The following is a 57,671-nucleotide window of genomic DNA, read 5'->3' on the forward strand; positions in this document are numbered from 1 at the left end:
TTAAAAGCTTTTATTATTGGATTATTTCAATGTATAGCTTTGATACCAGGAGTATCTAGAAGTGCAACTACCATTATTTCTTGTATGTTACAAAATGTTAATAGAATAAAAGCTATTGAATTCTCCTTTTTTTTGTCTGTTCCTGTTATTGCAATTGCTACATGTAAAAAATTATTTGACTATTACTTCCAATTAAATTTTTTTACATTTAAAGAGATAGAATTATTATTGTTAGGGAATATAGCATCTTTTATAACTGGAATTATATCTGTTAAATGTTTCATGAAATACTTAAAAAAAAATAATTTCAAATTATTCGGATACTATAGAATCATAGTAGGTTTTTTTTCATTGTTATACAATACATTATTTTTATGAAACTAATTGGAATATTTTGATCAATAATTTATTAGAATTCCAAAATGGAAAAATATTACTAATAGATAAACCGTGGGGATGTACTTCCTTTGAAGTTGTGAAAAAAATTAGAAGTTCTATTCTAACGACTACTAATACAAAAAAAGAAAATTTAAAAATAGGACATTCAGGAACTTTAGATCCTCTTGCTACAGGTTTATTAATTGTGCTCACAGGTAAATATACTAAAAAAGTAAATGATATTCAAAATTATAAAAAAACCTATACAGGTATCATAAAATTAGGTTGTGAAACATTGTCTTATGATTCAGAAACAGAAGAATATAATTTTTCTTCAACTTTGCACATTACTCCTAAACTTATTAGAAGTACATCTCAAAAATTTATGGGGGATATAGATCAATACCCCCCTTTCTTTTCTGCCTTAAAAACAAAAGGGAAAAGATACTATGAGTATGCTAGAAAAGGAAAAAAAATAAACTCTATGAAATCACGACGTGTCAAAATTTATCAATTTCATATTCTAAAAATAGTTATTCCATACATCAAATTTCTCATAGTATGTGGAAAAGGAACTTATATTAGATCGGTAGCTAAAGATTTTGGAAAAGAACTAAGAAGCGGAGCTTATCTTCTTTCTTTAAGAAGAGAACGTATTGGTAATTTTTCTCTAAAAAGTTCTGATTATATAGAACTAAATTTTTCAAAAAAATTAAAATTTCCATGTTACTTTACAAAGTAAATCTTAAATTTTATATTTTTTGTACCATACATGAAATTTTTTATTACATTCTTCATCAGTTAAAACTCCTTTTCTCACTCCTTCCAATAAATGTTTTTTTAGTAATACACCATTTTTAGAAAAAATGGATCTTACCGTGTTCGTAGGTTGAGCTCCTTTCATTAGCCATGAAACAGCATTTTCCATTTTTAATACAGTGGAAGGAGGATCCATATGAGGATTATAAGTTCCTAATTTTTCAATAAATTTTCCATCTCTTGGAGAACGAGAGTCAGCCACAACTATATGATAAATAGGTTTATGTTTTTTTCCTATTCTTTTTAAACGAATTTTCACAGACATAATTTATGAATTTACAAAAAACCTTAATTTAGGCATAATTATAATGTTTTTGAAAAAAAAATGGTATATATTTACAATAGTGATAGTGATTAGTAGATAGACCCGTTGTGTAACGGTAGCACAGCAGATTTTGGTTCTGTTAGTTGGGGTTCGAGTCCCTACGGGTCTGTTCCCGACCATATAGTTTCGTGATAGATATGTTGAATTTTACAAAATGAGTATGAAAGTAAAAAAAGAAAAAGTTTTGTTAATAGCTTTTTTAAGTGTTTTAGCATATATATTGATTCATTTATCCAAATCTTTTTTAGGATTGGATAAATCTACTCTTTGCATGTTAAGATGCTTTGTCATATCTCTTTTCATATTGTATGCTTCAATGAAAAAAGATTTAACTACTTGGATTTTATTATCCATAATCATAGGAATAGAAATTGGATTAGATTTACCAAAGATTGCTGTAGAACTAAGATTTTTATCTCAAATATTTTTGAGATTGATAAAAACTATTATTGCTCCAATATTATTTTCCACTTTAGTAGTCGGAATAGCAAGTCATTCTAATATTAAACAATTAGGTAGTATGGGATGGAAATCCTTGCTATATTTTGAAGTTGTTACAACTTTAGCTTTGTTTGTTGGTCTTATTGCTATTAATGTATCTCAAGCTGGAGTAGGTATTGTGATTCCATCTGGAATCACAGAACAACAATTACCAAAAGTAGAAAGTAGAACGTTGCAAGAGACTATTCTTCATGTGTTCCCAGAAAATTTTATAAAATCCGTATATCATGGAGATGTGTTATCTATAGTAGTGTTTTCTGTTATTTTCGGTATATCAATGGTCTTTCTAGAAGAGAAAAAACGAGGACCTCTATTATTATTTGCAGAGAGTCTTTCAGAAGTCATGTTTAAATTTACTAGAATTATCATGTATTTTGCTCCTATAGGAGTAGGATCTGCTATAGCCTATACAGTAGGACATATGGGTTTGGATATTTTATATAATTTATTTCAATTATTGTTGACTCTTTACATTGCTTTACTTATTTTTTTGATAGTTGTTTTATTTCCTATTCTTTTATGGATTAAAGTTCCTTTAAAAGGTTTTATAAAAGCATTAACTGAACCTGTATCATTGGCATTTGCAACCACAAGTTCAGAATCTGCCTTGCCTCTTCTTATGGAAAATTTAGAAAAATTAGGGGTTCCTAGAAAAATTGTTGCTTTCGTGATTCCTACAGGTTATAGTTTCAATTTAGATGGTACTACTCTATATTTATCTTTAGCTACTATTTTTGTAGCACAAGCATCTGGTATTCCTTTGAGTTTTAGTCAACAAATATTCATAGGAATGACTTTAATTTTAACTAGCAAAGGAGTAGCAGGAGTTCCTAGAGCTTCTTTAGTGATTCTTTTAGCTACAGTAACTTCTTTTGGATTACCCACTTGGCCTATATTAGCTATTATAGGAATAGATGAATTAATGGATATGGCTCGCACAACAGTGAATGTAATAGGAAATGGATTAGCTAGTTGTGTTTTAGCTCGTTCTGAAGGGGAGTTCGACGACAAAAAAATGTTAGATTATATTAAAAATAAAAATGAAAATGGTTTGTGAGAACCAATTGTTTTTTTTATAGAAAAAAAAAATATTCTATAGATCCAAATGGAGTAATCACAAGGAAAAGTCCCTCCAATATTGCTTTAATTAAATATTGGGGGAAACATAATAAAAAGATTCAAATTCCGTTGAATTCTTCTATTAGTTATTCCCTGGAAGGGGTATACACGGTAACACGATTAATTTATCATTTGAAAGAAAGAAAAAAAAGAAATCCATCCATAAAAATTTTTTTTTCAGGAAAAGAAAAAACTAGCTTTCTTCCAAAGATTTTTGAATTTTTTCATAGAATTTCATTCTATTGTTCTTATTTACTGGATTTTAATTTTATAATAGAAACCTATAACACTTTTCCACATAGTAGTGGAATAGCTTCTTCTGCTTCTTCTATGAGTGCTTTAGCATTATGTATTATGGAAATAGAAAAAAAATTAGTCTCTTCTTTAAAAGAAGATTTTTTTTTGAAAAAAGCTTCTTTTTTAGCCAGATTAGGTTCTGGAAGTGCTTGCAGATCTATTTATCCTGGACTTGTTGTATGGGGACATCACAAATCCATAAAAGGAAGTAATAATTTTTATGCTATTCCATATCCATATAAAGTACACCCCATTTTTACAAAAATGGTAGATACTATTTTAATTATAGATGAAAAACCTAAAAAAATATTAAGTTCAAAAGGGCATCAGTTAATGAATATCCACCCTTACGCTAAAGAAAGATTTAAATGTGCTAACAAAAATATGAATCATCTTATATCCATATTAAAAGTGGGAGACTTACAAGAATTTGGAGAATTGATAGAACATGAAGCTTTGACTCTTCATGCCATGATAATGACATCTCGTCCTTATTTTTTATGGATGAAACCCAATACTCTGAACGTTCTTTACTCTGTATGGAATTTTAGAATACAAAGCAAAAAAAATATCTATTTTACACTAGATGCAGGTGCAAATGTTCATCTATTATATCCTATTGAAGAAAAAAAATCCATCCTAAAATGGATATATAGTGATCTTATTTCTTTTTGTACAAAAATTATAGAAAGTTTTTGTTATTAATTTAATTATATTTGTGTCATATTATCATTTCTATAAAATAATATGGTGGACGTAGCTCAGTTGGTTTAGAGCATCAGATTGTGGTTCTGAGGGGCGCCGGTTCGAATCCGGTCGTCCACCCAATAAAACCATTATTCATTAATGAAATGCCTTTTTGATTCTTGTAAATGCTTCTACGATTTTATCTTCTGAGGAAGCGTAAGAAATGCGCAAACATTCATGATTCCCGAAAGCACTTCCACTTACAGTAGCTACTTGAACATTATCAAGTAATAATTCAGAAAAATCATCTGCATTTTTAATAGTTTTTCCATATAATTTTTTCCCAAAAAAATATGAAATTTTTGGAAAAATATAAAAAGCTCCATTTGGTTGATTAAATTGAAACCCATCAATTTCTTTGATCATATCCATAACTAAATTTCTTCTTTTTTTAAACTCTTTTATCATATATCCTATTTCACTTGGATCATTTTTTAATGCAGAAATAGCTGCTCTTTGTGCAATAGAATTTGCACAAGAAGTAATTTGTCCCTGTATCTTATCACAAGATTTAGAAATCCATTCTGGAGCTCCAATATATCCAATTCTCCATCCAGTCATTGAAAAAGCCTTAGATAATCCATTTAGTGTTATTACTTGATTATGAATATCAGGAAATATAGCAATACTAGTAGGATGTTTTTCAGAGTAACAAATGTGTTCATAAATCTCATCAGAAAGAATCATGACTTCTGGATATTTTTTAAAAATTTCCGATAAATTTCTTAATTCTTGATAAGAATAAACACTTCCTGTAGGATTACAAGGAGTACTGAAAATAAATAATTTAGTTTTAGAAGTTATTGCTCTTTCTAATTGCTCTGGATTAATTTTAAAATCGTTTTCCATGGTTGTTGGTACTACAACAGGATAAGATTCACATAATTTTACCATTTGTAAATAACTTACCCAATAAGGAGCTGGAATAATGACTTCATCATTTGGATTAAGCAAAGATAAAAGTACATTCATTATAGCTTGTTTTGCTCCAGTAGAAACTACAATTTGAGAAGGTGTATATTTTAAATGATTATCACGGTAGAACTTTTCGCATATTACTTTTCTAAGTTCTAAATATCCGGATACAGGAGTATAATAATGATATCCTTCATCTATCGCTTTTTTAGCGGCATCTAAAACAAAATTAGGAGGTAAAAAGTCTGGTTCTCCCAAACTTAAATTTATAATGTCATATCCTTTGTTTTTTAATTTTCTAGCTTTAGCTGACATAGCTATGGTTTGCGAATAAGATATATTATTCAAACGATGGGACAATCTATTTTTCATAGATATTAGAATTTGAAATGATTACAAATCTAAATAAATTTGGTTATAAATTTGTTGATCCATTCATTTAAAATTAATATGATTAACAACATGGAATTAATTAAAAAATATTTTCCAGACTTATTGAATCAACAAATCTATAAGTTGTCTTCTTTAAAAAATTTATACGGATATTGGAATACACATGTTAATCTTCTTTCTAGAAAGACATTTTACGATTTTTATCAACAGCATGTTCTTTTTTGTTTAGGAATAGCTAAAGTATTTTCTTTTTTTCCTGGATCATGCGTTATGGATTTAGGAACAGGAGGAGGATTCCCAGGTATTCCTTTATCCATAATTTTTCCTCATACAGAGTTTATATTAGTAGATTCTATTAGAAAAAAAATTAAAATTATAGAAAAAATTATACATAATCTTCATTTAAAAAATGTATATCCTATTTGGATACGTGCAGAAAAATTAGAAAAAAAATTTGATTTTGTGGTTACTAGGGCTGTCACTAAAATAGATATTATCCATAATTGGATAAAAAATAAATTTAAATGTCAATCTAATTCAAAAATTGTAAATGGATCTTTATATCTAAAAGGAGGAAATATTTCTGAGGAAATAAAAAAATTTCCTCATGCAATAGAATATCCTTTAAATCATTATTTTGAGGAACCGTTTTTTATAAATAAAAAAGTGATTTGGATTTCCAATATTTAAAATATATTAAAAAAAAGATAGAATTAAAAATGAATCCTAAGAAAATTTTTATAGAAAAAGTAAAAGAAAAAGGTGGATGGGTAAATGCTCATTCTCACTTAGACAGAGCTTATACTCTAACAAAAAAAAATTTCAAATATTCTTATTTTCCTCTAAAAAAAAAATGGTATCTGGTGGATGAAATGAAACGTTTAGCTACAGAAGAAGATATTTATATCCGTATGGAAAAAGCTTTAGAATATTTTTTAATGCAAGGAACACAAGCTTTATGCTCTTTTATAGATGTAGATGAAATTATTGAAGATCGTGCTTTGAAAGCAGCTCAAAAATTGAAGAATAATTATGGAAATTACATTTATATTCGTTTTGCTAATCAAGTACTGAAAGGAGTGTTAGATAACAAGTCCAGATATTGGTTCGATAAATCAGTAGATTTTGTGGATATTATTGGAGGATTACCCGCCAAAGATTATGGAAGAGAAGATGAACATCTAGATGTTTTATTAAAAACAGCTAAAAAAAAGGAAAAAATAGTGCATGTACATGTTGATCAATTTAATACTAGCGAAGAAAAAGAAACCGAAAAATTAGCAAAAAAGACGATTGAATATGGAATGCAAGGAAAAGTAGTAGCCATTCATAGCATTTCTTTGGCTGCACATTTTAGAGATTATCGTTATGAAACATATCAATTGATGAAAAAAGCAAATTTAATGGTAATTTCTTGTCCAATTGCTTGGATTGATCACAACAGAAGTGAACGTTTGACTCCTAGCCATAATTCTATTACTCCAGTGGATGAAATGCTCCCTGAAGGAATAATAGTAGCATTTGGAACAGATAATATTTGTGATATATACAAACCTTTTTCTGATGGAAATCTATGGATAGAATTACGTGTAATGTTAGAAGCTTGTCATTATTATAATATAGATCATTTGGTAGAAATTGCTACAATAAATGGATTAAAAGTATTAGGATTAGTCTAATAAATAATTTATTTTTTTCTCCATTTTTCTGGTCGCATTTGTGGAAAAAATAAAACTTCTTGAATAGAATATTTTTTAGTTAGTAACATCACTAAACGATCTATTCCAATTCCAATTCCTGCAGTAGGAGGCATTCCAAATTCTAAAGCACGTATAAAATCTTGATCAATTGACATAAATTCATCTTTTTTATTTTTTTTGGATAACTTCATTTGTTTCCGTAAACGATCAAGCTGATCTATAGGATCATTAAGTTCTGAATATGCATTAGCAATTTCTTGTCCATTGATAAGAAGTTCAAAACGTTCTGATAAATTTTCTTTATGACGATGTCTTTTGGTTAAAGGACTCATTTCTATTGGATAATCAATAATAAAAGTAGGATTAATGTAATTTTTTTCGCATTTTTCTTCGAAAATGTTCTCAATAAGTTTAGCTTTGCTCATTTTTACATTTTCTTCTATATGCAATTTATGACATACTGTTCTTAACTCCTCTTCTTCCATTTTTTCTAAATCAAATCCTGTATATTTTTTAATAGAATCCAATATAGGAATACGGGGAAAAGGAGTATTAAAATTAATATGATTATTTTCTTTTTCTTGAAATTTATTCCATATATACTTCATCAGTTCTTCTGTAAAATTCATCATCCAATAATAGTCTTTATAAGCTATATAAAGCTCTAATACAGTAAATTCTGGATTATGAATCCGATCCATCCCCTCATTTCTGAAGTTCCTGGAAAATTCATAAACCCCGTGGAATCCCCCAATTATAAGTCTTTTCAAATAAAGTTCATTAGCTATACGTAAATATAATGGAATTCCTAACGTATTGTGATAAGTTTCAAAAGGGCGAGCTACTGCTCCTCCAGGAATAGATTGTAAAATAGGTGTATCTACCTCTAAATAACCTTTGTTATCCAGATAATTTCTTATTTTCTGTATGATACTAGTTCTTTTCAAAAAAATTTCTTTGACATGATCATTTACTATAAGATCTACATAACGCATGCGATAACGTTGTTCCATATTGGAAAAGGCATCGTATATTTTTTTATTTTTTTTATCCACTTTTACTTGTGGTAATGGTCGTATCGATTTGGATAACAAGGTTAATTTATGAACACGTATAGTGATCTCATTCATTTTTGTTTTAAATAAAAAACCTGTTACTCCAATAATATCCCCTATATCTATAAGTTTTTTTAAAAAAATGTTGTAAGTATCCTCTTTTCCCATTTTATCTGAGTATAAATAGTTTTGAGAAAAGTATACTTGTATATAACCCGTATGATCTTTAATTTCTCCAAAAGAAGCTTTTCCTAAAAATCGAAAACGCATTAAACGTCCGGAAATACTAATGTTTTTTTTTTCGATAAAATTTTTTTTTATATCCAAAATAGAACTAGTTACACTGTATTCCTCTGATGGATAAGGATTTATTCCTAATGACTTAAGTTTATCTAGTTTTTTTCTACGTATGATTTGTTGTTCTGATAAATAGGGCATAGATTGTATTTATGAATGTATCAAAAATACCCAAAATGGACAAAACGAAGGTATATTTGTTTTTTTACATTGCGTTATTATTTCTATTAAAATAAAGAAACTAAAGAAATTTATGAAAAAAAAAATACTTTTTTTCGAAGATTTAGGAAAAAAAGAATACGAAAAAACTTGGAAATATCAGAAAAGATTATTTGATGATATTATTCAAAAAAAAGTAAATAAAATTTTTTCTAAAAAAGCCGGATATTTTCTATTTGTAGAACACCCTCATGTATATACTATAGGAAAAAATGGAAAAAAAGATAAACATTTGTTGGTAACATCAGATTTTTTAAAAAAAATAAATGCAACCTATTATCAAACAGACAGAGGGGGTGATATAACTTATCATGGACCTGGACAATTGATAGGATATCCCATTTTAAATATGGATTATTTCTTTACGGATATTCATAAATACCTTCGTCTTTTAGAAGAAGTAATTATCCATTTTTTATGGAAAAATTATGAAATTAAAGGAGAACGAAAAAAAGGGCAAACAGGAGTATGGTTTCATAATAAAAATGGAAAATCAAGAAAAATATGTGCAATAGGAATTAGAATGAGTCGTTGGGTTACCATGCACGGATTTGCTTTAAATGTAAATACAGATTTACGGTATTTTGATCATATTATTCCTTGTGGAATTCATAATCAAGAAGTAACTTCTTTAAAAAAAGAATTAAAAAAAAATGATATCTCTTTTCAAGATGTGAAACGTATGGTAAAAAAATCTTTTCAAGAAATTTTCGATGTAAAATTCATACCTATTCAAAAAAAATTAGATGAATAATTTCATAATTTATTTATGGGTTTGGCTATCATAATTCCATCTTTATCTCTTTTTGTGAGAAAAACATCTTGCAATGTGTTTATATATAATAAATTATATGAATTTAATGGGATCTTCACTCTAAGATAATTTTCTGTATATCCATATAAATATTCTTGATTTTTAGAATTTTTTTCAAACAAAACAGTTTTCTTCGTGTGAATTTGACTTTCGCAAAAAAAACGATATTTTTTGTTTGATAGATTTCTCAAAATTTGATTTCGTTTCCATTGTATTTTTTTAGATACATGTCCCTGTATCATAATAGACTTTGTATTTGGTCTTGGAGAATAAGTAAATACGTGTAAAGATGAAATTTCTAATTTTTTCAAAAAATTGTAAGTTTCCAAAAAATGTTTATGTGTTTCTCCAGGAAACCCGACAATAATATCTGAACCTATATAAGCATCTGGGATGAATCTTCGTATTTTTTTGATCTTTTCTTGATAAAGTTCGCGTTTATAACGTCTATGCATTTTTCCCAATATATCGTTACTTCCAGACTGTAAAGGAATATGAAAATGAGGGACAAAATGTTTGCTTTGAGAAAAAAATTCAATATATTCATTTTTTAATAAATTAGGTTCTATAGATGATAAACGTATTCTTCCTTTCTCTTTGATTTGATCTATAGCTTTGATTAAATCAAAAAATGTATACAAACGACTACTTTTCCCATACATTTTTCCATAATCTCCAATATTAATACCTGTTAAAACGATTTCTTTTACCCCTTTACTAAAAATAAATCTAATATTTTTTAATATATTTTCTATGCTCTCAGAACGAGATGCTCCCCTTAACATGGGAATAATGCAATAGCTGCACTTATAATCACAACCATCCTGTATTTTTAAAAAAGAACGAGTTCTTTCTCCAACAGAAAACGATGGAAAATAAGCATTTTTTGTCTCTGTATTTGAAATAATTGTTGGATAAGATTTTTTCAATAATTTTCCATCAATATAATCTATGATTTTAAATTTTTCGTTAGAACCTAAAACTAGATCTACTCCAATGAAAGACGAAATTTTTTTATAATTTAATTGAGCATAGCATCCTACTGCTATAATAAAAGCCTGTGAATTTTTATTTCTAGCTGAACGTACAATATATTTAAATTCAAGTTCTGCATTTCTTGTAACAGAACAGCTATTAATTACATAAATATCTGCATAACTTTTAAAAGGAACATGTTGATAATATAAATTAGAAAATTTACTTGCTATAGTAGAGGTCTCTGCGTAATTTAGTTTACACCCCATTGTATAAAATGCTACTTTTTTTTTGACCATTTATACCGATTATTTAGGAAAAATAAGGATCAGATTATTTTCAATCCGATCCACTTTTTTTTCTAACTTCTAAACTTCTAAGATGAAAAATAATCTATAATTCCACTATGACTAGCTTTCATAGCTTTTTTTCCTTTTGTCCAATTTGCTGGACATACTTCTCCACTTTTTTCATAATATTGAATAGAATCTACCATACGAATAGCCTCATGTACATTTCTACCTAAAGGAAAATCATTAACCAAAAAATGTCGTATAATACCTTTCTTATCTATTAAAAATAAACCTCTGTAAGCAATAAGTTCTCCATTTGCTTTCAATCCTTCATTTTGATTGCAAACCCAATCTCCAGATAAAACTCCATAGTTATAAGATATGGTTTTATTAATATCAGAAACAAGAGGGTAGGTAACTCCATATATTCCACCTTTTTCTTTTGGCATCTGTAACCAAGACCAATGAGATTGCTCTGTGTCTGTAGATACAGCAATAATTTGTACATTTCTATTCTCAAAATCCTTTATTTTTTCTTGAAATGCATAAATTTCTGTAGGACATACAAAAGTAAAATCTTTGGGATAGAAAAAAAGCAAAATATACTTTTTACCAAAAAATTGTTCTAAAGTAAAATTTTGTACAATATCTTTTCCATTTAATACCGCACTAGCCCTAAAATTAGGCGCTTTTTTTGAAATTAATGTCTTCATTTTTCGAAAATTTATAAGCACGAATTTACCAAAAATTATTATTATTATGGAATTATGGTAAAAAGAAAAAAATTACACATATCTATGTAACTTTTTATGAAGTTCATTTTTTATATTTGTTAAATCTATGATTTTTTTGAGAAAGTATTTTCTATCATCGTTTTTTGTTATATTATGATGAATTATTTCTTTTTTAATCAATTTTGAAATACATAAAGATTTATATTTCAATATAATATCAATTATATATTGATAAATATGATCTTCTTGAGAAGGAACTTTTATTCCTTTTTTATCCCATTTAGATAATGGATAAAAATTTTTTTCTCCTTTATCATCAGTATCACTCTTCAAGTTTGAAGAACCTGTTCCCCCCTTTTGTAAACAAATTTTATCAAAAATTACTTTATTTTTTTTCGAAGAAAAACGTAAATTCCAATATTTGAAGGCATGCAATATTTCTTCCAAAACTGTTGTATTGCATTTTTCTTTTTCTATTATTTTATCTCCATAATTTAAAATCAATTGAATTAATTTCTCTTCAAGAATAAGAATAAGAGGGGTTTGATTGTTTTTTTTATCCTTAATTACTTGAATTTTATGAATTTTTTGTTCATTTTTTTTGTTGATTTTTTCCAATTCATGAATTAAAATTTCTTGACGAATTCTAAGGATTTTGGAAGCTTCTTGTAAGTATAATTCTTTTTGAAGAAGATTGGATATTTTTGAAATACTATTTAAAATGTTTAAAACAAAAAATGATTTTTTAATGGGATCATCTTTATGGAATTTTCCATATATTTTTTGTTTAAAAGAAACGAAATTATAACTACTTTTCACCAAAAAATATCTTAGTCTAGAACGAGAATACTTTTTAGATATAGAATCTGGATCTTCTCCGTTAGAAATAAATAATATACGTAAATTCATCCCTTGTTCCAATATCATATTAATTCCTCTTAAAGAGGCTTTAATTCCAGAACTATCCCCATCATAAAAAAGAACTATATTTTTCGTAAATTTTTTTATCAATAGTATTTGATCAACAGTCAGTGAAATTCCAGAAGAAGATACTACATTTTTTATTCCAGACTGATGTAAAGAAAGAACATCTGTATATCCTTCTACTAAATAACAAAGGTCCTCTTTGAGGATATTTCTTTTAGCTTGGAATAATCCATATAATATTTTACCTTTTTGAAAAATATCACTTTCTGATGAATTGATATATTTTGTTGTAGAACATGAATAGCTAGAATCAATACTTCTTCCCCCAAAACCTATCACTTTTCCTGATAAATTATGTATTGGAAACATCACACGTTGACGAAAACAATCATTATTATAATATTTCCTAGATACAGTAAAACCAGATTTTTTTAGATACCGTATTTTAAATCCTTTTTCTAAGGCTTTGTTAGTGAAAAAACTCCAAGAAAGAGGAGCATATCCTAGTTCAAATTTATGAATTATTTTCATATTAAAACCTCTTTTTTGAGTCAGATAATTGAATCCATTTTTTTGTCCCTCTTTAGTAAAAAATAATTGATTTATGAAAAAACGTTTTGCATAATCCTGTATCAAGTATAATTTTTCATTTTCTTCATGATCTATATCTATTTTACTTTTGCTAAATTTTTCTATATATTCAATTTGAATATTATATTTTTTAGCAAGATAATGTAATGATTCAACATAAGTAAAATGTTCATGCTCCATAAGAAAAGTAATAATATTGCCACCTTTTCCAGAACTAAAATCCTTCCATATTTTTTTTATAGGAGAAACTATAAAAGAAGGTGTTTTTTCATTAGAAAAAGGACTAAGTCCCCTATAATTTAAACCACTTTTTTTTAACTCTACAAAATCTCCAATAATGTCTTCTATACAAGAAACAGAAAGTATTTTTTTTATAGTTTTTTTAGAAATCATTATTACAAAATTTCATTTTATGAATAATTTTTTTTGGATTAGAATTAGAAAAAATAGTAGTTCCTGCTACTAATATATCTGCTCCATTTCTGAATAAATAAGAAGCATTTTCTAAATTAATTCCTCCATCTACTTCTATAAGAGCAGAAGAATTCTTCTTTAAGATCAAATCTTTAGTATCTTCTAACTTTTGATATGTTTGTTTAATAAACTTTTGCCCGCTAGAACCAGGATTTACACTCATCAATAAAACAAAATCTAGATCTTTAATAATATCTTGCAAAAGAAAAATTGGAGTATGTGGATTTACAGCTACACCTACTTTCATTCCATATTCTTTAATAGAAGAAATAGTTTTATTTAAGTGTATAGAGGCTTCGTAATGAATGTGTAAATGATCTGCTCCAGAATCTTTCAATTGTTCAATGTATGATTCTGGTTGTAATATCATTAAATGAACATCGATAGGTTTATTCGCATACTTTTTGACATGTTTGGTAAATAATGATCCAAAAGAAATATTAGATACGAAAGAGGAATCCATAATGTCAATATGAAACCAATCTGCTTCACTTTCATTCAGCATTTCTATTTCACGATGCAAAAACGCTAAATTTGCTGAGAGCAAGGATGGAGCTATAATTTTTTTCATTTTTTTACATAAAATCATAAACTAATAGTTTTAGGAATTTTCTTATGAAATTATATATTCACTAATTCCAGTATTAGAAAACCCTCCATCATGATACAAGTTTTGCATCGTTACTTTTCTTGTTAAATCTGAAAAAAGTGTAATTATATAGTTTGCACAATCTTGTGCAGAAGCGTTTCCTAATGGAGACATTTTTCCTGAAAAAATAAAAAATTTATGAAAATCTTCTATAGCTTTTGCTGCTCTAGTTAGACTAGGAGACTGTGATACAGTATTAACCCTAACTTTTTCTTTTACTCCCCAATAATAACCAAAATTACGTGTGATACTTTCTAAGTAAGATTTATAGTCAGACATATCTCCATAAAATGGAAAACTTCGTTGAGAAGCAATATATGTTAGAGCAACAATAGACCCCCACTTATTCATCGCTTTTTTATTCCAAGCAGTTTGCATTATCTTATGATAAGAAACGGCAGATATTTCCCATCCTTTTCTTAAAAATTCATAATTTAGAGAGGTATAATTCAATCCTTTTCGGATATTCATAGACATAGCTATAGAATGCAACAAAAAATCTATTTTTCCTCCAAAATGATCTAATGTTTTTTCAAACAAAATATTAAGATCTGATATAGAAGTGGCATCTGCCGGTATTACAATAGATTTTGTTTTGTTAGATAACTCATGAATTTTTCCAATTCTTAAAGAAGCTGGTGTATTAGTTAATACAAAAGAGGCTTTTTCTTCATAAGCACGTTCTGCAACCTTCCAAGCAATAGAATTTTCATCCAATGCTCCAAATATAATTCCTTTTTTTCCTTTCAATAAATTGTAATACATAGATTAAAATATTAAACTAAAAATATCTAATTTTTTGAATGATTAAAAATTTCCTTAATGACAGGCAAATAATCCAACTTTTCCCATGTAAAAAGTTCCACTTCTTGTTTTTTTTTATTTCCTTCTATATCCAAAAAATATTTATACACTTTGCTTGGAGTTTTTCCCATATGTCCATAGACAGATGTTTCTTCATATATTGGATTACGCAATTTCAATCTCTTTTCTATAGCATAAGGACATAAATCAAAAATTTTATTTATATTCAAAGCAATTTCTTCATTATCGATCTTTGATTTACCATAGTTATTGACAAAAATACCAATCGGTTTTGAAATTCCTGCTGCATAGGATATTTGTATTAGTAATTCATCTGAAATTCCTGCAGCAACAATATTTTTAGCTATATGTCTAGCTGCATAGGCTCCAGACCTGTCCATCTTAGATGGATCCTTTCCAGAAAAAGCTCCTCCTCCATGAGATCCTCTTCCACCATAAGTATCTACTATAATCTTTCTCCCTGTTAGTCCAGTATCACCATGAGGTCCTCCAGTAACAAACTTTCCTGTAGGATTTATGTAATATTTTGTTCTATCCGTAAATAATTTTTTTCCATTTTTTAATGGAATATTTTCTATTACCCTTGGAATAAGTATGTTGATTACATCATAAATGATACGTTTTTGCATTCTTTCTTTTGTATCGAATTCATCATGCTGAGTGGAAATCACTATAGCGTGAACATGCACAGGTACATTTTTTTCCGAATATTCCAAAGTAACTTGTGATTTTGCATCTGGACGTAAGTAAGTCATTTTTTCTCCTTCACTTCTAATTAAGGATAGTTCCTTTAATATATGATGGGAGATCTCTAATGTAAGAGGCATATAATTTTCCGTTTCTTTCACAGCATAACCAAACACTATTCCTTGATCTCCAGATCCTTGATCTTCTTTTTTTGATCGAATAATCCCTTCCAATAGATCCGAAGACTGCTCTTGAATAGCAGAAATAATTCCACAAGAATCTGCATTAAATCTATATTCATTTTTAGTATATCCTATTTTCCTTAGGATATTACGAGCTACTTTTTGAACATTTACCCAAATTTTAGAATTTACTTCTCCAGCTAATATGATTTGTCCAGTGGTCACTAAAGTTTCTATAGCTACCTTTGCATTGGAATCATACGCTAAAAAGTGATCTAATATAGAGTCCGATATTTGGTCTGAAATTTTATCAGGATGACCTTCTGAGACAGATTCGCTGGTAAACAAATAAGCCATTTTAGTAATTAGTGACTGATATATTTAAGTTTTTTTAAGTTACCTTATTTGATTTTGAATTTTGATAGATTCTTGATGCAAGAGTTTAAAAATCCCTTCAAGTAATTCCTCAGAAATTCCTAAACTTTTTCCTAATACAATAGATTTTTCCATGATATTTTCCCATCTGTTTGGTTGAAAAACAGCTACATCTGTAGATTTTTTCCAAGATCCTAATTCTTTTGAAATATTCATTCTTTCTGCTAGAAGCGCGATAATATTTTCATCTATTTCATCAATAATAATTCTAAAAGAGTCTAAATCTTTTTGATTTTTTTGATCACATTTTCTGACATATGTTAATTCTTTTAACATTTTTACAAGATTTTCAGGAGTGATTTGTTGCTTAGAATCACTCCAAGCATGATCAGGATCACAATGACTTTCTATCATTAATCCTTCATATTGAAAATGATATGCTTTTTTTGCTATATCGAAAATTCCCTTTTTATTTCCACAAATGTGTGAAGGATCACATATTATTGGTATTCTAGGAAGAATATCCCTAAAATTGAACAAAAGATTCCAATTAGGTTGATTACGATATTTAGAGTTTTTGTAGGTATAAAAACCACGATGGATAACGCCCAATTTTCTAATACCTTTATTTACAAAACGTTCTAACGCTCCTATCCATAATTCTATATCAGGATGAATTGGGTTTTTTACCAAAATAATTTTATTATTTTCTCCTTCTAAAGCATCCGCTATTTTTTGAATAGTGAAAGGACTAGCTGTACTTCTGGCTCCTATCCAAAGAACGTCTACTTCAAAAGAAATAGCTAGTTTAACGTGCTCTTCATTAGCTACTTCTGTGGCTGTCAGAAAATTCATATTTTTTTTAACCTTACGAAGCCATTCAAGTCCTTTTTTCCCAATCCCTTCAAAATTATTTGGTTTTGTTCTAGGTTTCCATATTCCTGCTCGAAATATTTTAACATAGGAAGGATTCAACCTGTTTGCTGTTTCTAATATTTGTTGTTCACTTTCTGCACTACAAGGACCAGATATAATTAAAGGTTTATCTAATTCATCAATCCAGGATCTATCTATACTATTATTCAGTTTTTCCATCACAATACATTTAATTTACACATATTTTTTATCTTTTATATCGTTCGCTTTTTTCATATATTGATTTATTTTGTTAAACTCATTATTTATTAAATGATTACGAAATATTTTTAAATGATCAATATAAAAATTTATAGCTTGAATCATATTATCCCTATTAGAAATAAAAATAGGTAACCACGTTTCAGGATTACTTTTTGCTAAACGTGTAGTTGAATCTAATCCACTTCCCATCATGTTATTAAAAATTTTTTCTTCATTTTTAAATTTTTTTAAAACTGTTCTAGCTAAAGAAAAGGAAACTACATGAGGTAAATGAGATATATAAGCAATATATAAATCATGAACTTTAGAGTTCATATAAATCATTCGCATTTCCATAATCGAATAAATCTTTTTCGCAATAAAAATTGCCTCTGGATCACTCATCTCATAATCACATATAATACAATTTTTTTGATAAAAAAGATCCGAATGGGCGGAAATAGGGCCAGAATTTTCAACTCCTGCAATAGGATGTGTAGCTACAAAACGACTTCTTTTTGGATGAGAGGAAACCCTATTACAAATATCATATTTAGTAGATCCAGTATCTAAAATTACTGTATCCGAATGTATTCTATTAAGGATAATTGGAAGTATTTTTTTTATTCCATCTACGGGGATAGATAAAACAATTACTGAAGATTGCATAATAAGATCCTGTAAAGGAATTATTTCGTCTATAATTCCAAGTTTCACAGCATATGAAGCATTTTCCTGATTCAAATCTGTTCCTATAAATTTGTCTCCAAAATTGGATTTTCGCAATCTTAAACCAATGGATCCGCCAATTAACCCTAATCCTATAATTCCAATATTCATGAAAAAATTCTATTTTTTGCTTGTTCCAAAATTTTTACCGGACAACACATAGAAAACCTTACATATCCTTTTCCATTATTCCCAAAAACTCTTCCAGGTGTAATAAATATGTGATGGTTTTTGAGAAATTCATTCGACCATATATAATCATTTTTTTCAGAACCGGTTATTCTTGCCCAAACAAAGATTCCGGAACTTTTTTTCATATATTTTAAGTTTAGATAATCACATATTTCCCATATGATTTTTCTTCGTTGAAGATATTCTCTATTAAGTTTATTAAACCACTTTAAATCGTTATTCATAGCTTCTATAGAAGCAATTTGTAAGGGATAGTACATACCAGAATCCATTTGACTTTTCACTTTTAGTATATTCCGAATAAATTCTTTTTTTCCTATTATCATTCCAACACGCCATCCTGGCATATTGTAACTTTTGCTTAACGAATTCAATTCTAAAGCTATATTTTTAGCTCCTTTTACATTAAAAATGCTTAAAGGAGGTTCATTATTCAATATGAAACTATAAGGATTATCGTGAACAAGTAAAATACGATTTTTTTTCGAAAACAAAACAAGTTCTTCTAACTTATCCAAAGTGATTGTTGCACCCGTAGGCATGTGAGGGTAATTAACCCACATAATCTTTACCTTCTTAAGGTCGTTCATTTTTTCTAACAAATGAATATTAGGATACCAATTTTCATCTTCATAAAGATTATAATAAATAATTTCTGCTTCTAGAAGTTTTGATACAGAAGAATAAGTAGGATATCCAGGGTTTGGAACTAATACCTTGTCGCCTTTATCTAAATAAGACATACTTATATGCATAATTCCTTCCTTAGAACCCATTAATGGAAGAATCTCACTTCTAGGATCTACATTCACTTTATATTTCTTTCCATACCAATTAGAAATAGCATTACGGAATTCTTCTATTCCAATATAACTCTGATAAGTATTTGCAGTTTTAAGAACTGATGCTTTTTTCATTTCATTTATCACTCCTTTTGGAGGAAGTAAATCTGGATTTCCAATCCCCAAATTAATGACTTTTGCACCTTTTTTTTCAAGATCATTAATTTCCTTCATTTTTTCGGAAAAAAAGTATTCCGATATTTGATTCATTTTTTTTGCTGCTACAATCATTAGGCATTAAGATCTAATTATACCATTTTTATATTCTCCCATAATAGATAATTTATGAAGACAGGGTATTTCTTGAATACGTTTTTTCATTTTTTCATAAGAATTCATATTATTGAATATAATATCTACATAAAACGAATACTCCCAAGGTCTTTGTATTATAGGGATGGATTGTATTTTAGTCATATTTATTCCAAGACTAGATATAAGACTCAAAATCTGAGATAAACTTCCAGTAGTATGAAATATTTTGAATCTTAATGAAGCTTTATTAAAAAAATTATTTTCTTTCTTGTAACAATTTTTAATGATAAAAAATCTAGTAAAATTACTTGTAATAGTCTGTATATTCTTAGATATTATTTCTAATCCATATTCTTTAGCTGCTTTTTCAGATGCTATGGCCGCTATTCCTTCCTTTTTACATATGGATATATATTTAGCTGCAGCAGCTGTATCTGAATATTCGGATATTTTTATATAAGGATGCGCATCTATGAATAATTCACATTGTAAAATAGCCATAGGATGAGAATAAATTTCTTTAATATTTTCTATATTTTGTCCTGGATAAGCCATGAGATGATGTTGTATGGGCATATAAATTTCCCCTACTATTTTCAAATTATATTTAGACAAAAGACTGTAATTAGTCAATATTGTACCCGCTATGGTATTTTCTATAGCCATAACCCCAATATCTACATTGGATCTTGCAACGGAAACAGCTAGTTCCCTGAAAGAAGAACACTCCATTAAATTATAATTACATCCCTCAAAATATCTGGAAACGGCTGCATGATGAAAACATCCTTTCACGCCTTGTATAGCTATTTTTTTCATGAAACTAAAGAAAAATTGAACCACTTGGAAGACCAAAAAAGTTTCATTATAAATGAAGCGGAATTTGACACAAATATAAAAAATTATTCTATTTAATGCAATTTATTCTTTTATTTTGATTTCTTTTTAAGATTGATTAAATCAGAATTGCCATGTAACTTTATATTTTCATATTCTACTATTTTTATTCTATTTTTATTCTATTATTCTGCTTATGCAAAAAAAAAAATCATATCCATATCCAGAATGGAGAGGATGGAGAAAAGAGAACAAAACCCCTTCCCTTTCGGAAGTTTTTTCTTCCGTTTCTGTTCCTCAAAAAAAAGGAATATGGAAAAAACTTTTTGCTTTTACTGGTCCAGGATTATTAATTGCTGTAGGGTATATGGATCCAGGAAATTGGGCTACAGATATCGCTGGAGGGGCAAAGTTTGGTTATATGCTTTTATCCGTTATTTTTATATCCAATTTTTTCGCTATTATATTACAACATTTAGCTTTAAAATTAGGAATTGTTTGTGAGAGAGATTTAGCACAAGCTTGTAGAGACCATTATCCACCCTTTATTAGTTTTATATTATGGATTCTGTGCGAAATATCTATTGCAGCTTGTGACTTGGCTGAAATTATTGGTTCTGTATTAGCCTTAAAACTACTTTTTGGAATTCCCATTACATGGGGTGTTCTAATTACAGTTGTTGATGTTTTAATTATTTTATTTTTTCAATATAAAGGATTTAGATATATTGAAAGTGTGGTTGCTGCTTTAATATTTACAATTTTAGTTTGTTTTAGTTTTGAAATTATTAGTTCAAAACCGGAAATATTTCCCATATTACAAGGCATTATTCCTAATATAGAAATAATTAAAAATTCACATTCTTTTTATATATCCATTGGTATATTAGGTGCCACAGTAATGCCTCACAATCTTTACCTTCATTCCAGCATTATACAAACTAGAGATTATCCACGTACTACTATAGGTAAAAAAATGGCTATAAAATATGCAACAATAGATAGTACATTATCTTTATCCTTAGCATTTTTTATTAATGCTGCTATACTAATCATATCTGCTGCCACTTTTCACAGATCTGGATATACAGAAGTAGCAGATATTATGCATGCACACAAACTTTTAACTCCTATACTTGGCTCTAGCCTTGCTGGAGTTTTTTTTGCATTAGCTTTGCTAGCATCAGGACAAAATTCCACATTAACTGGAACTTTAGCTGGACAAATAGTTATGGAAGGATTTCTAAATATCCAATTAAAACCTTGGATAAGAAGATTAATAACAAGACTTATAGCTATTGTTCCAGCTATGATCGTTTCTATTTTTTATGGAGAAAAAGGAACAGCCGAATTATTAATAATAAGTCAAATAATTTTATCAATACAATTAAGTTTTGCTATTATTCCATTAGTGTATTTTACAGGAGATTATGAAAAAATGGGACCATTTGCAAATGGTCCCATTCTCAAATTATCATCGTGGTTAATCACGATGATAATTATATTATTAAATATATTTTTATTGTATGATATTTTACATTAAACTTAAGAGGAAGCTAATACTTCAAAATTTAACGTAAAATCATGTTTGTGATGTAATCGGATACTTACTTGATGTTTTCCTATTGTTTTAATGACTTTATTCCCGGGAATTCTAATAAATTTTTTATCTATAGGAATTCCTTTATCCTTCAAAATTTTCATAATCTTTTGATTATTAATAGAACCAAAAAATTTTCCTCCTTTTCCCACTTTAACTGGTATTTTAATAGTTAATTTTCTTAACTCATCTTCTATTTTTTTTGACTTTTCAACTAGAAAATTTTCTTTTTTAGAACGTTGATTCAAAATTTCACGAGTATCTTTTATAATTCCAGGTAACGCTAAAACAGCATATCCCTTAGGAATTAAATAATTTCTAGCATAACCAGGTTTAACATCTAATTCATCATATTGAAACCCTAAGTTTTCTACGTCTTTTTTTAAAAGAATTTTCATTTTTATTTTTATCTTATCTCAAATCATCTGTAACAAAAGGTAACAATCCAATTTGCCTACATCTCTTTATAGCAGAATTTAATTTGTTTTGATTTTTTTGCAAAGTTCCTGTTATACGACGTGGCAAAATTTTACCTTGTGCATTCAGAAATTTAATTAAAAATGTAGGATCTTTATAATCTATGTATTTAATATTTCTTTTCTGAAAAAAACAATATTTTTTTTCTACTTTTGTTTCTATTTTAATAGGAGATAAATATCTTAAATCACTATCTCCTATTTTTTGTTGTTTTGTATTTTTATGCTCTTCCTCTAATATCATAATTATTCATCTTTTTTTAAAAATTTTTTTCTCCTTATTTCTGCATACTCTATTCCATATTTGTTTAATCTTACAGTTAAAAAACGTAAAATACGTTCATCTTGTCTTAATTTCAATTCTAAATCAGATACTAAATTAGATTTCAACAAAAATTCCAATAAATGATAACAACCACTTTGTTTCTTGTGAATAGGATAAGCTAGTTTTTTCAATCCCCAATGTTCCTGATAAACAATTTTCCCTTCTTTTTGAATAAGATAATTTTCATATTCTTTTGCAGTATCTTTTGCCTTATCATCAGATAATATGGGAGTGATTATCATGATATTCTCATAATGTTTAAGCATTAAATTTTTATTTCTAAAATATTGTAAATCTATATTTTTATGTTCTTTTTTCAAAAAAACATTCTAAATTTTTTCTTTAATTTTGTTTATTAGTTTCTCTATTCGTCTTATACTTTCTTCTTTTCCTAATATTTCAAAAATCATGAAAAGATCAATTCCTTTTAAAAATCCAACTAAAGATAAACGTAATAATTGCATAATTTCACGTTTATTCTGATTATTCTTAAATAAGGATTTTAAATTTTCATACGTAAATTGACTTGTATTAGATAACAATATTTTTTCATTCTCTAAATGAGAGATAGATTTTTTATGACATATTTTATTGAAAAAACTAGATTCATAAGAACTGGGTGAAATAAAAAAATAAAAAGAATGTTCCCATATTTCATGAATAAAATGTATCCTATCAATGGTTTGATAAATAATTTTCCATAAAAAATCTTTTTTATATTGAATGGAACGTTTTTTAAGTTCTTTGCAAAGGAAGAAAAGTATTTCTTCTTTTTTTTTATTCAAATATTTTTTATTAAACCAATTAACTTTTTTTATATCAAAAAAAACACCTGACTTACTTATTTTTTCCAAAGAAAAAAAATTTTCTAATTCTCGCAAAGAAAAAATTTCCCTTTTTATTCCAGGATTCCATCCTAATAAAGCCAACATATTAACAAATGCCTCTGGAAAATAACCTAATTCTCTATATCCTGGAATGACAATTTGAGTATCTGGAGCCTTCCATTGAATAGGAAATATAGGATAATCTGATCTGTCTGCATTTCTTTTGCTTATTTTTCCTTTTCCATCCTTTCTTAGAATTAAAGGTAAATGTGCAAAATAAGGTGGGATCCAACCAAAAGCTCTATATAATAACATATGAAAAGACATAGATGGAAGCCATTCTTCTCCTCTTAAAACATGGGTTATTTTCATTATATGATCGTCTATAGTATTAGCTAAATGGTAAGTAGCTCCTCCATCTGATTTTAACAAAATCTTATCATCTAAGTGATCTGTATTTGCTATGATATTCCCACGTATAATATCATACATATTAAATTTTTCTCCAGGTTTTATTTTAAACCGAATAACATAGGAAGAACAGGATTGTAATCGCCTATTTAATTGTTCTTTCGTCATAGTTAAAGAATTGTTCAAGTACATTCTATTTTTAGAATTGTAAGAAAAAGTTAATCCACAATCGTTGTATTCCTTTCTCTTTCTCTCAATATCTATATCTGTATCGAAAGCATAATAGGCATATCCTTTTTCTAACAATTGATTTATATAAAAACGATAAATATTAATTCTTTTGGATTGATAATAAGGGGAATAAGGGCCTCCATATCCTACTCCTTCATCAGGTTCTATATGACACCATTTCAATGTTTCAAGAATATATGATTCAGAATTAGAGACAAATCTCTTTTTATCAGTATCTTCTATTCTAAGAATAAATTTACCACCATATCTTTTAGCAAAAAGGTAATTATACAATGCCGTCCTGAGTCCACCTAAATGAAGTGGACCTGTAGGACTAGGTGCAAAACGAACTCTTACAAAATTTTGTGAATCATAATTCATGAACATGTATGAATGTTATTTTCCAATGCAAAATTTAGAGAAAATGTTTTTTAAGATATCTTCACTGGTTACTTCTCCTGTTATCTCACCTAAATAACGTAATGCTTCTTTAATATAAATAGAAACTAAATCTTCAGAAGATCCTCTTTTTAAAGCTTCATAGGCCAATAAAATCTCTCTTAATGAAAGTTTCAAAGCTTCATAGTGTCTGCTTTGCGTAACAACTATTTTTCTTTCTTTTAATCTTTCAATAAATAAATGACTTAAAGAATCTAGTACTTTTTTTACTTTTTGACGATTTATTGAAGAAATTTCAAAAAAATAAGAAAATTTTGATCTAATATCATAAAAATCACAAAAATGAGATAAATCTGACTTATTTGCTATTGCAAATATATCTTTTAATGGATATTTTTTTTGAATATCTTGAATTTCACTAATAATTTTTTCCTGTTTCCTCCTTTCTGAGGAATCAAAAATATATAATATCACTTGAGCCTCTTCTATTTTTTTCATTGTTTTCTCAACTCCCATTATCTCTATAGGATCTATAGTATTCCTAATTCCTGCTGTATCAAAAAAATGAAAAATAATTCCATTTAAAATGATCTCTCCTTCTATACAATCTCTAGTTGTTCCTTCCACATGGGATGTAATAGAACGGTCTTCTTGAATTACTTGATTAAAGAAAGTAGATTTTCCAACATTAGGTTCTCCAATAATGACCACATCAATTCCTTTTTTGATAGCATTTCCTAACGAAAAGGATTCAATTAAATCTTTTAATATCTCTTCTAATTTTTGTAAAAATAAAAAAAGTTCTGATCGACTAACAAATATCACATTTTCTTCCGAAAAATCTAATTCAAGTTCTAGTAATGATGCAAAATTTAACAATTTTTTTCTTAAATCCTTAATAAGATTAGAGAATTTTCCTTTTATATCTTGTAAAGATAGATCGTGATAAGCTTTATTTTCAGATAAAATAAGATCAGATATAGCTTCAGCTTGCGATAAATTCATTTTCTTATTTAAAAAAGCGCGAAATGTAAATTCTCCCGGCCTGGCTAAACGTATTCCTTTTCTAATTAACAATTGTAAAATTCTTTGTTGAATATAGTAAGATCCATGACAAGAAATCTCTATCATATTTTCTCCTGTATAAGAAAAAGGAGATCTAAAAATAGAAATCAATACTTGATCCAATAAATTCTTATCTTCTTCTATAAGATATCCTAAATGAATAGTATGTGTAGATTGATTTTTAAGTTTTTTTCCAGGTTTAATAGAAAGAAAAATATTTTCAACAGTGGAAATGGAATTACTTCCAGAAAGACGAATAACAGATATTGCACTGGAACCAATGGGAGTTGCTAAAGCAACAATAGTATCATCATCTAACATAATACATAACTAAAAACATAAAAATAAGTATTTTTTTTAATTTCTATAATTTCAATGTTATGAGATATTTTGACAAATTTTATCGTTTATTTCAAAAAACTCTTCAAAATTTATATACAGACCCCAAAGAAGTAGAAAATATCTTTTTTTTACTTATGACTCATGTTTTTAAATGTGATAAAACAACTATATTATTAAAATTGAGTAGAAAAGTAAAAATACATTTTTTGATTTATGATAAATTAATCAGAAAATTGTGGGAATTAAAAAAAAATAGACCTATCCAATATGTAATTGGAAAGACATATTTTTTGGATATGGAATTCATAGTTAATGAAAAAGTCTTCATTCCAAGACCAGAAACGGAAGAGCTCGTATCCTGGATACTACAGGATAGTAATAATACGAGGAGCATTCAAATATTTGATATTGGAACAGGAAGTGGATGTATTAGTATTACTCTAAAAAAGAAAAAACCTGAAATTGAACGCATTTATGCAATAGATTTCTCTCAAAAAGCACTTGAAATAGCCCATAAAAACGCAGAATTACATAATGTAAAAATTTCGTTTAAAATGGTGGATTTTTTGAAAGATTCTATTTTTATACCAGAAATGAATGAAATTGCTGTTAGCATAATTGTAAGTAATCCTCCTTATGTTAGGCTCTCTGAAAAAAAATTATTACATCCAAATATTGTTCAATACGAACCTTATCAAGCTTTATTTGTTCCTGACGAAGATCCTTTGATTTTTTATAAAAAAATTTCTTTTTGGATCAAAAAAAAATTTACTGGAGTTGTTTATGTTTATTTTGAAATAAACCAATTTATTTATTTAGATATTATGGATTTTATGAAAAAGATCGGATTTTTAAATATAGAAATAAGAAAAGATTTTCAAGGTTTTTTCAGGATGATTCGTGCCGTATATTACGGATAAAGTAAAATAAATAAACTATAACCATGGATAAAAAAATAGAAAAAGAAATATACAGACTACGAAAAGAGTTATCAGACTATAACTGTAAATATTACAATTTTGATACTTCAGATGTATCCGATTTTCATTTTGACAAAAAATTAGAAAAATTATCTCTTTTAGAGAAAAAACATCCTGAATTCTATGATCCAGCTTCGCCAACAATGAAAATTGGAGAAAAAATTCAGGAACACTCTTCTTTTTATCATAAATACAAAATGTACTCTCTTCAAAATACTTATTCTCAAAAAGAATTAATAATTTGGGGGAAAAAAATAAATAAATCAATTCGTTCTTTGTCCTTTGTGTGTGAGCCAAAATATGATGGAGTCTCTATTAATTTAATTTACCAAAACGGTTATTTAACAAATGCAGCAACTCGTGGTGATGGAGAAAAAGGAGAAAATGTTACAGAAAATATAAAAACTATAAAATACGTTCCTTTAAAATTAAAAGGTAATAATTATCCATCATATCTTGAAATACGTGGAGAAGTTTTTATTTCTAAAAAAAATTTTATAGAAATAAATAAAAAACGTATAAAAAATGGACAACAACCTTATGCAAATCCAAGAAATACGGCTAGTGGAACACTAAAAATTCATGATCATAAAAAAGTAAGTAAAAGGAATTTGTTTTGTATTGCGTTTCATGTTATAGGAAAAAATTTGCCTTTTGAGACACAATATGAATCTCTTAAATACATAAAAAATTGGGGGTTTCAAGTTCCAGAAACAGCACACTTTTGTAAAAACATAGAAGATGTACTTCATGTCATAGATATTTTTAGTCTTTGTAAAAATAGACTTCCCTACCAAACAGATGGTATAGTTATTAAAGTAAATGAACATGAAAAACAATCACTTTTAGGATACACTAATAAATATCCCAGATGGGCCATAGCTTATAAATTTAGACAAACATTATCTGAAACAAAATTATTAAGTATTACATTTCAAGTAGGACGAACTGGAGTCATTACTCCTGTAGCTAATGTAGTTCCTATCTATATATCTGGAACAACTGTTAAAAGAGTAGTTCTTTACAATAAAAGTTTCATACAAAAAATGGGAATTCATCATGGAGATTCCCTTTTGTTAGAAAAAGGTGGTAATATTATTCCAAAAGTAACAGAAATCAATATACAAGAAAGATCGAATAAAGCGTTACCTGTATTTTTTTTGAAAAAATGCCCATCATGTAATCAAACTTTAACGAAAAAAAAAGAATTATTGTACTGTACAAATAAAAATTGTTCTTCTCAAAGAATAGAAAGAATAAGACATTTTGTGAGCAAAAAAGCTATGAATATTAAAAAAATTGGAATAGAAATGATAAAAAAACTATACAAAAAAGGTTTTTTGTATAGTTTTTTTAATTTATATGAATTGAAAAGAGAAGATCTTGTTCAAATAGATGGAGTAAAAGAAAAATTGGCCTATAGCATTATAAAAAACATCAAAAAATCTAAAGAAAATTCCTTTTACAGGGTGTTATATGCCTTAGGAATTCCTCATGTAGGAGAATATGTTTCCAAAAAATTAACAGAATACTTTTGGGATATAAATTCTTTAATGAATGCTAATTATGATCATTTAATTTCTATTTCAGGTATAGGAAAAAAAATTACGGAAAGTGTAATTAATTATTTTTCAATTAATGAAAATAAACATGCAATTAAAATGATGATTAAATATGGATTAAATTTTTCCAAACATTCTATAAGTAAAAAATTTTCTTTTTTGAAAGGAAAATCTTTTGTCTTTACAGGAAAACTATCTTGCATGACTCGTCATGACGCAAAAAATATAATAGAAGATTTAGGAGGAAAAGTCTATAATACTGTCAATAATAAAATGAATTTTATAGTAGTTGGAAAGAATTTTGGTTCCAAACTCAAAAAAAGTATTAGTAAAAATCATGTACAAATTTTAACAGAAAATCTTTTTCTAGATATGCTGAAAGAAGCAAAAAAAAGAGAAAAGAATCAAATTCTATAAAAGAAAAATGGTGAGTGAAGACTGGTTTTTTTTTTCATATATAAAACAGTATATTTAATTCTTAACTTCTTAAGTGATGATGATTCTTATTATGAATTCATGCATCACAGAATTAATACATCATTTAAGTAAGAAATCTATTTTTTTATGTTACTAAAAAATATATTTACAGAATCTGGATTCGAGTCTGAAGCTGAGTTTATACCCTTAATGAGTCAAGATGAAGAGGATCAGTTACTGAAAGACGATATTCCTGAACAATTATGTATATTAACAGTCAGAAATATGGTTTTGTATTCAGGAATTGTTTTTCCAATCATAGCAGGGAAAAGTGGATCCATTCAATTGTTACAAGATGCTTATGGATTTGATAAAACAGTTGGAGTATTAACACAAAAAAATTCTGGAATAGAAAATCTCAGTGAAAAAGATTTGTATTCTATTGGAACGGTTGCTAAAATCTTGAAATTATTAAAAATGCCTGATGGAAATACAACTGTTATTTTACAGGGGAAAAGAAGATTTAAAGTTAATCGTTTTATTCAAAATGATCCCTATTTTAAAGCAGAAATTATCGCATTAGAAGAAAACAAACCTTCCTGCAAGGATAAAGAATACCTTGCTTTAGTTGAATCTATAAAGGAAATCGCTATAAAAATAATTCAAGATAATCCCAATATTCCATCAGAAGCAAGTATTGCTATTAGGAATATAGAAAGTCCTTCTTTTTTAATAAACTTCGTAGCAGCTAATATGAACTTAGCTACTAGAGATAAACAAAAATTGTTGGAATATGATGATTTAAAAAAAAGAGCAATGGAAACATTGCGTTTTCTCAATGTGGAACATCAACAAATTAAATTAAAAAATGATATTCAATCTCGTGTTCGTAGTGATATGGATCAGCAACAGAGAGAATATTTTTTGCATCAGCAAATTAAAGCTATACAAGAAGAATTAGGAGATATTTCATATGAAAAAGAAATTGATGAAATGCGTTCTAAAGCATCTAGAAAAAAATGGCCAAAAGAAGCAAAAAAACAGTTTGAAAGAGAACTAATAAAAATGCAAAGAATTAATCCTCAAATGCCTGAATATACAGTCCAGAGAAATTATCTAGAATTGATGATTGACCTACCTTGGGGTAGATATTCAAAAGATAGTTTTGATTTAGAATATGCACAAAAAATATTGGATAGAGATCACTATGGTCTAGAAAAAGTAAAAGAACGTATTATAGAATATTTAGCAGTCTTAAAATTAAGAGGTGACATGCGTTCTCCTATTCTATGTTTTTACGGTCCTCCTGGAGTAGGAAAAACTTCCTTAGGAAGATCTATAGCTACTGCACTGAAAAGAAAATATGTACGTATTTCTTTAGGAGGATTACATGATGAATCTGAAATACGTGGACACAGAAGAACATATATAGGAGCTATGCCTGGTCGTCTTTTGCAATCTATACGAAAAGTAGGAACTTCTAATCCAGTTTTCGTTATAGACGAGATAGATAAAATGGGATTAGGAACAAATGGAGATCCTTCTTCAGCTATGTTAGAAGTTTTAGATCCTGAGCAAAATACTTCTTTTTACGATAACTTTTTAGAAATGGGTTATGATTTATCAAAAGTATTATTCATTGCTACAGCAAATTCACTTTCCAATATACAACCTGCTCTGATAGATAGAATGGAGGTGATAGAGATGAATGGATACACAGTAGAAGAAAAAACACAAATTGTAAAAAAACATATACTTACTAAGCAACTAAAAGAAAATGGATTAAAAAAATCAGATCTAATACTTAGAACAAAACAAATAGAAAAAATTATTGAAAGTTATACAAGAGAATCTGGGTTAAGAACTCTGGAAAAGCATATTGCTAAATTAGCACGTTATGTAGCTAAGCATATTGCTATGAATAAAAAATATGTAAAACATTTAAGTATTGAAAAAATAGAAAATATTCTTGGAATCCCAAATGATCCAGATCGTTATGAAGAAAATAATGTTCCAGGTGTAGTTACAGGTTTAGCTTGGACTAATTTTGGAGGCGATATTTTATATATTGAATCCAGTTTATCTAAAGGAAAAGGTAATTTAAGTATTACCGGAAATTTAGGAGAAATCATGAAAGAATCTGCTACTATTGCTTTGCAGTATATTAAAGCTAACTACAAAGAGTTTAATATAGATCCTATAATGTTTGAAGAACAAAATGTACATGTTCATGTTCCTGAAGGAGCAGTTCCTAAAGATGGTCCATCTGCAGGAATTACAATGTTAACTTCTTTAGTATCAAGTTTTACAAAAAGAAAATTGAAACCTAATTTAGCTATGACAGGAGAAATAACCCTAAGAGGAAAAGTTCTTCCTGTAGGTGGAATTAAAGAAAAAATTCTAGCGGCTAAACGTGCTAATATTAAAGAAATTATTCTATCGAAGGAGAATAAAAAAGATGTAGAAGAAATTAAATCAGAACAATTAAAAGGATTAACTTTTGATTATGTTAGAAATATGAATGATGTAATTCATTTATCTTTATTATAAGAAAATTTTTAACATGTTCTTTTTGATTTTAAAAATGAATGAATTAAAATATATGAGTTCTACAGTTATTACAGTTCATAGAGAACACTTAATTCAACTAGCGAAAAAATACGGAACTCCACTTTATATATACGATTCTTGCAAAATAAGAAAACAATATATAAAGATGAAAAATGCTTTCAGTGGAGTTCAAAAATTAATAATTAATTATGCTTGCAAAGCTAATACTAATTTGAACATATTAAAATTTTTTCAAAACTTAGGAAGTGGATTAGATACTGTATCTATACAAGAAGTGGAATTAGGATTAAAAGCTGGGTTTCATCCAAAAAAAATTATATTCACACCTAACTGTGTTTCTATTCAAGAAGTTAAAAAATCCGTTGATTTCGGAGTAAGAATTAACCTAGATAATTTATCTATTTTAGAACAATTCGGGGAATTGTATCCAAATTATTCTGTAGGGATAAGAATCAATCCGCATATTATGGCAGGAGGAAATTCAAAAATTTCAGTAGGACATATTGATTCTAAATTTGGAATTTCTTATTATCAAATTCCTCATATGAAAAGAATATTAAGAAATACAGGTCTTAAAATAGAAGGATTTCATATGCATACAGGATCTGATATATCAGATATCAAATATTTTTTAGAGGGAGCAAAAATATTATTTCAAACAGCTATAGATTTTCCAAATATCGATTATATTGATTTTGGAAGTGGGTTTAAGGTTCCATATAAAAAAAATGATATAAGAACGGATCTTATTGGATTAAGTCATTCTATCACGGAAAAATTTAAAGATTTTTGTAAAAATTACGGAAATCAAATTTCTTTGATTTTTGAACCAGGAAAATTTTTGGTTAGTGAATGTGGATATTTTTTAGTTCATGTCAATGTAATAAAACATACTACTTCTACTGTTTTTGCTGGAGTAGACTCCGGATTTAATCATTTTATTCGTCCTATGTTTTATAATTCTTATCACTGTATTGAAAATATTTCTAATCCAAAAGGTCGTCTTCGATATTATACGGTAGTAGGATATATTTGCGAATCGGATACTTTTGGTTTTAATAGAAAAATTCAAGAAATACGAGAAGGTGATATTTTGTGCATAAAAAACGCGGGAGCATACTGTTTTTCTATGTCTTCGAATTATAATTCTCGTTATAGACCCGCTGAAGTTCTAATTTTTCATGGAAAAGATTTTCTTATAAGAAAAAGAGAAACAATGCAAGATCTTATGAAAAACATAGTAGAAATACACATGTAAATAAAAAAAAAGGGGGATAGGGGAAGGATAGGAGAGATGGCAGAGTGGTTAATTGCGGCGGTCTTGAAAACCGTTGAGGGTTATGCCTCCGGGGGTTCGAATCCCTCTCTCTCCGCAATATTCCAGTTTTCAAACAATGTAATTTTATTTACAACTTTTTTTTTCTAATTTTTTTAGTTGCTTTTCAATACTTTTATTAGTGACTTTTTCAAATAAAAATGTGGGATCCCCCAATAAATGTCCTGGATATAAAATTTCTTCTTTTATTTTATTCCATAAAAAAGGTTTTAAACGAAGCATATTTAAAAATTTTTTTGCGATATGTGGAAGAAAAGGTTCTGATAATTGAGCTAACATTCCAACAATTTGCAAAGAAACATAAAGAATAGTTTCTACACGTTTTTTGTCCTTTTTTTTCCAAGGCTCTTCTTCTGTTAGATATTTGTTTCCAATTTTAGCTAAATTCATAAAACATGCCAAGGATTCTTTAAATTTATAAGATTCAATCAAATTACCTATATATTCTGGATGATTTTTTATTTTCGTTAAAATATTTTTCTCTTTTGTAGAAAAAACTCCTGGATTAGGGACAATACCATTATTGTATTTCTTAACTAAAGTTAGACTTCTATTTACGAAATTTCCTAATACAGCAACCAATTCTGTATTATTTTTTTTTTGGAAATCTTTCCAATTAAAATTATTATCTTTTTTTTCTGGCATATTAGCAATAAGAATATAACGAAGTGTATCCTGTTGATTTGGAAAATCTTCTAAATATTCATGACCCCATACTGCCCAATTTTTAGAAGTAGATATTTTTTTATTTTCTAAATGAAGAAATTCATTAGCTAATATTTGATCAGGAAGGATATATCCACTATCATATGCTTTAAGTATAACTGGAAAAATGATGCAATGAAAAACAATATTGTCTTTTCCTATAAACTGAATTAATTTGGTTTTTTTATCTTTCCAATAAGGTTTCCAATCTATCTTTTTTTTTTGAGCCCATTCTATAGTAGATGAAATATATCCTATAGGAGCTTCGAACCATACATAAAGTACTTTTTCCTTCTTTTCCGAAATAGGGACAGGAACTCCCCAATTTAAATCTCTAGTTATAGCGCGAGGTTTTAATCCTTGATTTAACCAAGATTTGGCTTGTCCATAAACATTTACCTTCCAATCTTTTTTATGACTAATTAAAATCCATTTTTCCAAAAATTTTTGATATCTATTCAAAGGAAAATACCAATGTTTGGTTTTTTTTAAAACTGGAAAACTACCACTTATGGTCGATTTTGGATGTATTAAATCTTCAGGAATTAACGAACATCCACAATTTTCGCATTGATCTCCATAAGCTTCATCATTTTTACAATAGGGACATATACCGGATATATACCTATCCGCTAAAAATTGTTGAGCTTCTTCATCATAATATTGTTCAGATACTTTTTCAAAAATTTTTTCTTTTTCATGAAGTTTTTTGAAAAAAGAAGTAGAGACTTCGTAATGAAGTTCTTTAGAAGTTCTAGAATAATTATCAAATTGTATACCAAAATTAGTAAAACAATCTTTAATCATACGATGATACTTATTTACTATTTCTTGAGGAGTTTTTTTTTCTTTTTTAGCTTGCATAGCAATAGGAACTCCATGCTCATCCGATCCACATATAAAAATAACATCTCTGTTTTTTCGTCTCATATAACGTACAAAAACGTCTGCAGGGAAATAAACTCCTGCTAAATGACCTATGTGAATTGGTCCATTTGCATAAGGTAAAGCTGCAGTAACTGTATATTTATTTGATTTTTTCATAACAATTTTTAATAAAATATGAATAATAATAAAAAATTATTTTTAATAGATGCATTTCCACTCATTTATCAAAGTTATTATGCTTATATAAATAATCCACTGTTAACTTCCAAAGGACTAAACACTTCTCCTATCATAAATTTTACAAAACTCTTAATAAAGACATTAAATAATGAGAAACCATCTTATATGGCTACGATTTTTGATGACAATCAAAAAATTTCTTTTCGAAAAAAAGAATATTATAAATATAAGGCACATAGGAAAAAAACACCGGAAGCCATTAACATAGCAATTCCTTATATTAAAAAGATTTTAAAAACCTTTCAAATCCCTTTTTTTCATGCACAAAACGGATATGAAGCTGATGATCTTATCGGAACAATAGCTAAAAAAGCAGAAAATAAAGGATATATAATTTATATAATTACCTTAGACAAAGATTTTTTTCAATTGGTGACAGAAAACATTAAAGTTTATATGCCACCTTTTAAAGGAAATCCAAAAAAAATATTCGGAATAGAAGAAATACGAAAAATATATGGAGTTAATAACCCAAAACAAGTTATAGACTTATGGAGTATGATGGGAGATTCTTCCGATAATATACCAGGATTACCAGGAATAGGAGAAAAAAACGCCAAAAAGTTTATTCAAAAATATGGAAGCATTGAAAAATTATTGAATTCAACTCATGATCTTAATGGAAAGATTCAAATAAATATTGAAAAAAACAAAAATTTAGGTCTTTTGTCCAAAAAATTAATTACTATTGTAACCAATATTTCCTTTTTTTCTTTTCATGAAGAAAAATTTTATGTTCAAAAACCAAATTGGAATTCCATTAAGAAAATATTCGGAGAACTTGAATTCATAAAATTATTAAAAATAGCTCATCAATATTATAAATCAATATAAAACGTATAATTATTTTTTTCTATAAAATTTATATTTTATCATATAATTCCAAACATCTGCATGAAGCATCGTTTTCATATTTTTTCCTTTTTTAATAGAATTTCGAATAAAAGAAGAAGATATTTCAATAATTGGAGCTTTTAAAAAAATTATATTTTTCCGTTTAAAAAAAGGATTGGAAAAATGACCAAGTCTAGGATAAACTAAAATATCATATTTATTCAATATCACTTTATAATCTTTCCATTTTTTGAAAGAAGAAAAAGTATCTTGTCCCAAGATAAGAAAAAATTTATATTGAGGATATTTTCTCTCTATATCATATAAAGTATGAATTGTATAAGAAGGAAGATGTCCGTTTTCTATATCCAATACGCTCATTTTTTCATAATCATAAATAGCTATTTGAACCATTTTAATACGGTGTTCATAATCTAAAAGATTTTTTTTTTTAATGGATTTTGTGGAGAAACTATGAACCAAACATGATCTATATCTAGAAACTCTGTTATATGATTAATAATAATTGTATGTCCTAAATGGATAGGATTAAATGATCCGAAATAAAGTCCTATTTTCATATTTAATATCAAATATCAATTAAATAAAAATATCGAGATATAGGCTCGATATTTTTACACTCAATTCTTTTCTTTATTTTGATTTTTTAAAGCATATTAATGCGATAACTCAATCCTAAAATAATAAAATGATTATTCTTATTTTCTTTTTGAATTGGATCTACAATGTAATTGATTCTTTGATTTTGATATAAAAGATGAAAATTCAGATCATCATTATTTATAGAAGGAACAAATTCTATACCTCCATAATAAGTATATTCTTTTTTGAATAATTTTTTTTCCTCCAAAATATCATTTACTCCTCTTTTAGATGTTCCAATTTCATATACGCCTTTTACAATCAAATTCCATTTTGGAATAAAGTTGTATTTTAATTTAAATAAACAAGTTCCATATTTTACAGATGCTACATTACGATAATAAGAATTTAGTGAACGTAAAACTTCTGTTATACTTCCATTTTTTTCTATATCTTCATCACTTAATATATAATCTGCTTCTAGAAAAAAAGGTTTTAAATCTACTTTACTCCCTAAAGCAAGAAATTTCCAAAATTTTTGATCTTCATTTTCTTGAAAAATGGAATATGACCATCTGTTTTGTATAATTTTATTCAAATTCCAATTCCAACTCACGGAATAACCAATAGGATTATTCACTTTTTTAACTTCATCTCCATCCCTATTATATGTATTACCCATTGGATTTTTTATGCTATTTACAACTTGTAATTGTAATTCATGATTTTTTATCGGAATATAAATAAAGTTGAATCCAATAGGATTATCACTACTTTTATATACATTTGCATACTGATATGGAGATTCATGCAAACCATTGGAATACTCTATGCTTCCAAAAGAATATGGTTGTTTTCCGATCAAAAAGTGGAGTTTATCATTCCACTTATATTTCAAATAAGCTAAATCAATTGTTTTGTAATTTTCTATATCATTTAATTTTTTTACAAAACGATAACTGATTTTGTCGTTTATCTTTCCTATCATTTCTAATGTTAAATGGTCTTCAGAAAAAAGAGCTCTTTCAGGCGATTCTTTCTTGACTGTAGAATTAATAGTACTTACAAAATCTACAAACATGTTAAAACGAGAATTCTCATCTTTTTGATGTGATATTTCTTCATCTTTTTGATGTGATATTTCTTCATCTTTTTGATGCGATATTTCTTCATCTTTTTGATGCAATATTCCTTCATCCTCGTAGCTATAGATGCTATGAAAAGGGTAAAAAAAACCTAAAAAAAGAATGAAAGAAATCATTTTTGTTTTTTTCATTTTTTAATAATTTTTGAAAAATATATATAATATAATCAATATTTACAGTATAAAAAACTGAAAAAATATTTAATTTATTTTAAGTAACTACTTTTCAAAACAAAATGCAAAAAAATATTTCAAAAAAAAAAGAAAATAAAACTACTAGAATTTTTTTAGGATTTTTTTTATTGATGAGCAGCCTTTTTTTGTTATTAAGTTTTTTTTCTTTCTTTTTTCATTGGAAAAACGATCAAAGCCAATTATATAAATTTTTCGATAAAGAAATCATAACAGAAAATTTGCTTGGTAAAATGGGAGCTGTTGTTTCTCACTTTTTCATTTACAATGGAATAGGAATTAGTGCTTTTTTCATCCCTATCATATTATTCATCACTGGATTAAAAATTATTTTCAAAAAAAAACTATTGAATAATTTTTACAAATCAATAATATATAAGTTTATATTTTTCAGCATATATATTCCGATAGCTTTTTGTATCGTTATTCCTTATCAAGGAATACTTAGTGGAGTTTTTGGATTTGAAATAGGAAATTTACTGATTCATTTATTTGGTAAAATAGGATCATATATACTTCTTTTTACGAGCATTATTTTTTATTTTATCATCATTTTTCGTATTACGAATCAAAATGGAATACAACAAAAAATACAATATTATGAAAAAATAGATATAGATATAATTTTCAAATTGTACAATTTATTTCGATCAATAATAACTAGTGAAGATGAATCTAGTACTAATTCTACTAATTCTACTAATTCTACTAATTCTACTAATTCTACTAATTCTACTAATTCTAATAAAGATAAAAAAGATAAAAATGTTTTGTATTCTGTTCTTTCTTCTCAAGAAGATTTTTCTTCCATATCAGTGAATAATATAGAATTAAATTCTAATAAAAAAAAAATAATTCAAGTACTAAACTATTATAAAATAGAAATATGTAAAATAAAAGCCATTACAGGACCTACTATTATTTTATATGAAATATACCCTAAGGTAGGAACACGTATATCCAAAATAAAGAATTTGAAAAATGAGATAGCTCTAAATCTATCTGCTCTATCCATAAGAATTATAGCTCCAATGCCTGGAAAAGGATCCATTGGAATAGAAATTCCAAATCATAATCCTCATACTGTTTATATGAAAGATATTCTTTTCTCAGAAGAGAGTAATAAAAAAAGTCATGAAATGGAGCTCCCTATTCCTTTAGGTAAAACTATATTTAATAAAATTTTTCTTATAGATTTAGCTAAAATGCCTCATTTACTTATAGCAGGATCAACTGGGCAAGGAAAATCTGTAGGATTAAATGTCATGATTATTTTTTTATTATATAAAAAAGATCCAGAATCTATCAAATTTGTTTTAATTGATCCAAAAAAAGTAGAATTATCTATATATAAAAGAATATCAAAGTCTTATTTTGCTACTACTCCTAATTCTAGAGAACCAATCATCACAGAATTACATAAAGTAAAAAACATATTGAATTCTTTGTGTAAAGAAATGGATAAAAGATATGCTATTTTGGAAAAAAATAAGGTTAGAAATATTCAAGAATACAACGCAAGGGGAAATAAAAGACATCATTTACCTTATATTATACTAATTATCGATGAATTTGCAGACTTAAGTTTTTCTTTTCGTAAAAATAAAAAAATAGAAACGTATATAACTCGATTAGCACAAATTGCTCGTGCTGTCGGCATTCATTTAATTATAGCAACACAACGACCATCAGTTGATGTAATTACTGGATTAATTAAATCAAATTTTCCTGCAAGAATTGCATTTAGAGTAAGTTCTAAAATAGATTCTAGAACTATATTAGATTGTACTGGAGCAGAACAATTGATAGGAAAAGGAGATCTTCTATTTTCTAATAGAAATGAATTGATACGATTACAATGTCCCTTCATCAATTTATCAGATATTAAAAAAATTGTTAATTTTTATAAAGATGATGGGAAAAAAAACGAATATTTCTTTTTGCCAGAACCTGACTGAATTCAAGTTCAGTTCATTATTATAATGAAATGATATGAAAAAAATTGATCTATATATGATTCGTTTATTTATAGCACCTTTTTTCATTATTTTTTTCACAATATTTATTGTTTTTCTGATTCAATTTTTTTGGAGTCAAATAGATGAATTATCTGGTAAAAACATTCATATTTTAATAATAATAAAATTTATATTTTACTTTGGTATATCTATTATTCCATTGGTAGCTCCTATATCATTATTATTAAGTTCTATCATAACATATGGTAATTTTTCAGAAAATCAAGAACTTATTGCCGTAAAATCTTCTGGAATATCTTTTTTTCGTATCATGAAACCTATTTTATGTATAACTTTTCTTTTTTCTATTGCATTATATTTTTTTTCTGATTTAGCAATACCAATAGCGAAAATACGAGCTAAAAAATTAGGATATCAAATTTTATTGGCTAATCCCTCTTTCAAATTAAAAGAAGGAATTTTTGTAAATTTATTCCCAGATTTTTTTGTGAAAATAGATAGAAAATCGGAAAATAATCAGGAACTGCATAATATATTTATTTTTTTTTATGATAAAAATTCACTTGTAAATACTATCCTTTCTAAGAAAGGATTTTTCATTCCAAATAAATATAGATCTGAATATATTCAATTTAAATTAATGAATGGTATTTTATATAGTGAAAACACAAATGAAACTAAGGGAGAATCTTCTTATCAAATTGTACGATTTGATACTTTAATTCAAAACTTTAAAATTCCTTCCTATGATTATGAAGGAATCAAAAATTTAGATGACTACGACTCTTATAATACACATGATTTAATTAAAAAAATTAACTATCTAAAACAAAAAAATTCTTTTCGTAAGAAAGAAAATATCCATACTTTAATCAAGTTGCAATTAGAATTACAAAAAAAATTTACATTTCCAGTAACATGCATTATAATGTTTTTAACTGGGGCTCCACTAGGTGCTATTATTAGAAAAGGAGGAATAAGTTATCCTACTATTGTGGCTATTATTATATTCATCATTTATTATACTTTGCTGACTATTAGTCAAAATAAAGTAGAAAAAAATGAAATATGTCCATGGATAGGTGCATGGATTCCAAATTTCATTTTTTTCCCAGTAAGTATATGGATGACTTATAAAACTGTAATGGATGATTTTTATATTCAAAAATAAAACAAAAAAAACAAAATATTATGGTTTTTGGTTCGAATCTAAATTTCGATAGTATTGAAGAATCCATACAGGATATCAAAAATGGAAAAATTATTATTGTGGTAGATGACAAAAATCGTGAAAATGAAGGAGATTTTATAGTGGCGGCTGAAAAAATAACTCCTAAGATTGTAAATTTTCTCATTACTCATGGAAGAGGACTTGTTTGTGTCCCATTAACAGAAGAAAAATGTAATCAACTAAAACTTCAAATGATGGTCGAAAATAATACAGATCCTAGAAGAACTGCTTTCACAGTATCCGTTGATTTACGAGGTTATGGTGTTAGCACTGGAATTTCCGTTTCAGATAGAGCAAAAACTATTCATGCCTTAGTCAGCAAAGTAAACCCAGAAGAATTTAATAGGCCAGGTCACATTTTTCCTCTTCGAGCAAAAAAAGGAGGTCTATTAGAAAGGCCTGGACACACAGAAGCTGCTATCGATATAACTAAAATGGCTGGATGTACACCTGGAGGTGTTGTTGTAGAAATACTGAATAAAAATGGATCTATGGCTCGTTTACCACAATTGATATATATCGCTAAGAAATTCCATATGAAAATTATATCCATAGAAGATATTATAAAATATAAAATAAACAAAAACTAAACGTAAAAGATTAATGCGGTCTGGACGGGATTTGAACCCGCGACCCCATGCGTGACAGGCATGTATTCTAACCAACTGAACTACCAGACCCATAAAAAAATTATTGAATAATTAAAGCATCTAATTTTTTTCTAATTTCCTCTTTAGAGGCAATTCCAATATGCACATCCTTTTTTTCTCCATTTTTAAAAAAAATCATAGTGGGAATGCTTCGTATTCCATGTTTAGAAGAATTTTTTGGATTATTATCCACATTTAACTTAAAAAAAAATGCTTTATTCTGATATTCAGAAAATATTTCTTCTAATAAAATAGATAAAGATCGACATGGAGCACACCACGGTGCCCAGAAATCGACTAATACAGGTTTATCCGATTTATTGACCAATTTTTCAAAATTATCATCGTTTATTTCTTGTAACATATTTTTCTCTTTTATTAAACAAATGTACCTTTTTTGTTTCAAATTCAAAAGGAAAAGTCTTTTAACAAACAGATATAAATATCTATTCCTTCCATGATTTCTGAAATAAGAATATACTCATTAGGAGTATGAGAACGGATACTATCTCCAACTCCCATTTTAATTGTAGGAAAAGGCATAATGCTTTGATCAGAAAGTGTAGGAGATCCATAAGTTTTTATTCCCATTAATTTAGCTTTTGAAACAATAGGATGCATAGGATCTATAAAAGAAGAATTTAAATGATAAGAACGAGGTTTTATTTTAGATTGAATAATTTTTTGTATAATTTCAATTAATTCTTCATTTTTATATAACTCATTAGTTCTAATATCTACAATAAAAGAACAAAAATCAGGTATAACATTATGTTGTATTCCTCCTTGTATTTGAGTAACATTTAAGGTAGTATAACCTAATAATTTTGATCTTCTATCAAAAAAGATATTTCTCAAATTTTCTATATCTCTTGTCGCTACATAAATAGCATTTATTCCTATATTTCTTGCAGAATGTCCTGTTTTTCCTTTGGCTATACAATCTAATATCATTAATCCTTTTTCAGCAATAGCTACTTGCATCTGTGTTGGTTCTCCTACAATTCCTAAGTCTATCTTTCCCAATTCAGAAAGAATTGCTCTAATTCCAAAAGAACCAGATATTTCTTCTTCTGCAGTAATTGAAAGAACCAATCTGTAAGGTAATTCAGATAAATTACTTAAATATATAAAAGTAGATATTAATGATACAACAGAAGCTCCAGCATCATTACTTCCTAATCCTATTAGTTTATCTCCATTTTTTTTAGCGGAAAAAGGATTTGTTTCCCAATTTTTCCCTGGTTTAACCGTATCATGATGAGAATTTAATAATATGGTTCGTATGTTCTCTTTTTTTAAAAAATTATCATTTTCAGTCCATATATTATTAAATTTTCTCCTTACATGAAATCCATATTTACGAAGATAATCTTCTATAAGAAAAGATACTTTATTTTCTTGTTTTGATATAGAAGGTGTATTGATTAGTTTTATAATAAGCTGAACAGCTTCTTTTTTTAATATTTTCAAATTGACTATAGACATATAATAGTCTTATTATTAACATCATTTAAATATTTAGGTAAACCTATACTGACCTTAGTCACTCCATTTTTTAATGCAAAAAAAGCATTTTCTAATTTAGGGATCATACCATCTTTTATGGTATGATTTTTTTTCATTTTTTGAAATGAATTAAAACTTATTTTTTTATAAAAAGATTCTGGATCTTTTATATCTCGTAAAACTCCTTTTTTTTCAAAACAAAAATGTAATTCTATCTGACAATCCTTTTCCTTTTTTAAGGATACAGCTATGTAAGACGCAATTGTGTCTGCATTTGTATTGAGTAAATTACCTGTTCCATCATGAGTAATGGAACAAAATACAGGAATGATATTATTTTTCAATAAAAATTGAATGAAACGTGTATTAACACTTTTTCTATGGATATCAATATCTCCTACATATCCATAATCAATATCTGTTTTTTTTCGTATATACGATTTAATGCAGTTTCCATCTGCTCCACATAAACCAAAAGCATTACAGTTATGAGATTGTAAACGAGCTACAATATTTTTATTAATCATTCCGGCATAAGTCATAACAACGATATCTAAAGTTTCTTTATCGGTTATCCTTCTCCCTTGTAAAATTTTTTGACAAATTCCCATTTTATTTGAAACAAGATCTGCTTTTCTTCCTCCTCCATGAATCAATACTTTATATCCTTGCAGTTTACTACAAAAATCTTTCAAAGAAGAATTAAGAATCTCTGGATCATTAATTAAATGACCTCCAATTTTTACTACATGGATTTTCATGATAAAGACTCTAGAATTTTTAAAAAAATTATTTGTGAAGCATAAATTCTATTTTCTGCTTGTTGCAATACTATAGAATCTTCGCTATCTAAAACAGCATCTTCCACTACAACATTTCTTCTAACAGGTAAACAGTGCATAAATTTAGCACGATTGGTTAGTTTCATTTTATTTACAGTAATCATCCAGTCAGAACTGGTACAGAGTATTTTTCCATAATCTAAATAACTACTCCAATTTTTGGCATAAATAAAATCTGCATTCATAAATGCTTCATTTTGATTATGTGTTATAAAAACTCCATTAGAAAATTTATTATGAAGATTATATTTTTTAGGACACGCAATAGTAAAATCAATTTCATCTATTTTTGATATCCATTGAGAAAAAGAATTCGCCACGGAATGAGGCAATGGATTAATATGAGGGGTCCAACTTAGAACAACTTTACATCTTTTTTTAAAAAAAGATGTAAATTCTGCAATAGTCATTACGTCTGCTAAAGACTGTAAAGGATGCAAAGTTGCACTTTCCATATTGACTACTGGAATTCGAGAATATTCCAATATCTTATTAAAAATTACTTCTTTGTAATCAAAATCTTGATTTGATAAATTAGGAAAAATCCTAACTGCAAGAATATCACAATATATGCTCATAACAGAGATCGCTTCTTTCAGATGTTCTTGTGTCATTTTCATTACACTTCCATCATTCATTTCAATTTTCCAAGAATCTTTATGGATATCTAGTACCCAAGTATTACATCCTAAATTAAAAGCTGCTTTTTGACAACTAATTCTTGTTCGTAAACTAGGATTAAAAAAAACCAATCCAATTGTTTTATTTTTTCCAACATGTTTAAATTCATATGGATTTTTTTTTAAAAAAAGAGCTTCTTTAAGAAGATCATATACATTTATAACATCTTCTACACTAAAAAATTTTCTCATAAACTTTTTCATTTTCATTTATATTCATTCCAAGCTTTTATAAATAATTGTTCCATAGATAAATTACAAAATGCTTGTATAAAAGCTTTTGCTAGACGCGCATTGGTCAGAAGAGGTATATTAAAATCAACTGCAGAACGTCTTATAGCATAATCATTATCTAATTCTGATTTACTCAAATTTTTTGGAATATTAATAATAAGATCCAATTTTCTATTTTTTATCAATTCAATAACATTTGAATATTTTTTTTCATTTGGCCAATGAACTCTTATAGAGGGAATTTCATTTTTTTGTAAAAAATTATTTGTGCCTTCTGTAGCAAATAACACATATCCTTTTTTATGTAACAATTTGATTACTTCTAAAAGGTCCAATTTTGATCCAATAGGACCTCCAGATATCAATATATTTTTTTTTGGAATGGTATACCCAACGGAAATCATTGATTTCAGAAGAGCTTCATCAAAAGTATTTCCTAAACATCCCACTTCTCCTGTTGAAGACATATCCACTCCTAAAATAGGATCTGCATCTTGCAACCTAGAAAAAGAAAATTGAGAAGCCTTCACTCCTAAAAAATTTGTAATAAAAAAATTAGGTTCCATTTTATTTTTCTTCTTTCCAAGAATAACTTGAGTAGCTAATTCAATCATATTGAAATGAGATACTTTTGATACAAAAGGAAAACTTCTAGATGCTCTTAAATTACATTCAATTACTTTTATTTTATTGTCTTTAGATAAAAATTGAATATTAAAAGGACCAGATATATTAAAATATTTGGATATTTTTCTAGATATAGAAATGATATCTTTCAATGTTGACAAATAGAGATTATGTGGGGGATACACCAAAGTAGCATCTCCTGAATGAACTCCTGCAAATTCTACGTGTTCCGATATAGCGTAATATAAAATTTCTCCATGCTGAGAAACAGCATCTAATTCAATTTCTTTTGCATCTTTAATAAATTCTGTAATAATTAATGGATGCTCAGGAGATATTGATATCTTTTTATTAAGATAATGTTGCAATTCTTCTTGATTCGAAAAAATATTCATTTCTTCCCCAGAAAGAACATATGAAGGTCTCACTAAGATAGGAAAATCCACTTCTCTAACAAATTGATAAATCGTATCCAAATCGGATAATTCTTTCCATCTAGGTTGTTCAATTTTTAAATCATCCATAGCATTAGAAAATTTATATCTATTTTCTACTTTGTCTATGGAAATAGGAGAGGTTCCCAAAATTTTTACTTTTTTTTCAAAAAGTTTTAGAACCAAATTATTAGGAATTTGCCCCCCCATGGAAACAATTGTTCCTTTTGGTTTTTCCAGTTCAATAATATCCAATACTCGTTCTACAGTTAGCTCTTCAAAATATAATCTATCACATACATCAAAATCAGTACTGACAGTTTCAGGATTATAATTAATCATTATTGATCTATAAGATTCTTTCCTAATAGTATTCAATGCATTTACACAACACCAATCAAATTCTACACTACTTCCAATTCTATAAACACCAGATCCTAGTGTAATGACAGATCTTTCATCTTCCTCATAAAGAATATCATGTTGAATAGCGTGATATGTCAAATACAAATAATTTGTATACGCTGGATATTCAGAAGCTAAAGTATCAATTTTCCTAACATATGGAACTATATCTTTTTCTTTTCTATATTCTCTTATTTTTTGTTCTAAATGATAAATACGGTTGTACTCATGTTGATTATTTTTTTTGTTAAAAAAAATAATAGCTATTTGCATATCAGAAAAACCTTCTTTTTTTGCTTTTCGTAACAATTCGTATGGAATATCTCTCCAATTATCACAACTATCTATCTTTTTTTTCGTTTGAAAAATGTTATCAAGTTGAAATAGAAACCATGGATCAATTTTTGTTAAATCATGTATTTCTTTCACAGAAAAACCTTTTTCTAAAGCTTCTTCTAAAAAGAATATTCTTTGGTCTGTAGGTTCTTTAAGAGATTCTCTCAATAAATGATTAGATACTAATTTTTTTTTCTTCATGTTTATGAACCCTTGTTTACCTATATCTAGCATTCTAATTCCTTTTTGTAGAGCTTCTTCAAAAGATCCTCCAATAGCCATTACTTCCCCTACACTTTTCATGCTACTTCCAATTCTATTAGAAACACCATAAAATTTTTTAAGGTCCCATCTAGGTATTTTGCATACCACGTAATCCAACGCTGGTTCAAAAAAAGCAGAAGTATTTTTAGTAACAGAATTCTTTAATTCATGTAATCCGTATCCTAAAGATAATTTTGCCGCTACAAAAGCCAAGGGATAACCCGTTGCTTTTGAAGCAAGAGCACTGGAACGAGAAAGACGTGCATTAACTTCAATAACACGATAGTCTTCTGAATTAGGATCTAATGCAAATTGAACATTGCATTCCCCAACTATATAAAAATTTCTAGCAATATATATTGCTATTTTTCTTAAATTATAATATTCAGAATTTGTTAAAGTTTGTGACGGTGCTACTACAATACTTTCTCCTGTATGAATTCCTATAGGATCAAAATTTTCCATATTACATACAGAAATACAATTATCATATTTATCTCTCACTATTTCGTATTCAACTTCTTTCCATCCCTCTAAAGATTCTTCTACTACAATTTGAGAAGAATAAGAAAAAGCTCTACTTACTATTTTTTTTAAATCATTAATATTTTTCGCGAAACCACTTCCCAATCCTCCAAGTGTATAAGCAGACCTAATAATAATTGGAAATCCTATTTCCAAAGAATAATAAATAGCATCATCTATGGAATGAACCACAAAACTTTTTGCTGTTTTTATGTTAATCTTAGTCAACCTATTTTTAAATAAATTTCTATCTTCACTGTGAATAATAGATTCAATAGGTGTACCTAAAACTTGAATATTGTATTTTTCTATGATTCCTTCTCGAAACAGCTGAATTCCACAATTCAATGCAGTTTGTCCACCAAAAGACAATAGAATTCCTTTTGGTTTTTCTTTATCTATAACATTTTTAATAAAAAATAAAGTCAAAGGAAGAAAATAAACTTTATCAGCAATTTCTTTTGATGTTTGAACTGTGGCAATATTCGGATTAATCAATATAGTATAAACACCCTCCTCTTTAAGAGCTTTTAATGCTTGTGTTCCAGAATAATCAAATTCACCAGCTTCTCCTATTTTTAATGCACCTGATCCCAGGATAAGTACTTTGTCTATTTTCATACTAATTTTGGAAGATTCTTAAAATTAATTATTTATTGCTTTTATTAACAATTGAATTGATAAAAAAATCGAATAAAAATTCTGTATCCGTAGGACCACTTGAAGCTTCTGGATGAAACTGTACAGAAAAAAAAGGTTTATAATCATGGATTATTCCTTCGCAAGTATCATCATTTAAATTTTTAAAAAATATTTTCCATTCTTTCGGAAGATTTTCCGAATCCAAAACATATCCATGATTCTGTGATGTAATAAAACTTTTTCCTGTTTTTAATGATATAACCGGTTGATTATGACTTCTATGAGAAAATTTTAATTTAGAAGTATCTCCTCCTGCTGCAATCCCCAAAAGTTGATTCCCCAAACATATACCAAATATAGGTCGTTCATTTTTCAGAACTAAACGAATATAATGTATAGGTTTTTCATAAATCTTTGGATTTCCAGGTCCATTGGAAAGAACTAATCCATCATATTCTTCGTTCGTAAAATCATAATCCCATGGAACCCTTATAATGGTACAATCTCTTTGCAAGAGACAACGTAAAATATTATTTTTTAATCCAAAGTCTACAAGTAATATTTTGTATTGTCCATTTCCATATGTTATTTTTTCACGAATAGATACTTTTTCAGACAGGTTTTCCAGATTAGGATCATAAAATGGAATATCTTCATTTTCTATTAAAATTTTTCCTAACATAGATCCACCATTTTTTCTAAGTTTTTTTGCTATAGATCTAGTATCTATACCATATAATCCAGGAACTCCATTTCTAGATAACCAATCAGATAGTGATAAATTCATATTCCAATGATACGGACGGTTAGAATAATAAGAAACAATAAGTCCAGATACTTGAATTTTATCGGATTCATAAAATTCAGAAATAGATTCTTTACAATAAGAAGAAGATGGAATACCATAGTTTCCTATCATAGGATAAGTATAAGTAAGAATTTGACCTTTGTAAGAAGGATCTGTCATACTTTCTGTATAACCAGTCATTGCGGTATTAAATACAACCTCTCCGGAAGAAGATATTGAAGCTCCAAAATGATAAGAATCATATCTTGTTCCATCTTCTAACATAAGGATAGCTTTCTTTATTTTTTTATTACTTTCCATTTTTTTTGTATAGATATGCTAAGGCATTCCTTAATTTTGTAAGGAATAATTTTATATGATCTACATTAATATTCATAGGAGGTAGTAATCGTAAAACATATGGATTATTAGATGTTCCAATAAATACTTTTTCTTTGTAAATTAAAATATTTTTCAAATCCTGAATAGGAAAATTAAATTCTAACCCTAGCATAAGACCCCTACCTCTTATTTCTTTAATTTCAGGAATAAGCTTCAACTTTTTTAACAATATTTTTCCCATTTTTCTTGCATTTTCGATTAAATTTTCTTTTTTAATAATTTCCAATACAGCAATTCCAGCTGTACAAGCTAAATGATTTCCTCCAAAAGTAGTTCCTAACATACCATGATATGGTTTAAATTTAGGATGAATTAGTACACCTCCTATAGGAAATCCATTTCCCATTCCCTTAGCTATAGTAATTAAATCTGGTTGTATAGGATATAATTGGTGAGAAAAAAAAGATCCTGTTCTACCATATCCACTTTGTACTTCGTCAATAATTAGTATTGTATCATATCTTTTGCAAAGATCTGCAGCCTTGCAAAAAAAATCTAATCCTGGATCTATAATCCCAGATATTCCTTGTATACCTTCAGTAATTAAAGCACAAATATTTTTTTTCTTTAATTTTTCTTCTAACAAATCAAAATCCTGATAATCTAAAAATATAGTTTCATGTAGAGCATTAAAAGGAGAAACTATTTTATAGTTATCTGTAACAGAGACACTACCGCTTGTTCTTCCATGAAAAGAACCTTTAAACGCTATTATCTTTTTTTTCCCTGTATAAAAAGAAGCTATTTTCAATGCATTTTCATTAGATTCTGTACCTGAGTTACATATAAATAAGGAATAATCTTCATATCCTGAAATACTTCCAATAAGATTAGCTAATTTGTTTTTTTGTGAAATAAAAACACTATTAGAATAATAAGATATTTTATTAATTTGTTCAGTCAAGGCTTCCACGTAATATGGATGCGAATGACCAATAGAAACTACTGCATGTCCTCCATAAAAATCCAAATACATGTTCCCATTCACATCAAAAAGATAAGATCCTTTGCTTTTGTTTAATTCTATATTTAGAACAGGATAAACGTCAAATAATTTCATATCATTTTTTATTAAAAACGAACGGATTTTAGTTTTAAACCACAATTTTCATCTAGATGAAACATAAGATTCATATTTTGTATAGCTTGACCTGAAGCTCCTTTTATCAAATTATCTATAATACTGATAACAATCAATTGATCCTTCTCTTTAAGAAGATATAAAATACATTTATTAGTATTTATCACTTGTTTAATATCGATATTAATATCAGAAATATTTACAAATGGATGATTTTTATAATATTCTTTATATATTTCTCTATTCTTTTCTAAAGAAAAAGAAGAAGAAGTATATAAAGTGGTTATAATTCCTCTTGAGAAATTTCCTCTATAAGGAACGAAATAAACTTTATAACAAAAATTATTTTGTACTTTGTGGATAGTTTGTTCAATTTCTTGTAAATGTTGATGTTGAAAAATTTTATAAGCAGAAATATTGTTATTTCTCCAACTAAAATGGTTAGTATCACTATGTTTTCTTCCGGATCCTGTAGAACCAGTTATAGCACTAATATGAATATTATTTTTTAATAATTGATTTTTAGCTAATGGCAAAATAGATAAAAGAATAGCTGTAGCAAAACATCCAGGATTTGCTATATTATTAGATTCTTGTATTTTTTCTTTTTGTAATTCTGGTAATCCGTATACAAAATTTCTTTTTTCAAAAGAAGATTGATTTGTGAGTCTGAAATCTTGACTTAAATCAATAATTTTTGTTATTTCCGATATATTATTCAATTCTTTTCTAGATTGTCCATGTTCAGAACAAAGAAATACGACATCAACATTTTGAGTTAAATTACGAGTAAATTTCATATTATTTGTTTCTCCTAATAAATCTTGATGAACCAAATGAATCAATTTACCTGAGTTACTTCTACTAACCACACTTTTTATTCTAGTTTTCGGATGATGGATCATCAGTCTTATTAATTCTCCAGCAGTATATCCACTTCCTCCAATAATACCTATTTCAATCATTATTTTAATTTTATTTTTTTTAAATTATGATACATTTTCATTTGATTACTCAAAATTTTTGTAAAACCCTTTACATCTTCTGCAGTCCAAGCATAATTCATTTCTCCATACTGAGCTATGTTAGAAGACGCCATTAAATCGAACTTTGATTTAATCCCTACTAAATGAAATCTATAAGGATAAAGAATTATATATACAGTTCCTGTTAATCTTTCTTGTGTACTCTTTAAAAATTTTTCTATATCACGCATTACAGGATCTAAATATTGAGCTTCGTGAAGTAACATGCCATACCAATTAGAAAGTTGCTCTTTCCAATAAAGTTGCCATTTAGTGAGAATATGTTTCTCCAATAGATGATGAGCTTTTATAATAATGATTGCTGCTGAAGCTTCAAATGCAACTCTTCCCTTGATTCCTAAAATCGTATCCCCTATATGAATTCCTCTTCCTATAGCAAATTTTGAAGCTATTTTTTCGATATTTATTATATTTTTTATAGCTGTACCTTTTTCTTTATTAACACTAACTATTTCTCCTTTTTCAAATTCTAGTTCTAAATTTTCACTTTTTTTTCTACTCAATTTTGTTGGATAAGCCTCTTCTGGAAAATCGTGATAAGAAGTAAGAGTTTCCTTTCCTCCTATACTAGTTCCCCAAATACCTTTGTTTATAGAGTATTTTGCTTGATCCCAACAAATAGATATTCCTTGATTTTTCAAATATTCTATCTCTTCTTCTCTAGAAACTTTCATATCTCTTATAGGAGATAAGGTTATTTTTTCTGGACAAACAATTTGAAATGCAATATCAAATCTAATTTGATCATTTCCAGCCCCTGTACTTCCATGAGCTATTGCTTTTGATTGAATAAAAGTTGCATACTGTGCTATTTTAATAGCCTGGAAAATCCTTTCTGAACTTACTGAAAGTGGATAAGTATTATTCTTAAGAATATTTCCGAATATAAGATATTTTATACAATTCTGATAGTATTCTTCTATGGCATCAATTGTTTTGTGAGATTTAGATCCTATACTTATAGCTCTTTCTTCAATTTTTTCTAACTCATTTTTTTTGAATCCTCCTGTATTGATAATAACTGTATGAACTTCATATTTTTGTTGAATAAGATATCTTAAACAATAAGATGTATCTAATCCTCCACTATAAGCTAAAACAATCTTATCTCCATAAGATAAACAAGAAAAATAATTATTTTTCTTGTTTATCTTTTTTGTATTTGTATATGGATTATATAAAAGACCTGTGCATAAACACATTTTTCTTTGATTTCTAGTTAATATATCAAAGTTTGCACAACTTTTGCATCCTTTCCAAAATTCTTCTGATTGAGTCAATTCACTAAAAGAAACAGGCTTAAAGCCCAATTCTGTATTGATTTTAATAACTGGATTACTTGTTGTAATGCTAAAAATTTTAGAATTTGGAAATTTTTCTCTGGAAAGTTTGAATATTTTAACTTTAATAAGTTTTGCTAATCCTTGTTTTCTAAATTCAGGAAAAACAATAAGACCGGAATTCACGACAAATTCCTTGTTTTGAAAAATATCAAGATAACTGAATCCCGCTAATTTTTCATCACAAAAAGCAATGACTGCATTTCCATGAATCATTTTTGATTTTATATATTCTGGATCCTTTTTTGCAATTCCAGTCCCTCGTATTTTTGCTGATTCCTGAATTTTTTTACAAATTAAGGATGCATATTTTGTATCCTCTTCATGAGATACTCTAACTTTGATTTTCATCTTTTTTATTAAGAAACCACGTAAGAAAAAAAATAAATGAATTTTACCGATTGATAGAAGTATGAATAATGCTTCATATATTTTACTGTAAATAAATACAAATTTAATAAAGTCTTTTCCAATTCAAACAAAAATCCAATCCGTTTATTTTTTCTAATTTTTTTAAAAAATTTGAATTAATGTTAATTCCATATTTTCTAGATTCAAAATTTAGAAAAATTTTATTCTCCTTGTCATAAAGAACAATATTTAATTTCTTATCTCCCATTTGTTGATAAAATAATTTTTCTACATTATTAATAATTGCGTTATTTAAATTGTTTATATTAATTTTTACTATCAACTGATTTACTAATCTACTAAGAACATTTTTCAGATTTTCTATATGCAAAATATTTATTTTATATTCTTTATATTTTGATTTTTCAATAGAAAGACATAAATACAATAAACTATTGTTTAATAAAAGGGGTTCATATTTAAAATATTGTTGTCCATAAATTCGAAACTCTTTAGAAGAATTGTAATCTTCCAAAAAGAAAATACAATATTTTATGCCGCTTTTTACATATGTTTTTTTTTCTATTTTTGATAATATTCCACATACATGAATTGTTTTTCCAACAAGCGTATATTCCTTTTTATTGAGTTTTTCTAAGGAAATATTAGTGAAATACTTTATTTCATAATAATAATCATCTAAAGGATGTGCAGAAGCATAAATACCTAATACTTCTTTTTCTTTAGATAATTTATATATATTACTCCATAAATCACATTCCACAATAATAGGTTTATCAATTTCAACGTTTTTATCTTTTGCTTTTTGAAATTTTGCACCAAACCGAATAATTTTCTCCAAAGTGTTTAATTTATCATTATATCCGATACGAAAATATTGTTCTCTATGTATAGAAAAGCAGTCTAAAGATCCAGATAGGATCAAATTTTCCAAAATTTTTTTATTCACTATACGTAAATCAATCCTTTTCACCATATCAAAAATAGAGGTATATGGTCCATTTCTATTTCTTTCTTGAAGAATAATATTTACAGCATTTTCTCCAACTCCTTTTATCCCTGCAAGACCAAACAAAATTCTATTGCAGTCAGTCACTTTAAAAAAAGAATCACTCTCGTTGATATCTGGGTAAATTACAGAAATATTGATTTTTTTACATTCTTCTATAAAAAAAGTAAGTTGTTTAATATTATGCATGTTATTGCTTAATACAGAAGCCATGTATTCATATGGAAAATGAGCTTTTAAATAAGCAGTTTGAAAAGCAATATAAGCATAACATGTTGCATGAGATTTATTAAAAGCATAACAAGAAAAATACTCCCAATCTTTCCATATTTTTTTCAATATATTTTTAGAATATCCTTTTTTCATAGCTTCTTCAATAAATTGATTTCTCATTTTATTGAGAACATTTTTTTGTTTTTTACCCATAGCTATTCTAAGAAGGTCTGCATCTCCTTTACTAAATCCAGCTATTTTTTGAGCTATTAACATAACCTGTTCTTGGTATATTGTTATTCCATAAGTTTCTTTCAAAAATTCTTCCATTTCTGGAAGATCATAGGTGATTGTTTCTTTACCATGTTTTCTAGATATAAAATTAGGAATATATTGTAAAGGACCAGGTCTATACAATGCATTCATTGCTATTAAATCATCAAATTTATCAGGTTTTAACTGACGTAAGTATTTTTGCATACCTGGAGATTCATATTGAAAAACGGCTACAGTTTCTCCTTTTTGAAAAAGACAATAAGTTTTTTTATCTTCTAGAGGAAATGAAAATTCTGTAATGTTCTTACGTCTCTTTTTAATGAGATTAATAGCATCTTTAATGATAGTAAGAGTTTTCAATCCTAGAAAATCCATTTTTAATAATCCAGCATGTTCTACAACATGATTATCAAATTGAGTTAATAATAAATCAGATTCTTTGGATACAGAAGAAACAGGAATATATTCTCTAATATTATAGGGACTTATTATAATACCGCAAGCATGTATTCCCGTACTTCTTATAGTCCCTTCCAAAATTTTTGCTTGATGCAAAACTTTTCCCTTCAATTCATATTTATTTTGAGCTATATTTCTTAGTTTTTGTATGTTATTTTTTTCTTCTTTATTAAGATTAATTTTTCCTATTGGATAATTTTCTGATAAAATAGTTTTCAATGAAAGCATATTCGGAACCATTTTTGCTAAAATATCTGTATCTCTTAAAGATAAATCTAGTACACGTCCAGTATCTCTTATAGATGATTTTGCTCCCATTGTTGCATATGTTATGATTTGTGCAACTTGATCCTTTCCATATTTTTGAACTACCCATTCAATAATTTTTTCACGTCCTTTATCGTCAAAATCAATGTCAATATCTGGTAAAGAAATTCTATCAGGATTTAAAAATCGTTCGAAAAGAAGATGATATTTTATTGGATCTATATCGGTTATTTCTATACAATAAGCAACAACGGATCCTGCTACTGATCCTCTTCCAGGACCAACTGAAATGTTCATTTTTTTAGCTTGATGAATAAAATTATGAACAATAAGAAAATAACCAGGATATCCAATTTTTTCTATTGTTTTTAATTCAAAACAAATTCTTTCTTGAATTTCTTTTGTGATATTTTTATAACGTTTTTTAGCACCTTCATAAGTAATTTTTTTTAAAAAATGATTTTGTCCTCTATTCCCTCCATCTATTTTATCCATTGGATCTTCAAAAGATTTTGGAATTTGGAATTTTGGAAGCAATATTTTGTGTGAAAGATGATAAGACTCAATTTTATTAACCAACTCCTCTAAAAAATCAAAAGATTCTGGAATATCATAAAATATTTCTTTCATTTTTTCTGAATCTTTGAAATAAAATTCATGATTAGGAAAACCAAATCTATAACCTCTTCCTTTTCCTATAGGTGTTGATTGTTTTTCTGCATTCTTTATACAAAGTAATATATCATGCGCATTTGCTTCATCTTTGTCTAAATAAAAAGAATTATTTTGTGCAATATATTTTACATGATATTTTTTCGAAAATTTCAGTAAAATATTGTTTACATGATCTTCTTCTTCCAATCCATGACGTAATAACTCTATATAAAAATCATCTCCAAAAAGTTCCTTCCACCATAAAAAAATTTTTTCTGCTTTTCTTTCTCCATGATTGAGAATAGTATACGGAATTTCTGCATGAAGATCTCCAGTAAGAGCAATTAAATTTTCCTTGTATTTTTCAACTAATTTTTTTCCAACTCTAGGAATTCCAGCATAAATACCTTCTGTAAAACCAAGTGAACAAAGTTTTGCTAAATTGTGATAACCTTTTTTATTTTTAGACAAAAAAACTTGTTGATACCGTTTATCTGGTTCATCTTTTGTAAATTTTTTTTGCAAATAATTGTCTGAAAGAAAAACTTCACATCCAACAATACCTTTGATTGATTTTTTAGGAAAATTTTTTTTATTTATAGAATGAATAGCATTTAAAAAATGAAAAGATCCCATCATGTTTCCATAATCTGTTATTCCTACAGCTGGCATATCAAAAAGAATAGCTCTATTAACTAAAGATTGTACATCTATAGTAGAATAAAGAATAGAAAAATAAGTATGATTATGAATATGAGAATATTTTTTTTTTTTCAATTCTTCTCTTAATTTATCATTTTTTAAGTTTATTTTTTCTCTTTTTTTTACTTCTTCTGAAGAAGATGAATATAACAAAGGATCAAAATCTACTATAGCAGAAGGTATTTTCCATGAATGTTTATTTTTGAATTTCAATATCATATTCTCTTCTGCTCCTACATCTTTATGTGATATTATTCCAATACGCAATAACTCCAAAAAGCAACGGGCTGTAGCTTTTACATCATTTGATGAATTATGTAAATTAGGAATTTTTTCTTCAAAAAGTTTCTGATATAATTCAGATAATGTAGGCCATTTGAACTTTTTTCTATTCCCCGATAACTTACAATAGGAAACAGAAATCTCTTTAGTGTCTAACATTTTCTTCTTTTTGAAAGAAATTTCTCTTTTCTTTCTAAAGAACTCACATTCTATAACTTTTCTGTCAAATTCTAGATTATGCCCAATTAAACACTGAGATTTTTCAAGAGAATTTCTAAACTCACAGAGTACAAAATCCAAATCTACCCCATATTTTTCTGCTTTATCATTAGTTATACCATGAATTTTAAAAGCATTAAAAGGTATATCATAATGATCTGGTTTTATAATAAAATTTTTAAATTCTATTAAATATCCTAGATTATCATGAATTTGCCATGAAAATTGCACAATTCTTGGCCAGTTATCTATATGAGTAATTGGAAAATTATAGGATATAGGTAATCCTGTTGTCTCTGTATCAACAATAAGGTACATTTTATTTGAATTAGTAGAAAAAGTTACTGAAAAATTATTAGTTTTGTATTATCTGTTTTTTTTTGTAAAAAAAATTTATAATAAATAAATAAGAATATTCTATTCTAATTTTTCTGTCCGTATTTTATGTGAATTTTGGATAGAAAAAGTAGTGAAAAAATAATAAAAAATTATGTCTAATCAAACAGAAAAAATAAAGAAAAAAGTATCCACTTTATCTGATTTATCTGAAAATGAAAAATTGAATGATCAGGAAAAAATAATAGAAAGTTTCGATTGGACGAAATACGAAACTCATTTGAATACTAATGAGATACAAAAAGAAAGAAAAAATTTAGAAGAGATATATACAAAAACTTTACCAAAAATTCAAGAATTAGAGATATATCAAGGAGTAGTTACATACATTTCAGATAAAACTGTTATTGTAGATATTGGATTTAAAGCAGAAGGAGCTATTCCTATAAATGAAT

General features: G+C 27.3%; 47 protein-coding genes, 4 tRNA genes and 1 pseudogene (2 of these 52 only partly in view). 20 read left to right on the forward strand and 32 right to left on the reverse strand.

The window, feature by feature from the left end:
* On the forward strand, positions 1-378 hold the 3' portion of the coding sequence (locus H0H40_RS01385) for an undecaprenyl-diphosphate phosphatase (RefSeq protein ID WP_185869284.1). Its footprint begins 405 nt before the window's first position; the window shows 378 of its 783 coding nt (coding positions 406-783); its start codon lies beyond the left edge, outside the window; its stop codon occupies positions 376-378.
* 16 nt (positions 379-394) lie between these two features.
* Positions 395-1,120, forward strand: a complete 726-nt coding sequence (gene truB / locus H0H40_RS01390) for a tRNA pseudouridine(55) synthase TruB (RefSeq protein ID WP_185869285.1) — start codon at positions 395-397, stop codon at positions 1,118-1,120.
* Positions 1,121-1,123: 3 nt separating this feature from the next.
* On the opposite strand, the gene rpsP is transcribed toward truB, so the two are convergent.
* Positions 1,124-1,462 (reverse strand): 30S ribosomal protein S16, encoded by a 339-nt coding sequence (rpsP, locus tag H0H40_RS01395; protein ID WP_185869286.1) that lies wholly within the window; start codon positions 1,460-1,462, stop codon positions 1,124-1,126.
* Positions 1,463-1,560: 98 nt separating this feature from the next.
* On the opposite strand from rpsP, the gene H0H40_RS01400 reads away from it, so the two are divergent.
* The 4 genes from H0H40_RS01400 (at position 1,561) to H0H40_RS01415 (ending at position 4,264) form a co-directional block, all read left to right on the forward strand.
* Positions 1,561-1,631: transfer RNA gene (locus H0H40_RS01400), tRNA-Gln, on the forward strand.
* A gap of 51 nt (positions 1,632-1,682) precedes the next feature.
* On the forward strand, positions 1,683-3,080 hold the full coding sequence (locus H0H40_RS01405) for a dicarboxylate/amino acid:cation symporter (protein ID WP_185869287.1): 1,398 nt from the start codon (positions 1,683-1,685) through the stop codon (positions 3,078-3,080).
* Positions 3,077-4,144: a diphosphomevalonate/mevalonate 3,5-bisphosphate decarboxylase family protein gene (locus H0H40_RS01410; protein ID WP_185869288.1), complete on the forward strand. Its 1,068-nt coding sequence runs from the start codon at positions 3,077-3,079 to the stop codon at positions 4,142-4,144. Before H0H40_RS01405 ends, H0H40_RS01410 begins: the two co-directional genes overlap by 4 nt.
* Positions 4,145-4,189: 45 nt before the next feature.
* Positions 4,190-4,264: transfer RNA gene (locus H0H40_RS01415), tRNA-His, on the forward strand.
* Positions 4,265-4,282: 18 nt separating this feature from the next.
* Here H0H40_RS01415 and H0H40_RS01420 read toward each other — a convergent pair.
* On the reverse strand, positions 4,283-5,473 hold the full coding sequence (locus tag H0H40_RS01420) for a pyridoxal phosphate-dependent aminotransferase (RefSeq protein WP_185869289.1): 1,191 nt from the start codon (positions 5,471-5,473) through the stop codon (positions 4,283-4,285).
* Between the two features lie 90 nt (positions 5,474-5,563).
* Between H0H40_RS01420 and rsmG the strand changes: the two genes are divergently transcribed.
* Both rsmG and H0H40_RS01430 read left to right on the forward strand, forming a co-directional pair.
* Complete coding sequence (gene rsmG / locus H0H40_RS01425) at positions 5,564-6,184, forward strand: 16S rRNA (guanine(527)-N(7))-methyltransferase RsmG (RefSeq protein ID WP_185869326.1); 621 nt, start codon at positions 5,564-5,566, stop codon at positions 6,182-6,184.
* Between the two features lie 29 nt (positions 6,185-6,213).
* On the forward strand, positions 6,214-7,173 hold the full coding sequence (locus H0H40_RS01430) for an amidohydrolase family protein (RefSeq protein ID WP_185869290.1): 960 nt from the start codon (positions 6,214-6,216) through the stop codon (positions 7,171-7,173).
* 8 nt (positions 7,174-7,181) lie between these two features.
* Here the strand turns inward: H0H40_RS01430 and lysS are convergent, their stop codons facing one another.
* Positions 7,182-8,687 (reverse strand): lysine--tRNA ligase, encoded by a 1,506-nt coding sequence (gene lysS / locus H0H40_RS01435; protein WP_185869291.1) that lies wholly within the window; start codon positions 8,685-8,687, stop codon positions 7,182-7,184.
* A gap of 112 nt (positions 8,688-8,799) precedes the next feature.
* Between lysS and lipB the strand changes: the two genes are divergently transcribed.
* A complete protein-coding gene (gene lipB / locus H0H40_RS01440; protein ID WP_185869292.1) occupies positions 8,800-9,519 on the forward strand; it encodes a lipoyl(octanoyl) transferase LipB in 720 nt (239 codons plus the stop codon).
* A 2-nt stretch (positions 9,520-9,521) separates the two neighbouring features.
* On the opposite strand, the gene mtaB is transcribed toward lipB, so the two are convergent.
* The 10 genes from mtaB to H0H40_RS01490 all read right to left on the reverse strand — a co-directional run bounded on the left by mtaB (position 9,522) and on the right by H0H40_RS01490 (position 20,247).
* A complete protein-coding gene (gene mtaB / locus H0H40_RS01445; protein ID WP_185869293.1) occupies positions 9,522-10,853 on the reverse strand; it encodes a tRNA (N(6)-L-threonylcarbamoyladenosine(37)-C(2))-methylthiotransferase MtaB in 1,332 nt (443 codons plus the stop codon).
* A gap of 77 nt (positions 10,854-10,930) precedes the next feature.
* Positions 10,931-11,560 (reverse strand): peroxiredoxin, encoded by a 630-nt coding sequence (locus H0H40_RS01450; protein ID WP_185869294.1) that lies wholly within the window; start codon positions 11,558-11,560, stop codon positions 10,931-10,933.
* A 72-nt stretch (positions 11,561-11,632) separates the two neighbouring features.
* Positions 11,633-13,492: a DNA primase gene (dnaG, locus tag H0H40_RS01455; protein ID WP_185869295.1), complete on the reverse strand. Its 1,860-nt coding sequence runs from the start codon at positions 13,490-13,492 to the stop codon at positions 11,633-11,635.
* Positions 13,482-14,144: a ribulose-phosphate 3-epimerase gene (gene rpe / locus H0H40_RS01460; RefSeq protein ID WP_185869296.1), complete on the reverse strand. Its 663-nt coding sequence runs from the start codon at positions 14,142-14,144 to the stop codon at positions 13,482-13,484. The genes dnaG and rpe overlap by 11 nt, the downstream gene beginning before the upstream one ends.
* A 42-nt stretch (positions 14,145-14,186) precedes the next feature.
* On the reverse strand, positions 14,187-14,987 hold the full coding sequence (locus tag H0H40_RS01465; protein WP_185869297.1) for an enoyl-ACP reductase FabI: 801 nt from the start codon (positions 14,985-14,987) through the stop codon (positions 14,187-14,189).
* Positions 14,988-15,013: 26 nt separating this feature from the next.
* Positions 15,014-16,273, reverse strand: coding sequence for a methionine adenosyltransferase (gene metK / locus H0H40_RS01470; protein WP_185869298.1), 1,260 nt, complete (start codon positions 16,271-16,273; stop codon positions 15,014-15,016).
* Positions 16,274-16,312: 39 nt separating this feature from the next.
* A complete protein-coding gene (locus H0H40_RS01475; protein WP_185869299.1) occupies positions 16,313-17,386 on the reverse strand; it encodes a bifunctional 3-deoxy-7-phosphoheptulonate synthase/chorismate mutase type II in 1,074 nt (357 codons plus the stop codon).
* A gap of 15 nt (positions 17,387-17,401) precedes the next feature.
* Positions 17,402-18,250, reverse strand: coding sequence for a prephenate dehydrogenase (locus tag H0H40_RS01480; RefSeq protein ID WP_185869300.1), 849 nt, complete (start codon positions 18,248-18,250; stop codon positions 17,402-17,404).
* On the reverse strand, positions 18,247-19,404 hold the full coding sequence (locus H0H40_RS01485; protein ID WP_185869301.1) for a pyridoxal phosphate-dependent aminotransferase: 1,158 nt from the start codon (positions 19,402-19,404) through the stop codon (positions 18,247-18,249). Before H0H40_RS01485 ends, H0H40_RS01480 begins: the two co-directional genes overlap by 4 nt.
* Positions 19,405-19,410: 6 nt before the next feature.
* Positions 19,411-20,247, reverse strand: coding sequence for a prephenate dehydratase (locus H0H40_RS01490; RefSeq protein ID WP_185869302.1), 837 nt, complete (start codon positions 20,245-20,247; stop codon positions 19,411-19,413).
* Positions 20,248-20,461: 214 nt separating this feature from the next.
* Here H0H40_RS01490 and H0H40_RS01495 point away from each other — a divergent pair, with 214 nt between their 5' ends.
* On the forward strand, positions 20,462-21,808 hold the full coding sequence (locus H0H40_RS01495; RefSeq protein WP_185869303.1) for an Nramp family divalent metal transporter: 1,347 nt from the start codon (positions 20,462-20,464) through the stop codon (positions 21,806-21,808).
* Between the two features lie 2 nt (positions 21,809-21,810).
* Here H0H40_RS01495 and rplI read toward each other — a convergent pair whose 3' ends face one another.
* The 5 genes from rplI to mnmE all read right to left on the reverse strand — a co-directional run bounded on the left by rplI (position 21,811) and on the right by mnmE (position 25,920).
* On the reverse strand, positions 21,811-22,263 hold the full coding sequence (gene rplI, locus H0H40_RS01500; RefSeq protein WP_185869304.1) for a 50S ribosomal protein L9: 453 nt from the start codon (positions 22,261-22,263) through the stop codon (positions 21,811-21,813).
* 13 nt (positions 22,264-22,276) lie between these two features.
* Positions 22,277-22,585, reverse strand: a complete 309-nt coding sequence (gene rpsR, locus H0H40_RS01505; RefSeq protein ID WP_185869305.1) for a 30S ribosomal protein S18 — start codon at positions 22,583-22,585, stop codon at positions 22,277-22,279.
* A 2-nt stretch (positions 22,586-22,587) separates the two neighbouring features.
* Positions 22,588-22,932: a 30S ribosomal protein S6 gene (gene rpsF, locus H0H40_RS01510; RefSeq protein ID WP_185869327.1), complete on the reverse strand. Its 345-nt coding sequence runs from the start codon at positions 22,930-22,932 to the stop codon at positions 22,588-22,590.
* 63 nt (positions 22,933-22,995) lie between these two features.
* Positions 22,996-24,516 carry a glutamate--tRNA ligase gene (gltX, locus tag H0H40_RS01515; protein ID WP_185869306.1) on the reverse strand — a complete coding sequence of 507 codons (1,521 nt, stop codon included), beginning with the start codon at positions 24,514-24,516 and terminating at the stop codon, positions 22,996-22,998.
* Between the two features lie 15 nt (positions 24,517-24,531).
* Positions 24,532-25,920 carry a tRNA uridine-5-carboxymethylaminomethyl(34) synthesis GTPase MnmE gene (gene mnmE, locus H0H40_RS01520; RefSeq protein ID WP_185868779.1) on the reverse strand — a complete coding sequence of 463 codons (1,389 nt, stop codon included), beginning with the start codon at positions 25,918-25,920 and terminating at the stop codon, positions 24,532-24,534.
* 59 nt (positions 25,921-25,979) lie between these two features.
* Between mnmE and H0H40_RS01525 the strand changes: the two genes are divergently transcribed.
* The 5 genes from H0H40_RS01525 (at position 25,980) to H0H40_RS01545 (ending at position 32,844) form a co-directional block, all read left to right on the forward strand.
* Positions 25,980-26,861, forward strand: a complete 882-nt coding sequence (locus H0H40_RS01525) for a N5-glutamine methyltransferase family protein (protein ID WP_185868780.1) — start codon at positions 25,980-25,982, stop codon at positions 26,859-26,861.
* 23 nt (positions 26,862-26,884) lie between these two features.
* Positions 26,885-28,900 (forward strand): NAD-dependent DNA ligase LigA, encoded by a 2,016-nt coding sequence (ligA, locus tag H0H40_RS01530; protein WP_185868781.1) that lies wholly within the window; start codon positions 26,885-26,887, stop codon positions 28,898-28,900.
* Between the two features lie 147 nt (positions 28,901-29,047).
* The gene (gene lon / locus H0H40_RS01535; RefSeq protein WP_185868782.1) at positions 29,048-31,450 is read left to right on the forward strand and encodes an endopeptidase La; all 2,403 of its coding nucleotides are present in this window, start codon (positions 29,048-29,050) and stop codon (positions 31,448-31,450) included.
* A 34-nt stretch (positions 31,451-31,484) separates the two neighbouring features.
* Complete coding sequence (lysA, locus tag H0H40_RS01540; RefSeq protein WP_185868783.1) at positions 31,485-32,729, forward strand: diaminopimelate decarboxylase; 1,245 nt, start codon at positions 31,485-31,487, stop codon at positions 32,727-32,729.
* Between the two features lie 30 nt (positions 32,730-32,759).
* Positions 32,760-32,844 (forward strand) — tRNA-Ser (locus tag H0H40_RS01545).
* 29 nt (positions 32,845-32,873) lie between these two features.
* Here H0H40_RS01545 and metG read toward each other — a convergent pair.
* On the reverse strand, positions 32,874-34,556 hold the full coding sequence (gene metG / locus H0H40_RS01550) for a methionine--tRNA ligase (protein ID WP_185868784.1): 1,683 nt from the start codon (positions 34,554-34,556) through the stop codon (positions 32,874-32,876).
* An 18-nt stretch (positions 34,557-34,574) separates the two neighbouring features.
* Here metG and H0H40_RS01555 point away from each other — a divergent pair, with 18 nt between their 5' ends.
* Entirely contained in the window at positions 34,575-35,474 is a 900-nt protein-coding gene (locus tag H0H40_RS01555) for a 5'-3' exonuclease (protein ID WP_185868785.1), read from the forward strand.
* A 9-nt stretch (positions 35,475-35,483) separates the two neighbouring features.
* On the opposite strand, the pseudogene nadD reads toward H0H40_RS01555, so the two are convergent.
* Together nadD and H0H40_RS01565 are read right to left on the reverse strand one after the other, a co-directional pair.
* Positions 35,484-36,055, reverse strand: a pseudogene (gene nadD, locus H0H40_RS01560) (nicotinate (nicotinamide) nucleotide adenylyltransferase).
* Positions 36,056-36,141: 86 nt separating this feature from the next.
* The gene (locus H0H40_RS01565) at positions 36,142-37,353 is read right to left on the reverse strand and encodes a porin (protein WP_185868786.1); all 1,212 of its coding nucleotides are present in this window, start codon (positions 37,351-37,353) and stop codon (positions 36,142-36,144) included.
* Between the two features lie 104 nt (positions 37,354-37,457).
* Between H0H40_RS01565 and H0H40_RS01570 the strand changes: the two genes are divergently transcribed.
* From H0H40_RS01570 to ribB, 3 genes are read left to right on the forward strand one after another with little or no spacing between them, the layout of a single operon-like run.
* Entirely contained in the window at positions 37,458-39,371 is a 1,914-nt protein-coding gene (locus tag H0H40_RS01570) for an FtsK/SpoIIIE family DNA translocase (protein WP_185868787.1), read from the forward strand.
* A 34-nt stretch (positions 39,372-39,405) separates the two neighbouring features.
* The gene (locus H0H40_RS01575; protein ID WP_185868788.1) at positions 39,406-40,563 is read left to right on the forward strand and encodes an LptF/LptG family permease; all 1,158 of its coding nucleotides are present in this window, start codon (positions 39,406-39,408) and stop codon (positions 40,561-40,563) included.
* 20 nt (positions 40,564-40,583) lie between these two features.
* Positions 40,584-41,213, forward strand: coding sequence for a 3,4-dihydroxy-2-butanone-4-phosphate synthase (gene ribB / locus H0H40_RS01580; protein WP_185868789.1), 630 nt, complete (start codon positions 40,584-40,586; stop codon positions 41,211-41,213).
* Between the two features lie 16 nt (positions 41,214-41,229).
* On the opposite strand, the gene H0H40_RS01585 is transcribed toward ribB, so the two are convergent.
* From H0H40_RS01585 to dnaE, 11 genes are all read right to left on the reverse strand, one after another.
* Positions 41,230-41,303 (reverse strand) — tRNA-Asp (locus tag H0H40_RS01585).
* Between the two features lie 10 nt (positions 41,304-41,313).
* A complete protein-coding gene (gene trxA / locus H0H40_RS01590) occupies positions 41,314-41,637 on the reverse strand; it encodes a thioredoxin (RefSeq protein ID WP_185868790.1) in 324 nt (107 codons plus the stop codon).
* 44 nt (positions 41,638-41,681) lie between these two features.
* On the reverse strand, positions 41,682-42,761 hold the full coding sequence (locus tag H0H40_RS01595; RefSeq protein ID WP_185868791.1) for a M20 family metallo-hydrolase: 1,080 nt from the start codon (positions 42,759-42,761) through the stop codon (positions 41,682-41,684).
* The gene (gene argB / locus H0H40_RS01600; protein WP_185868792.1) at positions 42,752-43,543 is read right to left on the reverse strand and encodes an acetylglutamate kinase; all 792 of its coding nucleotides are present in this window, start codon (positions 43,541-43,543) and stop codon (positions 42,752-42,754) included. Before argB ends, H0H40_RS01595 begins: the two co-directional genes overlap by 10 nt.
* Positions 43,540-44,496 (reverse strand): Rossmann-fold NAD(P)-binding domain-containing protein, encoded by a 957-nt coding sequence (locus tag H0H40_RS01605; RefSeq protein WP_185869328.1) that lies wholly within the window; start codon positions 44,494-44,496, stop codon positions 43,540-43,542. The genes argB and H0H40_RS01605 overlap by 4 nt, the downstream gene beginning before the upstream one ends.
* A gap of 14 nt (positions 44,497-44,510) precedes the next feature.
* Positions 44,511-47,750: a carbamoyl-phosphate synthase (glutamine-hydrolyzing) large subunit gene (gene carB / locus H0H40_RS01610; RefSeq protein ID WP_185868793.1), complete on the reverse strand. Its 3,240-nt coding sequence runs from the start codon at positions 47,748-47,750 to the stop codon at positions 44,511-44,513.
* A gap of 28 nt (positions 47,751-47,778) precedes the next feature.
* Complete coding sequence (carA, locus tag H0H40_RS01615) at positions 47,779-48,879, reverse strand: glutamine-hydrolyzing carbamoyl-phosphate synthase small subunit (RefSeq protein WP_185868794.1); 1,101 nt, start codon at positions 48,877-48,879, stop codon at positions 47,779-47,781.
* Positions 48,869-50,020 carry an aspartate aminotransferase family protein gene (locus H0H40_RS01620; protein ID WP_185868795.1) on the reverse strand — a complete coding sequence of 384 codons (1,152 nt, stop codon included), beginning with the start codon at positions 50,018-50,020 and terminating at the stop codon, positions 48,869-48,871. Before H0H40_RS01620 ends, carA begins: the two co-directional genes overlap by 11 nt.
* Positions 50,021-50,031: 11 nt before the next feature.
* A complete protein-coding gene (gene argC / locus H0H40_RS01625) occupies positions 50,032-51,006 on the reverse strand; it encodes an N-acetyl-gamma-glutamyl-phosphate reductase (protein ID WP_185868796.1) in 975 nt (324 codons plus the stop codon).
* Entirely contained in the window at positions 51,006-52,778 is a 1,773-nt protein-coding gene (locus tag H0H40_RS01630; protein ID WP_185868797.1) for an argininosuccinate synthase domain-containing protein, read from the reverse strand. Before H0H40_RS01630 ends, argC begins: the two co-directional genes overlap by 1 nt.
* 103 nt (positions 52,779-52,881) lie before the next feature.
* Positions 52,882-57,198, reverse strand: a complete 4,317-nt coding sequence (gene dnaE, locus H0H40_RS01635) for a DNA polymerase III subunit alpha (RefSeq protein ID WP_185868798.1) — start codon at positions 57,196-57,198, stop codon at positions 52,882-52,884.
* Positions 57,199-57,370: 172 nt separating this feature from the next.
* Between dnaE and rpsA the strand changes: the two genes are divergently transcribed.
* On the forward strand, positions 57,371-57,671 hold the beginning of the coding sequence (rpsA, locus tag H0H40_RS01640; RefSeq protein WP_185868799.1) for a 30S ribosomal protein S1. Its footprint extends 1,523 nt past the window's final position; only the first 301 of its 1,824 coding nucleotides appear in the window; it begins with the start codon at positions 57,371-57,373; its stop codon lies off the right edge, out of view.

The sequence above is a fragment of the Blattabacterium cuenoti genome, from assembly GCF_014252295.1.
In the GTDB taxonomy this organism is placed as follows: domain Bacteria; phylum Bacteroidota; class Bacteroidia; order Flavobacteriales; family Blattabacteriaceae; genus Blattabacterium; species Blattabacterium cuenoti_V.

Excerpts from the sequence above, each read along its gene's own strand:
- dnaE (WP_185868798.1), bottom strand. The coding sequence starts at position 57,198 with ATGTACCTTATTGTTGATACAGAGACAACAGGATTACCTATATCCTAT.
- H0H40_RS01525 (WP_185868780.1), top strand. The coding sequence starts at position 25,980 with ATGAGATATTTTGACAAATTTTATCGTTTATTTCAAAAAACTCTTCAA.
- lon (WP_185868782.1), top strand. The coding sequence starts at position 29,048 with ATGTTACTAAAAAATATATTTACAGAATCTGGATTCGAGTCTGAAGCT.
- carA (WP_185868794.1), bottom strand. The coding sequence starts at position 48,879 with ATGGAAAGTAATAAAAAAATAAAGAAAGCTATCCTTATGTTAGAAGAT.
- lysS (WP_185869291.1), bottom strand. The coding sequence starts at position 8,687 with ATGCCCTATTTATCAGAACAACAAATCATACGTAGAAAAAAACTAGAT.
- metK (WP_185869298.1), bottom strand. The coding sequence starts at position 16,273 with ATGGCTTATTTGTTTACCAGCGAATCTGTCTCAGAAGGTCATCCTGAT.
- rpsP (WP_185869286.1), bottom strand. The coding sequence starts at position 1,462 with ATGTCTGTGAAAATTCGTTTAAAAAGAATAGGAAAAAAACATAAACCT.
- H0H40_RS01595 (WP_185868791.1), bottom strand. The coding sequence starts at position 42,761 with ATGTCTATAGTCAATTTGAAAATATTAAAAAAAGAAGCTGTTCAGCTT.
- rpsF (WP_185869327.1), bottom strand. The coding sequence starts at position 22,932 with ATGCTTAAACATTATGAGAATATCATGATAATCACTCCCATATTATCT.
- ligA (WP_185868781.1), top strand. The coding sequence starts at position 26,885 with ATGGATAAAAAAATAGAAAAAGAAATATACAGACTACGAAAAGAGTTA.
- H0H40_RS01495 (WP_185869303.1), top strand. The coding sequence starts at position 20,462 with ATGCAAAAAAAAAAATCATATCCATATCCAGAATGGAGAGGATGGAGA.
- mtaB (WP_185869293.1), bottom strand. The coding sequence starts at position 10,853 with ATGGTCAAAAAAAAAGTAGCATTTTATACAATGGGGTGTAAACTAAAT.
- H0H40_RS01430 (WP_185869290.1), top strand. The coding sequence starts at position 6,214 with ATGAATCCTAAGAAAATTTTTATAGAAAAAGTAAAAGAAAAAGGTGGA.
- H0H40_RS01475 (WP_185869299.1), bottom strand. The coding sequence starts at position 17,386 with ATGGAAAAACTGAATAATAGTATAGATAGATCCTGGATTGATGAATTA.
- dnaG (WP_185869295.1), bottom strand. The coding sequence starts at position 13,492 with ATGATTTCTAAAAAAACTATAAAAAAAATACTTTCTGTTTCTTGTATA.
- trxA (WP_185868790.1), bottom strand. The coding sequence starts at position 41,637 with ATGTTACAAGAAATAAACGATGATAATTTTGAAAAATTGGTCAATAAA.
- rpe (WP_185869296.1), bottom strand. The coding sequence starts at position 14,144 with ATGAAAAAAATTATAGCTCCATCCTTGCTCTCAGCAAATTTAGCGTTT.
- gltX (WP_185869306.1), bottom strand. The coding sequence starts at position 24,516 with ATGAATTATGATTCACAAAATTTTGTAAGAGTTCGTTTTGCACCTAGT.
- lysA (WP_185868783.1), top strand. The coding sequence starts at position 31,485 with ATGAATGAATTAAAATATATGAGTTCTACAGTTATTACAGTTCATAGA.
- H0H40_RS01420 (WP_185869289.1), bottom strand. The coding sequence starts at position 5,473 with ATGAAAAATAGATTGTCCCATCGTTTGAATAATATATCTTATTCGCAA.
- H0H40_RS01480 (WP_185869300.1), bottom strand. The coding sequence starts at position 18,250 with ATGAATATTGGAATTATAGGATTAGGGTTAATTGGCGGATCCATTGGT.
- argC (WP_185868796.1), bottom strand. The coding sequence starts at position 51,006 with ATGATTGAAATAGGTATTATTGGAGGAAGTGGATATACTGCTGGAGAA.
- H0H40_RS01630 (WP_185868797.1), bottom strand. The coding sequence starts at position 52,778 with ATGAAAATCAAAGTTAGAGTATCTCATGAAGAGGATACAAAATATGCA.
- H0H40_RS01465 (WP_185869297.1), bottom strand. The coding sequence starts at position 14,987 with ATGTATTACAATTTATTGAAAGGAAAAAAAGGAATTATATTTGGAGCA.
- H0H40_RS01620 (WP_185868795.1), bottom strand. The coding sequence starts at position 50,020 with ATGAAATTATTTGACGTTTATCCTGTTCTAAATATAGAATTAAACAAA.
- H0H40_RS01405 (WP_185869287.1), top strand. The coding sequence starts at position 1,683 with ATGAAAGTAAAAAAAGAAAAAGTTTTGTTAATAGCTTTTTTAAGTGTT.
- H0H40_RS01490 (WP_185869302.1), bottom strand. The coding sequence starts at position 20,247 with ATGAAAAAAATAGCTATACAAGGCGTGAAAGGATGTTTTCATCATGCA.
- lipB (WP_185869292.1), top strand. The coding sequence starts at position 8,800 with ATGAAAAAAAAAATACTTTTTTTCGAAGATTTAGGAAAAAAAGAATAC.
- mnmE (WP_185868779.1), bottom strand. The coding sequence starts at position 25,920 with ATGTTAGATGATGATACTATTGTTGCTTTAGCAACTCCCATTGGTTCC.
- argB (WP_185868792.1), bottom strand. The coding sequence starts at position 43,543 with ATGAAAATCCATGTAGTAAAAATTGGAGGTCATTTAATTAATGATCCA.
- H0H40_RS01570 (WP_185868787.1), top strand. The coding sequence starts at position 37,458 with ATGCAAAAAAATATTTCAAAAAAAAAAGAAAATAAAACTACTAGAATT.
- rpsR (WP_185869305.1), bottom strand. The coding sequence starts at position 22,585 with ATGATATTAGAGGAAGAGCATAAAAATACAAAACAACAAAAAATAGGA.
- ribB (WP_185868789.1), top strand. The coding sequence starts at position 40,584 with ATGGTTTTTGGTTCGAATCTAAATTTCGATAGTATTGAAGAATCCATA.
- carB (WP_185868793.1), bottom strand. The coding sequence starts at position 47,750 with ATGAAAATAGACAAAGTACTTATCCTGGGATCAGGTGCATTAAAAATA.
- H0H40_RS01575 (WP_185868788.1), top strand. The coding sequence starts at position 39,406 with ATGAAAAAAATTGATCTATATATGATTCGTTTATTTATAGCACCTTTT.
- H0H40_RS01565 (WP_185868786.1), bottom strand. The coding sequence starts at position 37,353 with ATGAAAAAAACAAAAATGATTTCTTTCATTCTTTTTTTAGGTTTTTTT.
- rplI (WP_185869304.1), bottom strand. The coding sequence starts at position 22,263 with ATGAAAATTCTTTTAAAAAAAGACGTAGAAAACTTAGGGTTTCAATAT.
- H0H40_RS01605 (WP_185869328.1), bottom strand. The coding sequence starts at position 44,496 with ATGAGAAAATTTTTTAGTGTAGAAGATGTTATAAATGTATATGATCTT.
- H0H40_RS01555 (WP_185868785.1), top strand. The coding sequence starts at position 34,575 with ATGAATAATAATAAAAAATTATTTTTAATAGATGCATTTCCACTCATT.
- H0H40_RS01485 (WP_185869301.1), bottom strand. The coding sequence starts at position 19,404 with ATGATTGTAGCAGCAAAAAAAATGAATCAAATATCGGAATACTTTTTT.
- rsmG (WP_185869326.1), top strand. The coding sequence starts at position 5,564 with ATGGAATTAATTAAAAAATATTTTCCAGACTTATTGAATCAACAAATC.
- H0H40_RS01450 (WP_185869294.1), bottom strand. The coding sequence starts at position 11,560 with ATGAAGACATTAATTTCAAAAAAAGCGCCTAATTTTAGGGCTAGTGCG.
- metG (WP_185868784.1), bottom strand. The coding sequence starts at position 34,556 with ATGAAAAAATCAAATAAATATACAGTTACTGCAGCTTTACCTTATGCA.